Annotated in this window: 55 protein-coding genes (2 of these 55 only partly in view); 26 read left to right on the top strand and 29 right to left on the bottom strand. The window is 71.3% G+C overall.

Translation table 11 applies throughout. The features are described 5' to 3' along the window. From pgi to J0P97_RS00830, 4 genes are all read right to left on the bottom strand, one after another. Window positions 1-430 carry the start of a glucose-6-phosphate isomerase gene (pgi, locus tag J0P97_RS00845; RefSeq protein WP_308163319.1) on the bottom strand. It extends 1,268 nt beyond the left edge of the window, so the window shows 430 of its 1,698 coding nt (coding positions 1-430); it begins with the start codon at window positions 428-430; its stop codon lies off the left edge, out of view. 91 nt (window positions 431-521) lie between these two features. Beyond that, window positions 522-1,325 (bottom strand): DUF4097 domain-containing protein, encoded by an 804-nt coding sequence (locus J0P97_RS00840; RefSeq protein ID WP_215485878.1) that lies wholly within the window; start codon window positions 1,323-1,325, stop codon window positions 522-524. Next, window positions 1,322-1,999: a response regulator gene (locus J0P97_RS00835; protein WP_215485877.1), complete on the bottom strand. Its 678-nt coding sequence runs from the start codon at window positions 1,997-1,999 to the stop codon at window positions 1,322-1,324. Before J0P97_RS00835 ends, J0P97_RS00840 begins: the two co-directional genes overlap by 4 nt. Further along, window positions 1,987-3,339, bottom strand: a complete 1,353-nt coding sequence (locus J0P97_RS00830) for a sensor histidine kinase (protein ID WP_215485876.1) — start codon at window positions 3,337-3,339, stop codon at window positions 1,987-1,989. The genes J0P97_RS00835 and J0P97_RS00830 overlap by 13 nt, the downstream gene beginning before the upstream one ends. Before the next feature lie 120 nt (window positions 3,340-3,459). Between J0P97_RS00830 and J0P97_RS00825 the strand changes: the two genes are divergently transcribed. The 5 genes from J0P97_RS00825 (at window position 3,460) to J0P97_RS00805 (ending at window position 6,912) form a co-directional block, all read left to right on the top strand. After that, entirely contained in the window at window positions 3,460-4,380 is a 921-nt protein-coding gene (locus J0P97_RS00825; protein ID WP_215485875.1) for an LssY C-terminal domain-containing protein, read from the top strand. After that, window positions 4,377-4,904, top strand: a complete 528-nt coding sequence (locus tag J0P97_RS00820) for a hypothetical protein (protein ID WP_215485874.1) — start codon at window positions 4,377-4,379, stop codon at window positions 4,902-4,904. The genes J0P97_RS00825 and J0P97_RS00820 overlap by 4 nt, the downstream gene beginning before the upstream one ends. Before the next feature lie 12 nt (window positions 4,905-4,916). After that, a complete protein-coding gene (locus tag J0P97_RS00815) occupies window positions 4,917-5,774 on the top strand; it encodes a Cof-type HAD-IIB family hydrolase (RefSeq protein ID WP_215485873.1) in 858 nt (285 codons plus the stop codon). Between the two features lie 10 nt (window positions 5,775-5,784). Further along, on the top strand, window positions 5,785-6,615 hold the full coding sequence (locus tag J0P97_RS00810; protein ID WP_215485872.1) for an aldo/keto reductase: 831 nt from the start codon (window positions 5,785-5,787) through the stop codon (window positions 6,613-6,615). A gap of 117 nt (window positions 6,616-6,732) precedes the next feature. Next, a complete protein-coding gene (locus J0P97_RS00805; protein WP_215485871.1) occupies window positions 6,733-6,912 on the top strand; it encodes a hypothetical protein in 180 nt (59 codons plus the stop codon). On the opposite strand, the gene J0P97_RS00800 is transcribed toward J0P97_RS00805, so the two are convergent. The 9 genes from J0P97_RS00800 to J0P97_RS00760 all read right to left on the bottom strand — a co-directional run bounded on the left by J0P97_RS00800 (window position 6,913) and on the right by J0P97_RS00760 (window position 14,801). After that, window positions 6,913-7,623, bottom strand: coding sequence for a Pr6Pr family membrane protein (locus J0P97_RS00800; protein ID WP_215485870.1), 711 nt, complete (start codon window positions 7,621-7,623; stop codon window positions 6,913-6,915). Window positions 7,624-7,678: 55 nt separating this feature from the next. Further along, window positions 7,679-8,530 (bottom strand): siderophore-interacting protein, encoded by an 852-nt coding sequence (locus J0P97_RS00795; RefSeq protein ID WP_215485869.1) that lies wholly within the window; start codon window positions 8,528-8,530, stop codon window positions 7,679-7,681. Continuing rightward, window positions 8,527-9,309, bottom strand: a complete 783-nt coding sequence (locus tag J0P97_RS00790; RefSeq protein WP_215485868.1) for an iron ABC transporter ATP-binding protein — start codon at window positions 9,307-9,309, stop codon at window positions 8,527-8,529. Before J0P97_RS00790 ends, J0P97_RS00795 begins: the two co-directional genes overlap by 4 nt. Beyond that, window positions 9,306-10,358 carry an iron chelate uptake ABC transporter family permease subunit gene (locus J0P97_RS00785; RefSeq protein WP_308163316.1) on the bottom strand — a complete coding sequence of 351 codons (1,053 nt, stop codon included), beginning with the start codon at window positions 10,356-10,358 and terminating at the stop codon, window positions 9,306-9,308. Before J0P97_RS00785 ends, J0P97_RS00790 begins: the two co-directional genes overlap by 4 nt. After that, window positions 10,348-11,367: an ABC transporter permease gene (locus J0P97_RS00780; protein ID WP_372449658.1), complete on the bottom strand. Its 1,020-nt coding sequence runs from the start codon at window positions 11,365-11,367 to the stop codon at window positions 10,348-10,350. The genes J0P97_RS00785 and J0P97_RS00780 overlap by 11 nt, the downstream gene beginning before the upstream one ends. 74 nt (window positions 11,368-11,441) lie before the next feature. Further along, window positions 11,442-12,431 (bottom strand): ABC transporter substrate-binding protein, encoded by a 990-nt coding sequence (locus tag J0P97_RS00775; RefSeq protein ID WP_215485867.1) that lies wholly within the window; start codon window positions 12,429-12,431, stop codon window positions 11,442-11,444. 156 nt (window positions 12,432-12,587) lie between these two features. Continuing rightward, window positions 12,588-12,821, bottom strand: coding sequence for a hypothetical protein (locus tag J0P97_RS00770; protein WP_215485866.1), 234 nt, complete (start codon window positions 12,819-12,821; stop codon window positions 12,588-12,590). 32 nt (window positions 12,822-12,853) lie between these two features. Beyond that, entirely contained in the window at window positions 12,854-13,816 is a 963-nt protein-coding gene (locus J0P97_RS00765) for a DNA-3-methyladenine glycosylase family protein (RefSeq protein WP_215486095.1), read from the bottom strand. A 205-nt stretch (window positions 13,817-14,021) separates the two neighbouring features. After that, on the bottom strand, window positions 14,022-14,801 hold the full coding sequence (locus J0P97_RS00760; protein WP_215485865.1) for a winged helix-turn-helix domain-containing protein: 780 nt from the start codon (window positions 14,799-14,801) through the stop codon (window positions 14,022-14,024). Window positions 14,802-15,245: 444 nt separating this feature from the next. Here J0P97_RS00760 and J0P97_RS00755 point away from each other — a divergent pair, with 444 nt between their 5' ends. The 3 genes from J0P97_RS00755 (at window position 15,246) to J0P97_RS00745 (ending at window position 16,148) form a co-directional block, all read left to right on the top strand. Next, complete coding sequence (locus J0P97_RS00755; protein ID WP_215485864.1) at window positions 15,246-15,545, top strand: GNAT family N-acetyltransferase; 300 nt, start codon at window positions 15,246-15,248, stop codon at window positions 15,543-15,545. Window positions 15,546-15,646: 101 nt separating this feature from the next. Then, on the top strand, window positions 15,647-15,928 hold the full coding sequence (locus tag J0P97_RS00750; RefSeq protein ID WP_215485863.1) for a hypothetical protein: 282 nt from the start codon (window positions 15,647-15,649) through the stop codon (window positions 15,926-15,928). After that, the gene (locus J0P97_RS00745) at window positions 15,921-16,148 is read left to right on the top strand and encodes a hypothetical protein (RefSeq protein WP_215485862.1); all 228 of its coding nucleotides are present in this window, start codon (window positions 15,921-15,923) and stop codon (window positions 16,146-16,148) included. Before J0P97_RS00750 ends, J0P97_RS00745 begins: the two co-directional genes overlap by 8 nt. Before the next feature lie 67 nt (window positions 16,149-16,215). On the opposite strand, the gene J0P97_RS00740 is transcribed toward J0P97_RS00745, so the two are convergent. Then, entirely contained in the window at window positions 16,216-17,091 is an 876-nt protein-coding gene (locus tag J0P97_RS00740; protein ID WP_215485861.1) for an alpha/beta fold hydrolase, read from the bottom strand. Window positions 17,092-17,199: 108 nt separating this feature from the next. On the opposite strand from J0P97_RS00740, the gene J0P97_RS00735 reads away from it, so the two are divergent. The 11 genes from J0P97_RS00735 (at window position 17,200) to J0P97_RS00685 (ending at window position 32,920) form a co-directional block, all read left to right on the top strand. After that, on the top strand, window positions 17,200-18,225 hold the full coding sequence (locus J0P97_RS00735) for a LacI family DNA-binding transcriptional regulator (RefSeq protein ID WP_215485860.1): 1,026 nt from the start codon (window positions 17,200-17,202) through the stop codon (window positions 18,223-18,225). 188 nt (window positions 18,226-18,413) lie between these two features. Beyond that, a complete protein-coding gene (locus J0P97_RS00730; protein ID WP_215485859.1) occupies window positions 18,414-19,433 on the top strand; it encodes a substrate-binding domain-containing protein in 1,020 nt (339 codons plus the stop codon). Window positions 19,434-19,535: 102 nt separating this feature from the next. Further along, window positions 19,536-21,122: a sugar ABC transporter ATP-binding protein gene (locus tag J0P97_RS00725; protein WP_215485858.1), complete on the top strand. Its 1,587-nt coding sequence runs from the start codon at window positions 19,536-19,538 to the stop codon at window positions 21,120-21,122. After that, entirely contained in the window at window positions 21,119-22,189 is a 1,071-nt protein-coding gene (locus tag J0P97_RS00720) for an ABC transporter permease (protein WP_215485857.1), read from the top strand. The genes J0P97_RS00725 and J0P97_RS00720 overlap by 4 nt, the downstream gene beginning before the upstream one ends. Beyond that, entirely contained in the window at window positions 22,186-23,253 is a 1,068-nt protein-coding gene (locus J0P97_RS00715) for an ABC transporter permease (RefSeq protein ID WP_215485856.1), read from the top strand. The genes J0P97_RS00720 and J0P97_RS00715 overlap by 4 nt, the downstream gene beginning before the upstream one ends. Next, the gene (locus J0P97_RS00710; protein ID WP_215485855.1) at window positions 23,250-23,972 is read left to right on the top strand and encodes an L-ribulose-5-phosphate 4-epimerase; all 723 of its coding nucleotides are present in this window, start codon (window positions 23,250-23,252) and stop codon (window positions 23,970-23,972) included. The genes J0P97_RS00715 and J0P97_RS00710 overlap by 4 nt, the downstream gene beginning before the upstream one ends. After that, a complete protein-coding gene (locus J0P97_RS00705) occupies window positions 23,969-25,576 on the top strand; it encodes an FGGY-family carbohydrate kinase (RefSeq protein ID WP_215485854.1) in 1,608 nt (535 codons plus the stop codon). The genes J0P97_RS00710 and J0P97_RS00705 overlap by 4 nt, the downstream gene beginning before the upstream one ends. Before the next feature lie 18 nt (window positions 25,577-25,594). Next, the gene (gene araA, locus J0P97_RS00700; protein WP_215485853.1) at window positions 25,595-27,097 is read left to right on the top strand and encodes an L-arabinose isomerase; all 1,503 of its coding nucleotides are present in this window, start codon (window positions 25,595-25,597) and stop codon (window positions 27,095-27,097) included. A 51-nt stretch (window positions 27,098-27,148) separates the two neighbouring features. Then, window positions 27,149-28,624: an MFS transporter gene (locus tag J0P97_RS00695; RefSeq protein WP_215485852.1), complete on the top strand. Its 1,476-nt coding sequence runs from the start codon at window positions 27,149-27,151 to the stop codon at window positions 28,622-28,624. Window positions 28,625-28,727: 103 nt separating this feature from the next. After that, window positions 28,728-29,927, top strand: coding sequence for an exonuclease SbcCD subunit D (locus tag J0P97_RS00690; protein WP_215485851.1), 1,200 nt, complete (start codon window positions 28,728-28,730; stop codon window positions 29,925-29,927). Continuing rightward, window positions 29,924-32,920 (top strand): AAA family ATPase, encoded by a 2,997-nt coding sequence (locus J0P97_RS00685; protein WP_215485850.1) that lies wholly within the window; start codon window positions 29,924-29,926, stop codon window positions 32,918-32,920. Before J0P97_RS00690 ends, J0P97_RS00685 begins: the two co-directional genes overlap by 4 nt. 54 nt (window positions 32,921-32,974) lie before the next feature. Here the strand turns inward: J0P97_RS00685 and J0P97_RS00680 are convergent, their stop codons facing one another. Further along, window positions 32,975-34,030, bottom strand: a complete 1,056-nt coding sequence (locus tag J0P97_RS00680; protein ID WP_215485849.1) for an FUSC family protein — start codon at window positions 34,028-34,030, stop codon at window positions 32,975-32,977. Between the two features lie 125 nt (window positions 34,031-34,155). After that, the gene (locus J0P97_RS00675; protein WP_215485848.1) at window positions 34,156-34,710 is read right to left on the bottom strand and encodes a nucleosidase; all 555 of its coding nucleotides are present in this window, start codon (window positions 34,708-34,710) and stop codon (window positions 34,156-34,158) included. A gap of 115 nt (window positions 34,711-34,825) precedes the next feature. Between J0P97_RS00675 and J0P97_RS00670 the strand changes: the two genes are divergently transcribed. Further along, a complete protein-coding gene (locus J0P97_RS00670) occupies window positions 34,826-35,416 on the top strand; it encodes a hypothetical protein (protein WP_215485847.1) in 591 nt (196 codons plus the stop codon). 63 nt (window positions 35,417-35,479) lie between these two features. Here J0P97_RS00670 and J0P97_RS00665 read toward each other — a convergent pair whose 3' ends face one another. Continuing rightward, window positions 35,480-37,630, bottom strand: a complete 2,151-nt coding sequence (locus J0P97_RS00665) for an NAD(+) synthase (protein ID WP_215485846.1) — start codon at window positions 37,628-37,630, stop codon at window positions 35,480-35,482. 68 nt (window positions 37,631-37,698) lie between these two features. On the opposite strand from J0P97_RS00665, the gene J0P97_RS00660 reads away from it, so the two are divergent. Beyond that, the gene (locus J0P97_RS00660; RefSeq protein ID WP_215485845.1) at window positions 37,699-41,223 is read left to right on the top strand and encodes a TM0106 family RecB-like putative nuclease; all 3,525 of its coding nucleotides are present in this window, start codon (window positions 37,699-37,701) and stop codon (window positions 41,221-41,223) included. 15 nt (window positions 41,224-41,238) lie between these two features. Next, window positions 41,239-41,535, top strand: coding sequence for a DUF3467 domain-containing protein (locus tag J0P97_RS00655; RefSeq protein ID WP_215485844.1), 297 nt, complete (start codon window positions 41,239-41,241; stop codon window positions 41,533-41,535). Window positions 41,536-41,566: 31 nt separating this feature from the next. Here J0P97_RS00655 and upp read toward each other — a convergent pair whose 3' ends face one another. Both upp and J0P97_RS00645 read right to left on the bottom strand, forming a co-directional pair. Beyond that, window positions 41,567-42,199, bottom strand: coding sequence for a uracil phosphoribosyltransferase (upp, locus tag J0P97_RS00650; protein ID WP_215485843.1), 633 nt, complete (start codon window positions 42,197-42,199; stop codon window positions 41,567-41,569). 102 nt (window positions 42,200-42,301) lie between these two features. Further along, window positions 42,302-42,661 carry a hypothetical protein gene (locus J0P97_RS00645; protein WP_215485842.1) on the bottom strand — a complete coding sequence of 120 codons (360 nt, stop codon included), beginning with the start codon at window positions 42,659-42,661 and terminating at the stop codon, window positions 42,302-42,304. 170 nt (window positions 42,662-42,831) lie between these two features. Between J0P97_RS00645 and J0P97_RS00640 the strand changes: the two genes are divergently transcribed. Further along, window positions 42,832-43,263, top strand: coding sequence for a nucleoside deaminase (locus J0P97_RS00640; RefSeq protein ID WP_215486094.1), 432 nt, complete (start codon window positions 42,832-42,834; stop codon window positions 43,261-43,263). 90 nt (window positions 43,264-43,353) lie between these two features. On the opposite strand, the gene J0P97_RS00635 is transcribed toward J0P97_RS00640, so the two are convergent. The 8 genes from J0P97_RS00635 to J0P97_RS00600 all read right to left on the bottom strand — a co-directional run bounded on the left by J0P97_RS00635 (window position 43,354) and on the right by J0P97_RS00600 (window position 51,838). Beyond that, window positions 43,354-44,472, bottom strand: coding sequence for an alpha/beta hydrolase (locus J0P97_RS00635; RefSeq protein WP_215485841.1), 1,119 nt, complete (start codon window positions 44,470-44,472; stop codon window positions 43,354-43,356). Between the two features lie 42 nt (window positions 44,473-44,514). Further along, window positions 44,515-45,258, bottom strand: coding sequence for an aspartate/glutamate racemase family protein (locus J0P97_RS00630; protein ID WP_215485840.1), 744 nt, complete (start codon window positions 45,256-45,258; stop codon window positions 44,515-44,517). Beyond that, complete coding sequence (locus tag J0P97_RS00625; protein ID WP_215485839.1) at window positions 45,255-46,475, bottom strand: amidohydrolase family protein; 1,221 nt, start codon at window positions 46,473-46,475, stop codon at window positions 45,255-45,257. The genes J0P97_RS00630 and J0P97_RS00625 overlap by 4 nt, the downstream gene beginning before the upstream one ends. 111 nt (window positions 46,476-46,586) lie before the next feature. After that, entirely contained in the window at window positions 46,587-48,125 is a 1,539-nt protein-coding gene (locus J0P97_RS00620; protein WP_215485838.1) for an ABC transporter substrate-binding protein, read from the bottom strand. After that, the gene (locus tag J0P97_RS00615) at window positions 48,122-48,970 is read right to left on the bottom strand and encodes an ATP-binding cassette domain-containing protein (RefSeq protein ID WP_215485837.1); all 849 of its coding nucleotides are present in this window, start codon (window positions 48,968-48,970) and stop codon (window positions 48,122-48,124) included. Before J0P97_RS00615 ends, J0P97_RS00620 begins: the two co-directional genes overlap by 4 nt. Further along, window positions 48,967-49,980, bottom strand: a complete 1,014-nt coding sequence (locus J0P97_RS00610) for an ABC transporter ATP-binding protein (protein WP_215485836.1) — start codon at window positions 49,978-49,980, stop codon at window positions 48,967-48,969. The genes J0P97_RS00615 and J0P97_RS00610 overlap by 4 nt, the downstream gene beginning before the upstream one ends. Further along, the gene (locus J0P97_RS00605; RefSeq protein WP_215485835.1) at window positions 49,977-50,915 is read right to left on the bottom strand and encodes an ABC transporter permease; all 939 of its coding nucleotides are present in this window, start codon (window positions 50,913-50,915) and stop codon (window positions 49,977-49,979) included. The genes J0P97_RS00610 and J0P97_RS00605 overlap by 4 nt, the downstream gene beginning before the upstream one ends. After that, window positions 50,912-51,838, bottom strand: a complete 927-nt coding sequence (locus J0P97_RS00600) for an ABC transporter permease (RefSeq protein ID WP_215485834.1) — start codon at window positions 51,836-51,838, stop codon at window positions 50,912-50,914. The genes J0P97_RS00605 and J0P97_RS00600 overlap by 4 nt, the downstream gene beginning before the upstream one ends. A 245-nt stretch (window positions 51,839-52,083) precedes the next feature. On the opposite strand from J0P97_RS00600, the gene J0P97_RS00595 reads away from it, so the two are divergent. From J0P97_RS00595 to proC, 3 genes are read left to right on the top strand one after another with little or no spacing between them, the layout of a single operon-like run. After that, on the top strand, window positions 52,084-53,079 hold the full coding sequence (locus J0P97_RS00595) for an ornithine cyclodeaminase family protein (RefSeq protein WP_215485833.1): 996 nt from the start codon (window positions 52,084-52,086) through the stop codon (window positions 53,077-53,079). Between the two features lie 50 nt (window positions 53,080-53,129). Next, on the top strand, window positions 53,130-53,801 hold the full coding sequence (locus J0P97_RS00590; protein ID WP_215485832.1) for a GntR family transcriptional regulator: 672 nt from the start codon (window positions 53,130-53,132) through the stop codon (window positions 53,799-53,801). 40 nt (window positions 53,802-53,841) lie between these two features. After that, window positions 53,842-54,672, top strand: a complete 831-nt coding sequence (gene proC / locus J0P97_RS00585) for a pyrroline-5-carboxylate reductase (protein ID WP_215485831.1) — start codon at window positions 53,842-53,844, stop codon at window positions 54,670-54,672. Between the two features lie 77 nt (window positions 54,673-54,749). Here proC and J0P97_RS00580 read toward each other — a convergent pair whose 3' ends face one another. Further along, complete coding sequence (locus J0P97_RS00580; protein ID WP_215485830.1) at window positions 54,750-55,421, bottom strand: potassium channel family protein; 672 nt, start codon at window positions 55,419-55,421, stop codon at window positions 54,750-54,752. Then, on the bottom strand, window positions 55,414-55,575 hold the end of the coding sequence (locus tag J0P97_RS00575) for a TrkH family potassium uptake protein (RefSeq protein WP_215485829.1). Its footprint extends 1,281 nt past the window's final position; 162 of the gene's 1,443 nt are visible here — the last part of the coding sequence; its start codon lies beyond the right edge, outside the window; it ends in the stop codon at window positions 55,414-55,416. Before J0P97_RS00575 ends, J0P97_RS00580 begins: the two co-directional genes overlap by 8 nt.

Raw genomic sequence — 55,575 nt, 5'->3', positions numbered from 1 at the left:
TGATGCCCGTCCACTCACCGGAGCGGACGCGGTCGGCGAACGCCGACATGGCCTCCAGCACCTCCTGGACGTCGTGGTCGACCTGCTGTCCGTCGACGACGAGCGCGGGGCTCGCGCCGGCAGGGCGCCGCAGCGCCGTGTGCAGCACCGCGCGATCCTCGGTGGTGTTGATGTGCTCGCCGCGGAGCATCGCGGCGTACCGCTCGGCCACCCCGGTCTCCTCTGCCAGCCGCACGAGCGCGGCCACGATCGCATCGTCGATGAGGTTCTTCGACAGGTCGACGTGGAGGTCCGCGAGTTCGAAGGAGAAACGCTCGACCCGGCCCGGGTCGTCGGCGAACCAGCCCCGCAGGTCGGGGACCAGGGCCTCCTTCAGTGCGGTGAGCTCGGTCCAGGCGGGCGTGGAGGTGGCATCGATCGGCGTGGTCACGAGGTCCACGGTAGCGCGCGCGGTCGCTCGTCGGCAGTGCGTGACAGCGGAAGATTCCGGCGCCCGCATGCCGAGCGCGAGGAGCATCCCGTCACGACCCGAGACGCACGAACCCCGCCGAGACGCTCACCTCGACGCGGTCGGGCGAGTCGGGGTCGACGGTCAGATCGTTGCGGAACTCGCCCGCGGACACGTCGGAGGCGACCGCGTATGCGCCGCTCGGGAGCGTGAGGTCGAGTCGGCCGGCGCTCGCATCGATGCTGACGGCACGCGGCGCGGAGCCGCTGAGGTTCCCCGTGACCGATCCGGCGCTGAGTTTGAGGTCGGCGCCGCGCGCTCCGGAGAGGTCGAAGCTGAGCCGGCCGGCGGACACGTCGGCGTCGAGATCGGTCGCCGACCCCGAGACGTCCATCGCGCCCGCGCTCAGATCGAGGGAGAGCTCGCCGTAGGTCCCCTCCGCCCGCAGCATCCCGCCGCTCATCGCGAGGTCGGCATCGAGCGCGGTCCGCTCCAGCGAAGCGGGGAGAGTGAGGGTCGCGACGTCGGCCTCGCGCCCGAACAGGCTCCAGCCGCCCCACCAGGTGCGATCCGTCGAGACCACGAGGCGCTCCCCGTCGCGGCGCAGCGTCCAGTCCGACGCGGCGCCGGTCACCTGCAGGCTGACGCCGTCGCCGCGGTAGACGATCGTGAGATCCGCGGCAGCGACGTCGACGTCCAGGTCGCGGATGCCGGCGGCATCCGTCGTCAGGACGTCGGTGCGCACCGCGGCGGCCCGCGCCGACGACACCGCCCCCAGGACGAGGGTGCCGACGATGAGCAGGGCGCCGAAAGCGATCGCCAGGACGGCGATGACGCGCGCCGACGAGCGAGGGCGGGAGGGGGTGGTGAGAGTCATCGGAGTGCTCCGTTCGGAGGGGTCTGGTCGCCGTGCTCGAGGTGGACGAGGACGGCGAGGACGCGGCGGTTGCCGTGCTCGTCCTGTTCGAGGCCGAGCTTCTGGAAGAGCGAGGTGATGTGCTTCTCGACGCTCGCCTCGGTGATGAAGAGGGTCTGCGCGATCGCCTGATTGCTCTTGCCCTCGGCGATGAGCGCGAGGACGGTGCGTTCGCGCTCGGTCAGGCGGCTCATCCGCTCGTCCCGTGCGCGCCGCGTCAGCAGCTGTGCGACGACCTCGGGGTCGAGGACGGTCGCCCCCGCGCCGATCCGCGCGACCGCGCCCAGGAAGTCGCGGATGTCGGCCACGCGATCCTTCAGGAGGTAGCCGAACGCGGCGGCCTGGCCGGTGATGAGCTCGCTCGCGTAGCGCTCCTCGACGTACTGACTGAGCACCAGCACCGGGAGGGTGGACTGCACCGCGCGGAGGGCCAGCGCGGCGCGGATGCCCTCGTCGGTGAAGGTCGGCGGCAGACGCACGTCGAGGATGCACAGCTCGGGGGCCGTCTCGGCTACGCGCGCCGTGAGCTCGCCCGCATCGGGCAGGGCCGCCACGACCTCGTGCCCCGCGTCCTGGAGGAGTCGGACCAGTCCCTCGCGCAGCAGCGCGGAGTCCTCGCAGATCAGGATGCGCACGGGACGCTCACCTCCAGGGATGTCGGGCCCCCGGCGGGGCTGTCGAGGCGGGTCGTGCCGCCGGCGGCGACGACGCGATTCGTGATGCCGTCGAGGCCGCCGCCGGGAAGGACGCGTGCCCCCCCGACGCCGTTGTCCTCCACTCGCGCCCAGAGCGTTCGTGCGCCCCCCTCGTCGCGGGTGCGGACGACGACGCGGGTCTCCGCGGCGCGGGAGTGCTTCGCGGCGTTGGTGAGGGATTCGGCGATCGCGAAGTACACCGCCGCCTCGGCGGTGCGACTGCACCGACCGTCGACGCGCACGTCCAGCTGCACGGGGACGTGGGAACGGGCGGCCAGGGCGCTGAGCGCGGCATCCAGCCCCCGATCGTCGAGGACCGATGCATGGATGCCGCGGGCCAGCTGGCGGAGCTCGGTGATCGCCGCCTTCGTCGAGGTGTGCGCCTCGTCGATGAGCTCCTTGGCGGCGGCCGGGTCGTCGTCGATCTTCTGCTGCGCGAGACCGAGCGTCATCGCCACCGACACGAGCCGCGGCTGGACACCGTCGTGCAGGTCGCGCTCGATGCGGGTGCGCTCGACCTCGCCCGCACGCACGGCGCTCGCCCGTTGGGTGCCCGCGGTGCGGGCCTGCTCGGCGAACTGCGCCTCGCGCGAGGGCACGAGGATGGCGCGCGTGAGCACCGCGTGGAGGAGGGCGATCCCGATGAGCAGGGCGACGGTCACGAGGATGCCCAGGATGCCGGCGACGATCGCCCATTCCGCGGCGACATCCGTGCGGACGATCGGGAGCACGATGGTGTCGCCGCCCAAGAGCGGGGCGAACAGCAGGGCGATGCTCGAGGCCAGGGCGCCCACGAGCGGCAGGACGAAGAGGCCGAGGATGGTGGCGATGGCGGCCGACGCGATGCCGCGCCACATCGCGCCGTCGATGAGCTGCCGCCAGAGGCTGCGCAGCCATCCGCCGAAGCCGGGACGGTCGCGCCGCACGGGGGGCAGCGGCCGCAGGCCGAGGCGGGAGAGGCCCTCGACCCGCTCGTACTCGAGCCAGGCGGTGGCGTACAGGGCGTACACGAACGCGACGAGGAACAGGAGCCCGATCCCGAGTACCGGGAGGAGGCCGATCCCGGCGCTGAGCAGGGTGACGAGCAGGCCGAAGATGAGACTGCCCACGACACCGACGGCGGCCAGCTGTGCGAGGGCGCCGCAGGTCTCCGCGACCCGGCGACCCCGGGACGGGCGGCGTGCGCTCGCTCCGAGCGGGATCGCGGGGCCGCTCGGCGTCGCGACGGATGCCGCGGCATCCTGCGGCGAAGGGGGCGGAGGCGGGGCGGTCGTGGTCATGCTCCCACGGTAGGGGCGCGGCGGCATGCGGCACACGGGAGCCAGCCGGACGATCGAGGGTCGGGATAACCCCCGGAAACCCTCCTCCGCGCGCGGCGTCGCCCCGGTAGCGTGACCCGTATGACCGGTTCGGGAACGCACGTCGCGCACCAGCGTCGCCGCTGGTCGATCGGTGTCGCCCTCGACTGGTTCTTCTTCACCTTCGCGGGCCTCGCGGCGGTCTGGCTCGCCTACCTGAGTCTGACCGAGACCTTCCACATCGGCTGGTGGGGGATCGGCCTGGGCGTCGCCTTCTGGGTGCTCCTGGCGTACCTCGTGCTTCCGCGGCTGCACCGCATCCTCACGACGATCTACGTGCCCGACTACTTCATCGGGCGCGCGCGGACGAGCGACGGACTGCTGGGCGACCCGGTCAACCTCGCCCTCATGGGCTCGCAGGACCAGCTCCTCGCGGCGCTGAGCGCCGCGGGGTGGAGGGCCGCCGACCCGGTGACGCTGCGCAGCTCGTGGCGGATCGTCACCTCGACGGTGCTGCGCCGCAGCTACGACGAGGCGCCGGTGAGCCCGCTGTTCCTGTTCGGTCATCAGCAGGACCTGGCGTTCCAGCAGGAGGTCGACGGCAACCCCGCACAGCGCCACCACGTGAGATTCTGGCGGTGCCCCGAGGGGTGGCTGCTGCCGGGCGGACGCCAGGTCGACTGGCTCGCTGCGGCGACGTTCGACACCTCCGTCGGTCTGTCGCTGTTCACCCTCCAGATCACGCACCGCATCGACGCGGACACCGACGTGGAGCGCGATCACGTGGTCCGCACCCTCATGGATGCCGACGCCGCCGTCTCCCTCGACATCCTGAAGGACTTCGCCACCGGCTACCACGCGCGCAACGGCGGCGGCGACTCGATCCGCACCGACGGCGACCTGCCCGTCGTCGACCTGCGCGCGCTGTCCGCGGGATCCGGGACCGCCGGTGCCGCCGCCGCGCCCGTGCCCGCCGGGCCCATCGCGACCGCCGCGAACCAGGGAGAGGGGGATGCCCCGTGACCCGTGAGACCGCCGAACCCGCCACGCCCCCCACGCCCGCCAAGCGCCCCGCCTACGAACCGGCGACCCGCCTCCTGCGGCCCACCGGCTACGACCCGGCCATGCGCCGCCCGGGAACGACGATCGCGGGCGTGGGACTGCTCGCGCTGCGTGTCATCACAGGGATCTTCGTGATCGTCGAGGCCATCCTCACCCACCCCTCCTCCCTCGAGGTCACGGTCGACGGGGAGTCGTTCGGGACGACGCTCGCCGTCGTGGTCACGGCGGTCGTCCTCCTCGTGGACGCCGCGCTGGCGTTCTTCATCTGGCTCGGGTGGAACTGGCCGCGCGTGGTCGTCATGTTCGGGTCGGTCATCTCCGTCTCGTCGAGCTTCGTGGCCTGGTGGTCGAGCGGGCAGGAGTTCACCGTCAAGGCGGGACTCGCCGCGATCGCCATCGACGTGCTGGTCCTCCTGGCGCTGTCCAGTCGCAGCGCGGCCGCCTACGCCCGCCGGGGCGAGAAGCCCCCACCCGTACGCGCCTGAGAGGATGGACGGGTGACGACCCGTGACATCCGACTCATCGCCGTCGACATGGACGGCACCCTGCTCCTCCCCGATGGGACGATCCCCGGCGGCCTCTGGCCGCTCCTGGAGCGGCTGCGTCAGCGCGGTATCGCCTTCGCGCCGGCGAGCGGGCGCCAGCTCGCCACCCTCCAGACGATGTTCGGTCACGTCGAGGGCGACCTCGACTACATCGCCGAGAACGGTGCGTACGTCGTCCGCGGCGACGTCGAGGTCTCCTCCGACGCGGTCGACCCGGCGTTCGCGGCATCGGTCGTCGAGCGACTGCGCGACCTCGTCGCCCGCGGCGAGCTGCATGCGGCGATCGTCGTGTGCGGCAAACGGTCCGCCTACATCGAGGAGCAGAGCCCCGCGTTCGTCTCCGAGGTCGAGAAGTACTACGCGCGGCTCCAGATCGTGCCGGACCTCCTCGCGGTCGACGACCAGGTGCTGAAGCTCGCGATCTACGATTTCGACGGGGGCGAGGACCACACGGCGCCCGCCTTCGCGGATGCGGCGGCGACGCATCAGGTGGTCGTCTCGGGCGCGCACTGGGTCGACATCATGAACACGACCGTCGACAAGGGCGTCGCCCTGCGCGCGCTGCAGGCGGCGCTCGGCGTGACCCCTGCGCAGACGGCCGCGTTCGGCGACTACCTCAACGACATCGAGCTGCTCCAGGCAGCGGAGTGGTCCTACGCGATGGGTGACGCGCACCCCGACGTCGTCGCCGTCGCCCGCTACCGCGCGCCGTCGAACGCGGAGGCCGGCGTGGTGAGCGTCATCGCGGAGCTCATCGGCGAGGCGCCCCCCACGGCCGCCCCCGGCCCCGCCCTCGCCCACGGCGCGTAGCGTGGATGCCATGGTCACGATCCCCACGGTCACGCTGAACGACGGCATCGCCTTTCCTCAGCTCGGATTCGGCACGTACACCCTCACCGGCGCGGAGGGGACCGACGCGATCGTCGAGGCGATCGGGAACGGGTATCGCCTGCTCGATTCGGCGGTGAATTACGAGAACGAGCGCGAGGTCGGGGAGGCGGTGCGGCGCAGCGGCATCCGCGACGAACTCCTCGTCACGACGAAGGTCCCGGGCCGCGATCACGGGTACGACGAGACCCGCCGGAGCGCCCGCGGCTCGCTCGAACGGCTCGGGCTCGAGCGCATCGACCTGTACCTCATCCACTGGCCGAATCCCCGCGTCGACCGCTACGTCGAGACCTTCCAGGCGATGATCGACCTGCAGAAGGAGGGGCTCGTCCGCACCGTCGGCGTCTCGAACTTCACCGCGGCGATGCTCACGCGCGTGATCGAGGAGACGGGCGTGACGCCCGCGGTCAACCAGATCGAGATGCACCCCTACTTCCCTCAGGATGAGCTCCGCGCCGTCCACTCCTCTCTCGGCATCCGGACCGAGAGCTGGAGTCCGCTCGCCCGACGCAGCGAGCTGCTGGGCGAGCAGGTCATCGGCGACATCGCCGCCGCGCATGCCGTCACGCCGACGCAGGCCGTGCTGCGGTGGCACACGCAGCTCGGATCCACCCCGATCCCGAAATCGGCCACACCCGCGCGGCAGATCGAGAACGCGGACGTCTTCGGCTTCGACCTCACGGGCGACGAACTCGCGGCGATCTCGGGCCTCGAGCGCGGGCGGCTCTGGGACGGGGATCCGGACACCCACGAGGAGATGTGAGCGGGCTACCCTGCGCGGCCGCGCCGGTCAATCCCCCTGACCGGGGCGCCGAGGGTCCCTAGCGTGGCGGTACGGGCGTCCGCCTCCTCCTGGGGCGGCCCGGAGAGGAGAGTCGACATGACCGACCAGAACAGCGGTGAGCCGTCGGATGTCACGTCCGATGAGGACGCGACCACCAAGCCCGGGGGGCTCGGCGACGAAGGCACGATTCCCGCGGACCCCGACGGTGTCGCCGCCGGGCTCAGCGACGAACCATCGAACTTCAACCCCGAAGAGGACGAGGAAGCCCCGGCCTGATCACGCCGCGTGCGCTCCGCGCTCGACGCGGCGCCGCTCCTCGCGGCCCGCGCCGACGCGGGCGAGCAGACGGTCGAGGCCGTAGAACAGGTAGCCGACGCCGATGAGGGCGATCGACAGGCCGATGATCCAGAGCACGACACCGCCGAGCCCGTTCTTCTCGACGTTCATGAAGGGATACGGCACGGGCTGGCCCGCGAATGTTCCGCCGAGGGCGCTGAACGTATAGGCGAAGACTAGGTAGCCCCACGGGATCAGGGCCCACAGCACCGGGTCGAATCGCCCCAGCCTTCCCTTCGGAATGAACAGCAGCCAATCGATGATCACGAGGATCGGCGTGATGATGTGCACCAGGTTGTCCGTCAGGGTGAACGGCTCGTAGGCGCCGGGCTGGGTGAACAGGGCCGGTGCCAGGACGAACAGGTAGATCAGCATGGTGACCGTGATGGCCTCCATCACGGCGGCGGCGAAGCGCACCGACGGAGTCGAGAAGCCGTACCATCCCTTGCTCTGGGCATCGCGGAGCGTGAGGATGGCCGACCACACCATCCATACGAGGCAGAGGACGTTGCTCAAGACGGTGTAGTAGAGGAACGACCCCCACGTGGGCGAACCGCTCCACAGGCCGGAGACGCGCGCGATCCCGATGAGGATGACGAAGGATGCCGCCGCGCGGTAGGCGAATGCGGCGGTGCGCTGGGGAATGGCCATGGCTGACATCGTAGAGCCCGTGGCCTGGCCGCCGGAATCGCGCGCGGGCACGGCGTCAGTGCGGTGCGTGGTACTCGGTCTCCCCGTTCTTCCAGTACCCCTTGACCACGATGCGGTCCGCATCCAGCGACCAGCGGTCCAGAAGCACTCTGCGCGCAGTCTTCACGATCGCCTGCTCCGCAGCGACGAAGGCGAACACGTCGCCCGCCGGGCGCTCCGTCGTCCCGAGCTCATCGAGGCGCGCGGCGAGCGCACCGCCGGGCCGCGCGTCGCCGCCCCGACCGGCGCGGTGCAGCTGTTCGACGGCGACCCCGGGAGGGGCGTCGATCGGCAGCTCGTGAGCGGCATCCGGCACCTCCACCAGGATGCGTCCGACCGCCGCGGCATCCATCCGATGGGCGAAGCGCCGCATCGCCGGGACGGCCGTCTCGTCGCCCGCGAGAAGCCACGCGTCGGGCCGGCCGCAGATGGTCATCGAGCCGCGCGGCCCGCCGATCCCGGCGGGCGCGCCGATCTCGGCGGTCGCCGCCCAGGCCGCGGCGACCCCGTCCGCGCCGCCTGGTCCGCCCGGTCCGCCGTGTCCGCCGTGTCCGCCGTGCGGCTGGATGCCGTGGATCGCGAACTCCAGGTCGAGCCACCCGTCGCCGGCCTCGTCCTCGCCCCAGGCGAGCGGGGTGTACTCGCGGCTCGGCGCGGCACGCAGCTCGTCGATGGTCGCCGCCTCGGCATCCGGGAAGAAGACGCGGATGTGGTCGTCGGCGCCGGGGGAGTCGAAGCCGCGGAGTTCCGGGCCGGCCAGGCGCACCCGCACATATGTCGGCGTGAGCCAGCGACGCGCGGCGAGGCGGACGCGGCGGAAGCGCAGGTCGTGGCTGCGGCGCTCGAGGTGGAAGGGCACAGGGTTCATCGGGGGCTTCCGTTCTCGGCGGGGGCGCGGTGATAGACGGCGAATCGTCCGGTCGGACCGTCGACGACCGTGACGGGCGTGCGGAAGACGCGGGTGAGGACGTCGTCGCGGATGATTTCGTCCGGGGTGCCGTGCACGGCGACCGCGCCGTCCTCCATCGCGACGATGCGGTCGCTGTAGGCGGCGGCGAAGTTGATGTCGTGCAGGACGATGACGATCGTGCGGCCGAGGGTGTCGGCGGCGTGCCGGAGCCGAGTCATCATCTGCACCGAGTGCTGCGCGTCGAGGTTGTTCAGCGGCTCGTCGAGGAGCAGGTAGTCGGTGTCCTGCGCGAGGACCATCGCCACGTAGGCGCGCTGGCGCTGACCGCCGGAGAGTTCGTCGAGGAAGCGCTGCTCGAGATCCGTGAGGTCGAGGAAGTCGATCGCCTCGGAGATCTTCTCCTCGTCGTGCGCGGTGAGCCGGCCGGCGCTGTACGGGTAGCGGCCGAAGCCGACGAGCTGGCGGACGGTCAGGCGGGTGACGAAGTGGTTCTCCTGCCGCAGGATCGACACCATCCGGGCGACCTCCCGCGAGGGAGCGGTGTGCACGTCGACGCCGTCGATGGTGATCGTGCCCCCGTCGGGGGACAGCAGCCGCCCGATCATCGTGAGGACCGTCGACTTCCCGGCGCCATTGGGACCCACGAGGGCGATGATCCCGCCCGCGGGCAGCTCGAGGTCGACGGGTCCGATGCGCGTGGCGCCGTAGCGCTTCACGACGCCGTTCAGGCGGATCACAGGCGTCCCTTCCGGAAGACGACGAAGAGGAAGACGAGCCCGCCGACCAGCTCGACGACGATCGAGACGCTGTCGACGAGCGAGAGGACGTGGCGGAGGAGGAAGTAGGCGCCGGCGAGCGTGAGGTATCCGACGAGCCAGGCGACCGGGAGGATCCGGCGGTGCTCGTAGGTGTCGGCGATCGAGTACGCGAGAGTGGCGGAGAGGAATCCGAGGAAGGTCATCGGTCCGACGAGCGAGGTGCTCATCGCCATGAGCACGGCCACGAGGGTGAGCATCACCATCACCTGACGGCGGTGGCGGATGCCGAGGTTCGTGCTGATGTCGCTCCCGAGCGAGAGGACGTCCAGGCGCCGGGCGCTGAGCCGGACCACGCCGCCGACGACGAGGCAGACGGGCACGACGATCCAGAGGAAGTCGGTGTTCGCATTGCCGATGCTGCCGAACAGGCGTGCGCGGAGGAGGTCGAACTCGTTCGGGTCGAGCAGCTGCTGCAGGAAGGTCGAGAGGGATCCCATCCCCGCCCCGAGCACGATGCCGACGAGGAGCATGACATGCAGGTTCCCGAAGCGCCCGGAGAGGAGCCAGGAGTAGAGCAGGACCGCGAAGACGACCATCGCGGCGCTCTGCAGGACGAAGCGCACGGTCGGGTCCAGCCCCGCGACGGAGGTCGTGCCGAAGAAGAACACGACGCTCGTCTGGATGAGGACGTAGAGGGACTCGAATCCCATGATCGACGGGGTCAGGACCCGGTTGTTCGTGACGGTCTGGAACGACACCGTCGCGAGGGACTGACAGTACGTGACGAGGGCGATCACGACGATCGTCGAGGTGCGCATCGCCGAGATGCGCCACCAGCGATCGGTGAACGGCTCGAACGGGTTGTCCCAGGCCAGGAGGAGGACGGTGAGCACGACCGCCAGGGCGAGGAGGGCGGGCAGGAGGATCCGGGCGCGCATCCGGCGCGGCGGCGCAGGGCGGGTCGCGGCCGCGGGGACGCCGCCCGCCGACGGCCCGCGCGACGCGGCGAGGTGCGGATCAGCGAGCACCGGTCCTCCTCGTGCGCAGCAGCATCGCGATGAACACGGTGGCGCCGACGACCCCGAGGACGAGGGAGACGGGCACCTCGAAGGGCATGATGACGACCCGTCCGATGATGTCGCACACCGTGACGACCCAGATGCCGGCGAGGAACACCCACGGCAGGTTGGAGCGCAGATCGTCACCGCGGACCATCGAGACGAGATTCGGGACGATGAGGCCGAGGAAGGGGAGCATCCCGATGACGACGGTGACGACTCCCGTGGTGATCGCGACGAGTCCGACCCCGAGGAGCACGACGCGTTCGTAGTTCAGCCCGACGCCGGTCGCGACGTCCTTCCCGAGGCCCGCGACGGTGAACCGATCGGCGGCGATCACGACGACGACGGCGACCGCGAAGACGATCCAGAGCAGCTCGTAGCGGCCGACCTCGACGCCGGTGAAGCGCCCGAGGAACCAGCCGCCGAGCACCTGGAGCAGGCCCGTCTGGATCGCGAGGAAGGTCGTGATCGCGCTCACGACCGCGCCGAACATGATGCCCACGATCGGCACGATCAGGGAGGACTTCAGCGTCACGCGGCGCAGGAACGCGAAGAAGACGAGGGTGCCGAGAAAGGCGCACACCACGGCGACAAGCATCTTGGTCACGATGCCCGCGGAGGGCGCCAGGATGGAGGTGAGGAGCAGGCCGAGGCCCGCCCACTCGGTCGTGCCGACGGTCGTCGGCTCGACGAATCGGTTCTGCGTCATGAGCTGCATCACGAGTCCGGCCATCGCCATGCTGGCGCCGGCGAGCATGAGCGACGCCGTGCGGGGGACGCGGGTGATCCAGAGGAAGTCGCCCCCGTCGCCGGTGATGTCGGCGACGCCGACGAACACCGAGACGGCGAGGAGGCCCACGGTCGCCAGGATGCCGAGTGCGAGCACCCACCAGGGCGTGCGCGCCGACCGGGCGCGGCGCGCGCCCGACACGGCGTCCACGGTGGTGACGCGGCGGGGGAGGGAGATCAGGGACACGGGGGAGTTCCAGGTCGGCGGCCCGCGCCGCCCCGGCTCCGGACGGAGCGGCGCGGCGGCGCGGGATCAGCGCATCAGCTCTGGGTGAAGACCTTGGTCAGGCCGTTCAGCACGGAGATGTAGGCGTACACGTCCTCGGTCAGGTAGTAGTCCGACGGGAAGACGTAGATGGCCTTGTTCTTCACGGCCGGCACGTTCGCGAGGGCGGCGGATCCGTTGATCAGATCGAGCGCGGGCGTGACCTGGCCCGAACCCACGGCCGCGTCGCGATCGAGGACCAGGAAGGCGTCGGCGTTCGCCGCCGACAGGGCCTCGAGGGAGACGCTGTCGCCCTTGTCGGTTTCCGAGCCGGCCGATTCCAGGGCGGGCGTCATGCCGAGGAGGCTGAAGAAGATGCGCGCGCCGCGACCGTCGGTGGGGTTGGAGTAGTTGATCTCGCCGCCGGAGGTGATGAGCCCCATCACGGTCGTGGACGGGTCATAGGCATCCTTGGCGGTCGCGACGGCGTCGTGGAACTCGTCGACCAGGTCGGCTGCCTCCTTCTCCTTGCCGAAGATCTCGCCCATGAGCGTGACGCTCTTCACGAGGTACTCGTCGGCAGACATGCCGGCCGGCGTGTTCGTGTCGACGATCGCGGCATCCGGAGCGGCGTCGCGCACGCCCTTGGCGGTCTCCTCGCCGCCGAAGCGGTACCCCGTGATGACGAGGTCGGGGTCGGCCGCGACGATCTGTTCGTAGTCCGGCTCGCCGTGGGTGCCGATGTTGAGGATCTTCTCGTCGTCCTTCATCGGGTTGGCGGGGCTCATCAGGTCGCGCGGGGCGACGGTGACGGGGACATCCCAGTCGGCCGCGAGCTGGAAGAGACGGTTGTCGGTGATCGCGACGCTGTCCGCGCTCTCGATCGTGACCTGGTTGCCGCCGAGGTCGGTCACGGTCACGGGGAAGTGCGCGGAGGCGGCGGGCGCGGTCGTCTCGGCTGCTCCGGGCGTGCTGGCGCAGGCGGAGAGGGCGAGCAGGGAAGCCAGAGCCAGGGGTGCAGCGACGCTGAGTCGGCGCATGGTCATGGGAACTCCTTGGTAGGGGCTGGGTGCGACGGATGTCACGAAGGAAGGTTAGGCATACCTAAGTTCCACTATGTCGGACATCGCGATGCCGAGGCAAACCAGGCCCCGTCATCCGAGGTCACCCGTATCGCTCGCGTCGGAGGACGCGGCCGCGCCTCAGAGCTGAGCGCCGTCGTCCCAGGGGTCGTCCATGTCCGGCGTGCGACCGCGCCAGGACTCGTAGGCGATGAGCCACCCGATCGACACGATCACCGCGAGCGTGAGCCCGATCCAGACGCTGCCGAGGATGAGCCCCACGACGATGCCGACCACCAGCAGCAGCACGGTGCCGGCCAGCCATCCCCAGCGGCCGCGCGGCCAGCCGGAGGGTCTCGGTTCGGGGGAGCTCACGACTCCACTGTACGGTCGTGCGGCGAGCTGCGTCACCTGCGGCGGTGATCCTCGGGGGCGAGTCGGGGGCCGCGGCGCGGCTCGAAGACGCCGCTGAGCGCGAGGAGGCGGATGACGCGCTGGCGGTGCCCCCGCCACGGTTCGAGGAGCTCGACCATGCCGTCGTCGTCCACGCGATGCCCGGTGAGCGCGTAGCCGACCTGGTGCGCGAGGTGGTAGTCCCCGACGCTCACCGCATCGGGGTCGCCGAACGCGCGGATGCGGGCCTCCGCGCTCGTCCACACCCCGACTCCCGGCAGGCTTGTGAACACGGCATCGCGCGCCTCGCCGGTGTCGGCGGATGCCGCGGCGCTCTCGACCCCGCCCCGGCGCCGCGCGGCCGCGACGATGGTGCGGGACTGCGGCGGCTCGAGCCCGGCACGATGCCACGTCCAGCTCGGCACGAGGTGCCAGTCCGCGGGCGGCGCGAACAGTGGCCGGGGGGTCGGCCCCGGTGCGCGCTCGCCGCACCAGGTGAGGATCATCCGCCACGCGCCGAAGGCCTGCAGAGCCGTCACCTTCTGCTCGAAGACGGCGCTGGCGAGCGCATCGAAGACGAGGTCGGTGCGCCCGAGCCGCAGATCAGCGTGTCGACGGTGCACGTCGGCGACGAGCGCATGGCGGCCGGGGTCGAAGCCCGCGGGGTCGTCGTCGGCGCCGCACAGGCGGGGGAGCTGGTCCAGCATCCACTCGGCGCCGGGACCCCATGCGGCGGCCCGCACGCGCGTCCGCTCGACGCGGACCGCGATCGTCGCGATGCCCTGCGGCGTCCGGCTCGCCCGCCAGATGACCCCGGCGGCGGTGGTCTGCGCCGGATCGTGGGCCCCGCGCTGCTGCAGCGCGATCGCCCGGTGTGCGTCGATCGGCGTGCGCGGGCGGTACTCCGCCTCGATCGGGCGCCCGGCCGCAGGGCGCGGGTCGCGCGTCGCGCGCGCCGACGCCGCACCTCGCGGCATCCCGCCGGGTGTCATCCCGCCCGACGGCGCGCCCACCCGCGGTCGGGTCACCGCGCCGCTCGTCATGCCGTCACCCTACGTCACGCCGTCGACACCGGACGTTCCGAGGCGCCGATGTGCGCATGGCCCGTATCCGGAGGCGCCATCGTGCGGGTGGCGGGGCGCGGCACCCGCATTTCGGCACCTGCGAACCGGCGGCGACCCGTCAGAAGCGGTCGGGCGAGGGCGTTCCGTGGCCGAACCGGATGACGACGTCGGCGTGACGATCGAACCGGTAGCCGATGCCGCGCACGGTGCGCACGATGTCCTCATAGCGGCCGAGCTTCGCGCGCAGGCGCCGCACGTGGACGTCGATCGTGCGCTCGCCGGGCACCTCGTCCTCATCCGCGTGGCTCCACAGCGATCCGACGAGCTCGGTGCGCTCGATCGTGCGACCCTCGCGCAGCACGAGGTACTGCAGCAGCTCGAACTCCTTGAAGGTGAGCGCAGCGCCCTCGCCGTCGATGTGCACCCGACGGCGCGAGATGTCGATCGTGACGCCGCCGGGGACGTGATCGGGGTCGGGCTCATCGGCCTTCGTGCGCGCGACGGCGCTCGGCTCGTGGAGCGCGAGCCGCACGACGTCGACGTCGCGTCCGCCGGCGGACGCCGGGGCCAGCGCCACCGTCGCATAGCTCTCGGCGTGCGGCGCGAGGTCGGCGAGGGTCTGGCGGAGAGCGGTCACGATCGTCTGCAGCGAGACGCCGTCGGCGGCGGCCTTGAGCTCGTCGAGGCCCACGTAGAGGGCGAAGCCGCGCGGGGCGGTGCCCGCCGGCAGGGTCGCGGCGCCCGTGGCGGCCGGCGACGCGGGCGCCGGGGCGGATGCCGGGGCGGCCGGAGCGGTGGATGCCGGATCGATCGCGTGCAGATGACGCGGCGCAGCGGCGGGGGTCGCGGGCGGGGCGAGACGCGGAGCGGGCGGGGCGAGGAGGGCGGTGGTCGACATGAGGAGAGGTCCTTCGGGGCGGAACCCGTACGGCGCACCGTGCGCGGAAGGTCGGGTTCGAGCGTGTGTTGCGAGGGCGGTCCGCGTCGTGCGGGCGGGCCGGTGTCGAGGCATCCGTCATCCGCGTCGTGGGCGGAGGTGTGCGGTGACTCGGGGGTCGCTGCTCCTGTTCCGAGAGGAACGTCAGAGGCGGAGGGCGGACCCGGCGGGGATGACCGTCAGATACACATTCGGCAACACATGGCAACGCGCGGCATCATGATGCCGGCAGATCCGTTCGCCTCCCGGGCGGACAGAAAGCGTGCGTTGTCAGTCATGTGCCTGATTATGACGAACCGTGCCCGACTGTGTCAAACCGCACACCTTCGAGGGTGCTCCCCGATCGAAATGTGACAGAGTGCACAACCCGCGCCGGGGTCGTCGGCGCGGCGTAGCGTGGAGGTCATGACCGGGTTCGATTTCACCGATGAGAAGGACGCCTCGCGGTACACGCTCCACCATGCGGGGGACCTCGTGAGCGTGCTGGACTACCGCGACGACGGGCGCACCGTCTCACTCACCCGGGCGTACACGATCCCCTCCTTCCGAGGGCACGGGTACGCCGGCGAGATCGTGTCGCGCGCTGTCGAGGACCTCGAGAGCCGCGGTGATCGCGTGGTCAGCCCCGTCTGCTGGTACGTCGCCGACTGGTTCGACGCGCACCCCGGACATGCGGGTCTTCTCGCCCGGCGCTCCGCCGGCTGAGGCGGTCTCAGCGCTTACCCGGCGCGACCGTCTCCGTCAAGGCCCTGCGATCCGCTGGTGGCGACGGCGACACTGGCGCTATCGAGAGGTGAGGGGCCGACATGTCACAGGAAACACCGGGCACGCAGAGTGACCTTCCGGAGGGGGTGGTCGATGCGCTGCCCGCGGCCGGCTGGGAGAGCGCCGACGCCGCGGATGCCGAGACGCGCGAACGCTCGGATGCGGACGCCGCGGCCGCCGGCCAGCCCTCCGATGCGCCGTCCGATGCCGCGACCGGGTACGACGCCGACGCGGTGGACGACGTCGAGACCGCCGAGGTCACGCAGGGAATCGATCCCGATCTGGCGACCGACGATGACGAGGGGGCGGCGGGCGATGAGTGAGGAGACGCAGGACGAGCCGGTGCTCGACCAGCACGAGACCACCGAGGCGGAGCGCCGCGAGGGCCTCGTCGCGCAGATGCGCGCCGACCTGTCGGCAGAGAGCCCCGCGGTCATCGAACAGGCCCTGCGCCACCGCCTGGCGGACATCGGGATGACGCTGGACGACGCGGAGATCGCGCGACTGGCGGCGGAGATCTGCGGAACGGCGCCGGCAGACTGACCCGGCAGACACCCGTCCGCTGATCCGGCGTGCATGCCGGTACCGGCCGGCGGGCCGATCCCACCCGTCAGCGCCGGGCGCCGGTCGCACGCAGCCAGCGGGCGATCTCGCGACCGGCCGGTGCGGCGTCGCGGATGAGCGTCTCGTGGTGGTGCCCGGGTACGACGAACGATGCGGCGCCGGAGATCGCGGCGACGACCTCGTCGAACCATTCCTGCGGGACGACCACATCGCGTTCGCCGCGGATGACGAGGGTCGGCACGGCGATCCTCGGGTACGCCTCCTCCGGCCGGTGCACGAGCATGGCGTGCATCTTGCGGCGCAGGTTCGGGCCCGCGCGGACGTATTCGCGTGCGCCGAGGAGGAGCACCTTGCCGCTCTCGCCGAGGAGGTCCCGGCCGAGGCGGCGGAGCTGGGTGAGCGCGCGCCGGTGGGCCCGGTCGACCGTCGGCGCGACCAGCACCAGGTGCGACACGGTGTCCGGATGCCGGACCGCCACCTCGGTGACGACCTGGGTCCCCATCGAGTGTCCGAGCAGGATCACCGGTCCGCGCCCGAGCTGGCGCAGGTACGCGGCCACGAGGTCGGCCATCCGCTCGATCGTGGGCGTGCGCTCGGGCTCCGGTGCGTCACCGTAGCCAGGCAGGTCGAGGGTGACGACGACGCCCCGCTCCTCGACGCGCTGCACGAGGTCGCCGAACACCTTCCGTCCCATCCCGATCCCATGGACGAGGACGACGGTGCCGGATGCCGAGGCATCCCCCCGCCGCTCCACCACGATGCTCGCGCCGTCGTGCGTGAAGCTCTCGATCTCGCCGTCATCCAGGGGCATGCCGGTCGCCTGGTCGACGGCGCGGTCGATCGCCGCGGCGGCGGCGTCGGTCGCCTCATCGACGGCGTTCGCCACGGCCGCGGCGGCGCGATCGATCTCACGTTTCGCCATCCCTCCACGATATCGGGACGCGCAGACGGCCCTCGTCGAGAGGTGTTCTCGCTAACATGGGCGGACGCGGAGGTCGCGGCCGAGGGTGCCATGAGGAGGGGGACGACGATGTCCGAGGACGGCTCGCGGGGACCGCAGAAGCCGAGCATCTACGACGTCGCCCGCGCCGCCGGGGTGTCGCACATGACGGTCTCCCGCGTGCTCAACGGTCATCCCAACATCCGCGAATCCACCCGCTCGCGGGTCCTCACGGCGATCGACGAGATGCAGTACACGCGCAGCTCGATCGCCCGGGCGCTCGCCACGAACCGCACCATGCGGATCGGCGTCCTCGTCGACAGCCCCGTGCAGTGGGGCCCCAACAGCACGCTGCGGGCGATCGAGAGCGCGGCGCGCGCGCGGCACTACTCGGTCAGCTCGTTCGCCACCTCGGACGAGGATGCCGAGACCATCGCCGCGGGCATCGCGGACCTCGTCGCGCAGGGGATCGATGCGCTGTGCGTGATCGCGCCCCGTTCCTCCGCTCTGGAGCTGTTCCGAGAGCACGGATCGAACATGCCGACGCTCGTCATCAAGGCCGAGCCCGATCCGCACCTGCACACGGTCGGCGTCGACCAGTACGCCGGCGCGCGGATGGCCGTCCGGCACCTGATCGATCTGGGACATCGCGAGATCGCCCATGCCTCCGGCCCGCTCGACTGGTACGACGCCCGTGCGCGCTCGCACGGCTGGCGTGACGAGCTGCGCGCGGCAGGCCTGCGCGAAGGGCGTTTGGTGCAGGGGGATTGGACCTCCGACACCGGCTACGAGATCGGGCTGTCCGGTCAGCTGGACGGGTCGACCGCCGTCTTCGCCGGCAACGATCAGACGGCGCTCGGGCTCGTCCACGCGTTCACAGACCGCGGCATCCGCGTTCCCGACGATGTGAGCATCATCGGATTCGACGACCTCCCCGAGACGCGGCACTTCCTCCCGCCGCTGACCACTGTCCGTCAGGACTTCACCGCGCTGGGCGCCCTCGCGCTTCGCCTCCTGATGGCGGCGATCGACGGCGAAGACACCCCGCAGCACGAGCTCATCGCGCCGCACCTCATCGTCCGCGATTCCACCTCCGGGTCTCTGCACCGGCCGTGACGCCACACCGGTCTTGTTCGCGGTAACAAATCGGTAACGAGTGGTCGGAGCGGACTTGCGACCGGGAATGTTAGCGCGCACAATCGGTGAGCAGCCGCTGGTTCGATGACTTTTTCCCGAAGAGAACCGACCCGGCGGCGCACACCAGGCCTCGCCACGACGGCGGGGATTTCTCGAGGAGGAGAACAATGCACATCAGCAAGCGCGGATTCCGTGGACTGGTCACGATCGTCGCCGCCGGCACGCTGGTCGCCGGCCTGAGCGCCTGCTCCGGCGGATCTACGGGCGCCGGGAGCAGCGGTGACTCCGCGGGTCCCGGCACGGAGCTCACGACCGTCGGCTTCGTCGCCGTCGGTCCCGAAGGGGGATGGCGCAACGCCAACGAGCAGGCGATCAAGGATGCCTTCTCGAAGGACGCCGGCTTCGACCTCAAATACGCCCCCGCGGCGAGCCCGAGCGACCAGAAGTCGCAGCTGGACGCCTTCTCGACCTTCGTCAACGACGAGGTCGACGTCATCCTCCTGACCGCCACCGAGGCGTCGGGCTGGGAGGACGAGCTGAAGAAGGCGAAGGAGGCCGAGATCCCGGTCATCCTCCTCGACCGCGGCGTCGACGCGCCCTCCGACCTCTACGTCACCCGGATCGCGCCCGACAACACGCAGGTCGCGAAGTCGGTCGGCGAGTGGGCGGCCACGACCTTCCCATCCGGCGCCAACTACTTCGTCCTCGAGGGCGTTCCCGGCCTCTCCGTCGTCAACGAGCGCAACGAGGGCTTCGACGCGGCGATCGCGGGCAAGTCGGGCTGGAACAAGGTCGGCGCACAGACCGCCAACTGGAAGACCGACGAGGGCAAGTCGGTCATCGAGACCGCACTGAAGGCCAGCAACAACGGCATCCAGTTCATCTTCGCGCAGAACGACGAGATGGGCATCGGCGCGGCGCAGGCCGTCGCCGCGGCGGGCTTGAAGCCCGGCACCGACGTCAAGATCGCGACGATCGACGGCACGAAGGGCGCCCTCGAGGCGCTCGCGAAGGGCGACCTGAGCTTCGTCGCCCAGTACAACCCGTTCTTCGGCACCGACGCGGTCGACGCGGTCACCAAGACGCTCGCCGGCGAGAAGGTCGACTCGACCATCATCGTCAAGAGCGCGACGTTCGACTCCGCCGAGGCGGCCCAGAAGGCGCTCGACGAGGGCAAGGGCTTCTGAGCCCTCCTCCACGATCCGACCCGGGGCGGGCGACGGCATCCACGTCGTCGCCCGTCCCGAACCATCTCCCACCGATCACCGATCCGATGAGGACGCCTGCACGTGGTGAACGAAATCTTCCCGGTCGTCGAGGTGCGCGGCGCCTCGATCGCCTTCCCCGGGGTCAAAGCGCTCGACGGCGTCGACTTCCGCCTCCTGCCCGGCGAGGTCCACACCCTCATGGGCGAGAACGGCGCGGGCAAGTCGACGCTGATCAAAGCGCTCACCGGGGTCTACCAGATCGACTCCGGCTCCATCGCGGTCTTCGGTGAGGAGCGGCGCTTCGCGAACACCGGCGCGGCGCAGGATGCCGGCATCTCCACCGTCTACCAAGAGGTCAACCTCTGCACGAACCTGTCCATCGGCGAGAACGTCATGCTCGGGCAGGAGATCCGCTCGGTCTTCGGGATCAACTGGCGGGCCACTCACGCGCGGGCCCGGGAGGCCCTGCAGGAGATGGGCCTCGGCCACCTCGACACGCGTGCGCCGCTCGACTCCATCTCCATCGCGCTGCAGCAGCTCGTCGCGATCAGCCGCGCGATGGTGCGCAAGTCGAAGGTCCTGATCCTCGACGAGCCGACCTCGAGCCTCGACGCCGCCGAGGTGGACGTGCTCTTCGGCGTCATCCGGCGCCTGCGCGACCGCGGTGTCGCGATCCTCTTCGTCTCCCACTTCCTTGACCAGGTCTACGCGATCAGCGACCGCATCACGGTGCTGCGCAACGGCGGCTTCGTGGGCGAGTACCTGACGCGCGAGCTCGACCGCACCGAACTCATCTCGAAGATGATCGGCAAGGACCTCGGCGCGCTCCGCGCGCTGGGCTCGAACCGTCAGATCGACGAGCGCGACCGGACGGCGACCCCCGTCTACTCCGCCGAGGGCCTCGCCCGCACGGGAGCCCTCGCCCCCACCGACCTCGACATCCACCGGGGAGAGGTCGTCGGCTTCGCGGGCCTCCTCGGCTCTGGCCGCACGGAGCTCGCCCGCCTCATCGTGGGCGCCGACAAGCCCGATGCGGGCACCGTCCGCCTGGCGGGCACCACGGCGACGATCGCCTCGCCGGTCGCGGGACTCGCCCACCGCATCGCCTACTCGACCGAGAACCGCCGCGAGGACGGGATCGTCGGCGACCTCAGCATCCGGGAGAACATCATGCTCGCCGTCCAGGCGCAGCGCGGATGGCTGCGGCGTGTGCCCGCGCGCGAGGTCGACCGCCTCGTCACGATGTACATGGAGCGCTTCAGCGTTCGGCCGAACGACCCGGACCGTCCCATCCGCCTCCTCTCGGGCGGCAACCAGCAGAAGGTCCTCCTCGGCCGCTGGCTCGCCACCGACCCCGAACTGCTGCTGCTCGATGAGCCGACCCGCGGCATCGACGTCGGCGCGAAGGCCGACATCCAGGAGACCGTCGCGGAGCTCGCGGAAGGCGGGATGAGCGTCGTCTTCATCTCCTCCGAGCTCGAAGAGGTGGTCCGCCTCTCGGAGCGCATCGTCGTCATGAAGGACCACCGGAAGATCGGCGAGGTCGCCGGCGGACCGGATGTCACGGCCGAGCGGATCGTCTCGATCATCGCCGCCGACTCCGATGAGCGCGCCGAGACCCTCGTCGCCGATCCCCGCGTCATCGACGGTGAAGGAGAACACGCATGAACCGCCTCCGCGCGCTGACCCGCACCCCGTGGTTCTGGGGCATCGTCGGCATCGCCGTGCTGCTCCTGGTCAACACGATCAAGGATCCGACCTACCTCGCCGTCGGGATCAACCCGACGACCGGCCAGCTCTCGGGCAACGTCCTCGACATCCTGCGCGTGTCGGCGCCAATCGTGATGATCGCCCTCGGCATGACCTTCGTCATCGCCACGAGCGGCATCGATCTGTCGGTCGGCTCGGTCATGGCCGTCGGCGGCGCCGTCGCGATGGTGACGCTGTCGAACCTCGGTCAGCCCGACTCGGTCGGCGCGATGCTCACCGCCATCGGCCTCGCGATCGCGCTCGGCGCCCTGCTCGGCGCCGTGAACGGATTCCTCGTGTCCGTGGTGGGGCTGCAGCCGTTCATCACGACCCTCGTGATGATGCTCGCCGGTCGCGGCATCGCCCGTGTCATCACCGGCGGGCAGAACACGAACGCCGAGAACGCCCCGTTCCGCGCCCTCGCGAACGGTCAGTTCCTGGGCCTCCCGCTGAGCTTCGTCCTCGCGATCGTGATCGTCATCGCGGTGTCGGTCGTCATGCGCCGGACGGCGCTCGGGCTCATGATCGAGTCGATCGGCATCAACCCCCGGGCCAGCAGGCTCGCCGGCATCCGCCCGCGACCGATCCTCATCACGGTGTACGTCCTGTCCGCCGTGCTCGCCGCGACCGGTGGCCTGTTCACGGTGTCGGAGGTGATGACCGTCGACGTCTCGGGCACCGGGTACCAGATGGAGCTGGATGCGATCCTCGCCGTCGTCATTGGCGGTACATCGCTCGCCGGCGGCAAGTTCTCGATCGTCGGCTCGACCGTCGGAGCGCTGCTGATCGCGACGCTGAACAAGACCGTCCTCTTCCTCGGCGTCTCCGCCGCGGCCACCCCCGCCTTCAAGGCGATCGTGATCGTCGCGCTCGTCCTTCTGCAGTCCGAGCGCGTCCGGGCGCTCGTCCTCCACCGCGGCAACCGGCCGCAGACACCGGCGGCGCCCCTCGCCGAACCCGCACAGCCGAAGGAGGTCGTCGCATGAGGGGCGCACCCACCACGAGACGCCCCGTGGACGAGAACACCCCGGCCGTCGCCACCGCCGCCGATGCGGGCGAGACCTGGTCGCGCTTCTGGGGGCGCAGCCAGTCGCTCATCCCGACGCTCGCCGCCGTGGTGCTCTTCGTCAGCATGCTCGTCTACGCCGAGATCGCGTACGGACGCGTCTTCCACCTCGGCACGATGTCGAGTCTGCTCGTCAGCTTCGCGCCGACGATCATCCTCGCCGTGGCGATGACGATCGTCATCCTCTCCGGCGGGATCGACCTCTCGGTCGGCGCCGTGGTCGCCTTCACCTCGGTCTCGGGCGTCATGCTCATGGGCGCCGGGGTCAACGGGTGGCTGGCGATCGTCCTGATGATCGCCTTCGGAGCGCTGTTCGGACTCGCGTCGGGCGTTCTCATCCAATACTTCAGCGTGCAGCCGTTCATCGCCACGCTGGCGATGATGTTCCTCGCGCGGGGCCTCGCCTCGATGCTGTCCACTGTCCCGGTGCACGCGCCCGAGGGTGCGCCCATCGAACTGCTCGCCACGGACTGGAAGCTCATCGACGGTCCGAAGGTGAACGACCTCGTCCTCACCCCCGGCTTCTTCATCGCGGTCGTCGTCGTCGTGGGCGCCGTGTTCTTCCTCCACCGGACCCGGACCGGCCGCACGGTCTATGCGATCGGCGGCGCGGAGTCCTCCGCGCAGCTGATGGGCCTGCCGGTCGCGCGGACCCGCGTCTCGATCTACATCATCAGCGGCGCCCTGGCCGGTCTCGCCGGGGTCGTCTACACCGCCGAGGTGGGCGGGAAGGCGCAGAACGTCACCGGCATCGGCTGGGAGCTGGATGCCATCGCCGCGGTCGTCATCGGCGGAACGCTGCTGACGGGCGGCGTCGGCTACGTCCTCGGGTCTGTCGTCGGATCCCTCGTCCTCGCCGCGCTCTGGATGATCATCACGAAGGACGGCTCGATCAAGCCGGAGTACCTGACGATCATCACCGGCGGCATCCTGCTGGCCTTCGTGCTGCTGCAGCGCGTCCTCACGAAACGGAAGAGCGAATGAGCGGCCAGCCGACAGGCGTGTTCGAGGCCCGGGTGCAGGCGGACATCGACGCCGTCCGCGCCGACGTGGCATCCCTCCACGGGGAGCTCGTGCGCTACGGGCTCGTCGTCTGGACCGGCGGCAACGTGTCGGGTCGGGTGCCCGGCAGCGACCTGTTCGTCATCAAGCCGTCCGGCGTCTCCTACGACGACCTCACGCCCGAGAACATGATCCTGTGCGACCTCGACGGCAACGTCGTCCCGGGCACGCCGGGGAGCGACCGGAGCCCCTCGAGCGACACCGCGGCGCACGCGTACGTCTACCGGAACATGCCGGACGTGGGCGGCGTCGTCCACACCCACTCGGACTACGCCGTCGCGTGGGCGGCGCGCGGGGAGGAGATCCCCTGCGTCATCACGGCGATGGCCGACGAGTTCGGCGGTCCCATCCCGGTCGGCCCGTTCGCGATCATCGGCGACGATGCGATCGGGCGCGGCATCGTCGACACGCTGCGGGGGCACCGCTCCCGCGCCGTGCTGATGCAGAACCACGGCCCGTTCACGATCGGCGCCACCGCAAAGGATGCCGTCAAGGCCGCCGTCATGTGCGAGGACGTCGCGCGGACGGTGCACCTCGCGCGCCAGGCCGGGGAGCTCATCCCGATCCCGCAGGACAGGATCGACGCGCTCTACAACCGCTACCAGAACGTGTACGGCCAGGGAACGGACGCGCGGCGATGACCGGGGAGTCCTCGCCCGCGGAGGCGGTGCGCACCGGGCGGACGAGTCTCGGCATCGAGTTCGGCTCGACCCGCATCAAGGCGTGCCTCGTGGATGCCGACGCCCCGGCGACGGTGCTCGGTGTCGGGTCGCACGCCTGGGAGAACCGGCTCGAGGACGGCCTGTGGACCTATTCACTGGATGCCGTGTGGGCGGGCGTCCAGGCCGCGTTCGCCGACCTCGCCGCCGACCTCCGGGACCGGCACGGCGTGACCCTCGAGACGATCGGCGCGCTCGGCATCTCCGCCATGATGCACGGCTACCTCGCCTTCGACGCGTCCGGCGAGCTGCTCGTCCCCTTCCGCACCTGGCGAAACACGAACACGGGCCCCGCGGCGGAAGAGCTGTCCGACCTGTTCGACGTCAACATCCCGCTCCGCTGGTCGGTCGCCCACCTGCGCCAGGCGGTCCTCGACCACGAGCCGCACGTCGCGCACGTGGCATCCGTCACGACGCTCGCCGGGTACGTCCACGAGCGCCTGACGGGCCGCCGCGTGCTCGGCGTCGGGGATGCCTCGGGCATGTTCCCGATCGCGGCCGGCGCCCCCGACTACGACGAAGCCCTCGTCGCGCGCTTCGACGCGCTCGCCCCGGGCGGGATCCCGCCGCTGCGCGACCTGTTCCCCGCGGTGCTCCCCGCCGGTGCCGACGCCGGTGCCCTCACCGCCGAGGGTGCGGCCCTGCTCGACCCGGCCGGAACCCTGCGCCCGGGCGCCGTCGCCTGCCCGCCGGAAGGGGATGCCGGGACCGGCATGGTCGCCACGAACGCCGTCTCGCCGCGGACGGGCAATGTGAGCGCGGGAACGAGCATCTTCGCGATGGTCGTGCTCGAGCGTCCCCTGACGGAGCGCCACCACGAGCTCGATCTCGTGACGACGCCGTCCGGCGACGCGGTCGCGATGGTCCACTGCAACAACGGCGCGAGCGAGCTTGGCGCCTGGGCGGCCCTGTTCGGCCGGTTCGCCGAGGCATCTGGGAGCCCGCTCGACCCCGACGCCGTCTTCGACGTCCTGCTGCGCGAGGCGCTGTCGGGAGCCGCGGATGCCGGGGGACTGCTCGGGTACAACCACCTCGCGGGTGAGCCCATCGCGGGCCTCACCGCGGGGCGCCCGCTCTTCGTCCGCACGCCGGACTCCACGCTCGACCTCGCCAACCTCATGCGTGCGCAGGTATACGGGGTCTTCGCGATCCTCGCCCTCGGCATGCGCGTGCTGTCGGCGGAGGGGGTCGCGATCGACCGGATGTTCGCGCACGGCGGGCTCTTCCGCACGGCGGGGGTCGCGCAGCGCTTCCTCGCGGCGGCGCTCGCGGCACCGGTCGCGGTCGGCGAGACCGCCTCCGAAGGCGGGCCCTGGGGCATGGCGGTGCTCGCCGCCTTCCGGCGTGCCGCCGCCGCCGCCGGCACCGCCGGTGGGCTCGACGCCTACCTCGACGACGTCGTGTTCGCGGATGCCGTGGCATCCGTCGCGGACCCTGCTCCGGGCGATGTCGCCGGCTTCGCCGCCTACCTCGACCGCTACCGCGCCGGCCTCGCTGTCGAAGCCGCCGCCATCACTGCCCTCTAGATCCCGAAGGACCTCGATATGACCCTCTTCACCACCCTCGAGACCTACACCATCTGGTTCGTCACCGGCAGCCAGGGGCTCTACGGCGAGGAGACCCTCCGCCAGGTCGCCGCGCAGTCCCAGCAGGTCGCCGCGGGGCTCGCGGGCCTGCCCGTGCGCGTCGAGTGGAAGCCCGTGCTGACCGATTCCGACAGCATCCGCCGGCTGGCCCTCGACGCCAACAGTGACGACAGCGTCATCGGCATCGTCGCGTGGATGCACACCTTCAGCCCCGCCAAGATGTGGATCGCGGGCCTTGATGCGCTGCGCAAGCCCCTGCTGCACCTGCACACGCAGGCGAACGTCGAACTCCCGTGGGAGGACATCGACTTCGACTTCATGAACCTCAACCAGGCCGCCCACGGCGACCGCGAGTTCGGGTACATCCAGACGCGGCTCGGCGTGCCGCGCAAGACCGTCGTCGGTCACGTCTCGAACCCGGCAGTCCTCGAGCAGGTCGAGCACTGGCAGCGCGCCGCCGCCGGATGGCAGGCCGCGCGCACCCTGAAGCTCGCGCGGTTCGGCGACAACATGCGCTACGTCGCGGTGACCGAGGGCGACAAGACCGAGGCGGAGCTGCGCTTCGGCGTGCAGGTGAACACGTGGGGTGTGAACGAGCTCGCGGATGCCGTGGCCGCGGCATCCGACGCCGACGTCGACGCGCTGGTGCAGACCTACCTCGCCGAGTACGACGTCGCCGCAGAGCTGCTGCCGGGCGCTGCGCGCCACCAGTCCCTGCGGGACGGTGCCGCCATCGAGGTCGGGCTGCGCTCGTTCCTCGAGGCGGGCGGCTTCGGCGCCTTCACGACCTCGTTCGAGGACCTCGGCGCGCTCACGCAGCTGCCCGGGCTCGCCGTCCAGCGCCTCATGGCTGAGGGCTACGGCTTCGGCGCGGAGGGCGACTGGAAGACGGCGATCCTCGTGCGCGTCGCGAACGTCATGGGCGCGGGCCTCCCCGGCGGGGCAAGCCTCATGGAGGACTACACCTACGACCTCGCTCCCGGCGACGAGAAGATCCTCGGCGCGCACATGCTCGAGGTCTCGCCCTCGCTCACCTCGCAGAAGCCGCGCCTGGAGATCCACACGCTCGGGATCGGCGGCAAGGACGACCCGGTCCGTCTGGTGTTCACGGCCGACCCCGGCCCCGCCCTGGTCGTCGCGATGAGTGACATGCGCGACCGCTTCCGCCTGGTCGCGAACGTCGTCGAGAACGTCGAGGCGCCCGATCTGCCCAAGCTGCCGGTCGGCCGCGCCATCTGGCGGCCCGCGCCGGACTTCGCGACGAGCGCCGCCTGCTGGCTGACCGCCGGCGCCGCCCACCACACCGTGATGACGACCGCGGTCGGCATCGACGTGTTCCGCGACTTCGCCGACATCGCCGGCACGGAGCTGCTCGTCATCGACGAGGACACCACCGTCCGCGGATTCCAGAAGGAGCTGCGCTGGAACCAGGCGTACTACCGCCTCGCACAGGGGCTCTGAGACACGCGGGGTCTCGCCCGCGGCGGCCGCGACGGGAATACCCTGGGAGGGATGACTTCTCCGGCGACTTCCAGCATCCCGCTCGCCCCGAGGCAGCGCTGGCGCGCCTTCTGGGTCTGCGTCTCGGTCGCCGCGCTGACGATCCTCGACCTCAGCAAGGTCAACGTCGCACTGCCCTCCATCGAGCAGGCGCTCGGGGCGCAGTCCACCGAGCTGCAGATCGTCGTCTCGGGCTACGTCCTGCTCTTCGGGCTCGCGCTCGTGCCCTTCGGGAGGCTCGGCGACCAGCGCTCGCGCAAGCAGCTGTTCGTCATCGGACTGAGCCTCTTCACCGTCACCTCGATCATCTGCGCTCTCGCTCCCACGACGGAGATCCTCCTGGCCGGGCGCCTCGTGCAGGGGCTCGCCGCGGGCATCCAGATGCCGCAGGTCATCGGCACGATCCAGCAGCTGTTCACCGGGAAGGAGCGCGGACGCGCCTTCGGGCTGTTCGGGGCGACGATCGGCATCGCGACCGCGTTCGGTCCGACGCTCGGCGGACTGATGATCGCCCTCGGCGGTCCGCAGGACGGGTGGCGCTTCATCTTCTGGATCAACGTGCCGCTGTGCCTCGCCGTGCTCGCCGGCGTCATCTGGCTGCTCCCGCGGACTCGTGAGCCGAGCGCGTCCCGGCTCGAACTGGACCCCACCGGCCTGCTCCTGTTCGCGATCACCGTCGTGACCCTCATGTGGCCGTTCCTGTTCACCACCGGCTCGCCCGACGACGATCCGCGGCGCTGGTGGACTCTCGCCCTGTTCGCCGTGTTCGCGGTGGCGTTCTTCCGGTGGGAGCACCGCTACGCGGCATCCGGCCGGGCGCCGCTCATTCCGCTCGGGCTCTTCAGCATCGCCTCCTACCGGAACGGCACGCTGATCGCCGCGACGTACTTCACCGCGATCCCGGCGATGTTCCTGCTGACGACACTGTTCCTGCAGCTCGGGGTCGGGCTCGAACCTGTCTTCGCGGGGATGGTGTCGATCGGCTTCGCCCTCGCGAGCGCGGTCAGCGCGTGGTACGGCGGCAACCTCGTCGGCCGGCTGGGACGTCCGCTCGTCGTGTGGGGGCTCGGGACGGTCCTCGTCTCGGTCGTCGTTCTCGCCGTCGTCGCGTACACCGTGCCGGTCGAGGTCGTCGCCTACGCCATGGCCGGCGTCATGCTCGTCGCCGGCATCGGCGCGGGCCTCGTCGTCGCTCCGAACCAGACGCTGACCCTCGCCGAGATCCCGACCCGCTCGGGCGGGCTCGCCGGCTCCGTCGGGCAGCTCGGTCAGCGCATCGGCACCGCGATCGGCACCGCCGTCGCGCTGTCGCTCTTCTACTCCGCGATCTACCGCGATCAGGACGCCGGCAGCCACGGGATCGACGTGTTCCACGACGCGTACGCCTTCGGAATGGCCGCGGTCGGAGGGTTCGTGCTCCTCGCCTTCGGCCTCGGCGTGTTCGACCTCGCCGCCCGTCGGCGGACCAGGAAGACCGACGCAGGCTGACGTCGCGGCGCGACCGCGGCGCAGCGCATCCCGAGACGGGTCAGGACGGCGTGCGGCGGCGGGCCGCCCGGGCGATGTCCGCGGCTCCGCATAGCGTGGAAGCATGAAGATCCTGCACACCTCCGACTGGCACATCGGGCGGACCTTCCACGGCCACTCCACGCTCGACGCGCTCCGGGGTGTGCTCGACGTCCTCGTCGCCCAGGTGCGCGAGGAAGGGGTCGACCTCGTGATCGTCGCGGGTGACGTCTTCGACTCGGCGACGCCCGCCGCCGCCTGCTACGGACTGCTCTCCGACACGCTCGCGGCCCTCGCCGACACCGGCGCGCAGGTCGTCGTGACGAGCGGGAACCACGATTCGGCGGCCCGTCTCGGGTTCCAGGCGCGCCTTCTGCGCAGCGGCATCCACGTCCTCACCGATCCTGCCGCCGTGGGCACACCCATCACTCTGCACGATGCCCATGGTCCGGTGCAGGTGTACGGCATCCCGTACCTCGAGCCCGCGCTCCTGCGCCACGAGTGGCCGGGAGTGCGCTCGCAGGCGGGGGCGCTCGCCCACGCGATGGATCTCGTCCGCGCCGACGCCGCGACACGGCGCGCGCAGGACGGCGCGTCGCGCGGGATCGCGATCGCGCACTGCTTCGCTGCCGGCGTCGAGCCGACACCGCACCTCGAGCGCGACATCCAGCAGGGCGGTCTGGACGTCGTGCCCCTGTCGACGTTCGACGGCATGGACTACGTCGCCCTCGGCCACATCCACGGACGCCAGCAGCTCTCCGAGCAGGTCCGCTACGCCGGCGCGCCCCTGCACTACAGCTTCGGCGAGGGAGCGAAACCCCGTGGATCCTGGCTGGTCGACCTGGACGCCGAGGGCTTCGCCGGGGCCGCGTGGCTTCCCCTGCCCGTCCCGCGAGCGCTGCAGAGCCTCCGCGGCGCCTTCGATGACATCCTGCACAGTCCCGACCATCGGGGCGCCGAGGATGCGTGGGTCTCGGTCGAGTACACCGATGCGCTGCCCGAGCCCGATGCGCTGCGCCGGCTGCAGGAGCGCTTCCCGCACTGCGCGAGCGTCGTGCACACGCCGCCCCGGAGCGCGTCGGACGACGCGCGCACGTACGTGCAGCGAGTGCGCGCGGCGCGCAGCGATGCGGACCTCGTCGAGGCGTTCCTCGTCCACGTGCGCGCGGGGGAGGGCGCCACTGAGCCCGAGGCGGAGCTCGTCCACGCCGTCCTGGAGGAGCGCGTGCGCGCGGAGCGCGACGACGCGGCGCGCGCGGAGCGGCCGGTGCGGGTGTCCGCATGAAGCTGCACCTGCTCGAACTCACCGGCTTCGGCCCGTTCCGCCAGACGCAGCGCGTGGACTTCGACGCCTTCGACCGCGACGGGGTCTTCCTCATCTCCGGGCGGACGGGCGCCGGCAAGTCGAGCATCCTCGACGGGGTGAGCTTCGCGCTGTACGGCACGGTGCCGCGCTACGAGGGCGGCGAGCGACGCCTTCGCAGCGATCACAGCGTGCCCGGAGATCCGAGCGAGGTACGCCTCACGTTCACCGTGGGCGATACGCGCTGGCGCGTCACCCGGGCTCCCGAATACGACCGTCCCGCGAAGCGCGGCGGCGGGCTGACCACCGAGCCCGCACGAGCCGAGCTCGAGGAGTTCACGGGTGGTGCGTGGGTGGGGCGTGCGGCGGGCCCCCGTGACGTCGGCCTGGCCCTCGGTGAGGCGCTCGGGCTCGGCGCGCAGCAGTTCCAGCAGGTCATCCTGCTCGCGCAGAACAAGTTCTCCCGGTTCCTCCTCGCCCCGGGCGAGGAGCGGCAGACGCTCCTGCGCACCCTCTTCGGCACCCGCCGCTTCGAGCAGTACCGCGACGACCTCGACCAGCGCCGCCGCGACGCGCAGAAGCGCCTCGACACCGCCGCCGAACACGCGCGCACGCTTCTCGAGCTCGCCGAGTCCCTCGTCGCCGATGAGGCCCCCGGAGAGGGCGCGTCCGGGTCCGAGAACGCGGCCGGCGACCTCGCCGCGCGGCGTGACGCGATCCTGGCGGCGGTCGGGCGGGCCGAGTACCGCGTCGAGCAGGCCGCGACCGCGCGAGAACGCGCCGAGGAGGAGAGCCGCCGCGCCGTCGCCGACCACGCCGCCCTCGCCGAGCGGGCGCGGCTTCTGCGCGAGCGAACGGCCGCACGGGAACGGCTCGCCCAGCTCGAGGCGCGCGCCCCGCACATCGCCGACCAGCGCCGCGTCCTCGACGGGGCGCGCGCCGCCGAGGGTCTCCGAGCCTCCCTCGATGCCGTCGACCGCACGAGCGCGGATCTCGCCTCAGCCGACGCGGAGAACGCCCGTGCCCTCACCGCGTGGACGGAGGCAGGGGGCGGCCCGGGCGATGACCTCGCGACCCGCGTCGACGAGATCACGACCGACCTCGGTCGGTGGACGGATGCCGCTGCCCACGAGCGCGCGCTCGGGGGGCTCCGTGCACGGTTCGCTGAGGGCGCGGCCGCGGCCTCCGCGACGGAGGACCTCATCGGGGCGCTCGCCGAGCGCGTGGCCGACATCCCGCTCCGCCGCGCCGATCTGGGTGCGCGGCTCACCGACGTGCGCGCCGTCGCGGCGCGGCTCGAGGGACTCCGCGCGGATGCCGCGCGACTCGAGGCTCAGCGAGATGCGGCGCGACTCGCCGCGCGACTCGCCCCCGCTGCCGCCGACGCGGAGCGGACGTATCTGGCGGCCAGCGCCGCCGCCGCAGCTGCCGGCGCCGCGGTCACGGACCTGCTGCAGCGCCGCCTCGCCGGTTTCGCCGGTGAGCTCGCCGCCGCCCTCCGGGACGGCGAGCCGTGCGCGGTCTGCGGTTCGCCGGCTCATCCGCACCCCGCCGCGCCCGGGCCGGACGCGGTCACCGAGGACGATCTCGCCCACGCCGAGCAGGCCCGGGACGCCGCCGACGCGGTCGCCGGCGAGGCGGCGGCGACCGCGCGTCGGTCGCGGGATCTGCTGGCGGCCGCGCGCGCGGATGCCGCGGGGGCGGACGTCGAGGAGCTCGAACCGCTGCTCGACGCCGCGCGCACGGCCCTCGCCGCGGCGGAGGAGGCCGCGCGGCTCGCCGACCGGCTCGCCCGTGAAGCGGACGACCTCGACGAGGCCGCTGCGGACGCGCAGGCCGCGCACACCGCGGCGCTGGCGCGCCGCCTCACCGAGCGTGAGGGTCAGGCCGCACTCGGAGCGGAGGTCGCACGCGCGGAAGCCTCCGTCGCCGACGCACGCGGCGATCATGCCTCCGTCGCCGACCGCATCGCCGCCGGAGAGGCGCTGCGCAGCGCGGGCCGCGCCGTCATCGCAGCCCGCGCGGCTGTGGACGAGCGAGGTCGGGCAGCGACCGCGGCATCCGCCGACCTCGACGCGAGGCTCGGAGCGAGCCCGTTCGGGGGCATGGATGAGGCCCGTGCCGCGGTGCGATCGGCCCCGGAGCTCGCCGCGCTCGAGGACGAGATCGCGACCTACGCCGCCGACCTGGCGGCGACGCGGGAGCGCCTCCTCGAGCTGGAGCTCGCCGCCGTCGGCGCGGACGTCACCGCTGATGAGCTGCGCGCCGCGCAGGCGCGCGTGGATTCCGCCGACGAGCTGCGTGCCGCCGCGATCGGGGCGGAGCGCGACGCGCAGAACGCGGCGCGCCGGCTGCGCGATCTGTCCGAGCAGAGCGACGCGGCCTACGCCGGTGTCGCCGAGACGGCCGCCGCGACGCGCGCCGTCACCCGCCTCGCCGACACCGTCGCCGGACGTGCGCCCAACACCATGAAGATGGACCTGGAGACCTTCGTGCTGGCCGCGGAGCTCGAAGAGATCGTCGCCGCGGCGAACGTACGGCTGGGCGAGATGTCCGCGGGTCGGTACACGCTGCACCACACCGACGCGCGCGCCGCACGCGGGCGAGCCTCCGGCCTCGGCATCGAGGTGCTCGACGCGCACACCGGCCGATCCCGCTCGCCCCAGTCGCTCTCCGGCGGCGAGACCTTCCTCGCCTCCCTCGCGCTCGCCCTCGGACTCGGCGAAGTCGTCACGGCGCGGGCGGGCGGCATCCGCCTCGACACGCTGTTCGTCGACGAGGGCTTCGGGTCGCTCGACCCGGAGACCCTCGATCTCGCGATGCGCACCCTCGATGAGCTGCGCGTGGGCGGGCGGACGGTCGGCGTGATCAGCCACGTCGAGGCGATGAAGGAGCAGCTGCCCGCCCAGGTGGTCGTCGAGGCGACCGCGCAGGGCCCGAGCGTCATCCGGCAGGAGACGTCGGCCCTGGCCTGAGGCGGGCGTGCGGCCGGGGCTGCCCCTGTGGACGGACACGGGCGCCGAGGGCCGTCAGTCCTGTGGGGCGAGGGCGTCGTGGATGCGGCGCAGGTCGACCATGAGCGAGCCGATCAGCACCCAATGGCGCGGCGGCGCCGCATGGACTTCGAGCGGTCGGGTGAGCGCCGGGGGCTCGGGCGCCCGTCCGGCCCCGGCATCATCCGCCGCGCCGTCCACGTGAACGCCGTCGCCGATCCCGGCATCGCTCAGGCGCAGGTCGTGTGCCGCGCGGTGGAGCTGCTCCGCGATCGCGACGACCTCGGCATCCGCTGAGATGGTCGCGTCGTAGTCGTCCACGAAGGCCCGCGTCATCCCGGCCACCTGCGTCACGATCGCCGACAGGCGCGCGACATGTTCTTCGAACGCGTCGACGTCCGCCCGCGCTCGGCGCGCCCGCGGGTTCAATGCGAGCGAATCGCGGGCGTCGGCGATGACCTGCTCGGCGGAGGACACGGAACCGCGGACAGCGCGCGCCTGCGCGAGCAGCAGGGGGAGCGCGTCGCCGTCCTGAGGGCGTACAAGGGCATCCCCCAGCCGATCCAGTGCGTCCGCGGCATCCGCGGTCAGCGCCGCGACGCGGGCACGCGCGGGCCCGAGGGCCAGCGGCGGGACGAACGCGATGTTGACGAGCAGGCCGATCGCCGCCCCCAGCAGCGTCTCCAGGATCCGGTCGGCGGCGTAGCCGGGCGTCGCCGTCCCGAGGGCGAGGACGAGCATCGCGCTGATCGCCACCTGGTTCGCCGTCCCGGGCGTGGCGCGCAGGGCCCATGACAGCAGCAGCGCGCAGGCGATCGCGAGCGCGATCGCCCAGAACCCGCCGCCGAGGAGGAGGCCGATCGCCGACGCCACGACGACGCCCGCGACGACACCCACCGTGCGTTCGATGCCGCGGCCGAACGACTGGTTGATGCTCGGCTGCACCGTCAGGAGGGCCGCGATCGCGGCGAACACGGGCGGCGGCCCGGGGATCAGCCAGCCCGCCACCAGCCAGGCGCACAAGGTCGCTGCGGCGGACTTCGCGACCTGCAGCAGGGGCGAGCGCCGCGGGGCGCGCAGCGACCAGTTCATGCCCTCACGTTACGCACCTCGCCCGGCCTGCCGCGCCCGCGTCGCGCGCGAGCCGCCGGCCCGCCTCCCCCGATGGATCGTCGGACCGACGCTGCGCCTGTGTCTCCGGCACCTGCGTGTTGCGCTCAGACGCCCCAGCGGGAGCGGACCTCGTCGCGCAGCACGACGCTGCATCCCGCGACCGCCGCATCCCAGTCGGTCATCGCATCGTCCTGCGCGTTGTCGGAGACGGCCTTGAGGACCGTGATCGGGATGCCGAAACGCTGCGCCACCCAGATGTAGGCGTAGGTCTCCATATCCACCAGGGTCGCGCCGAGCGCGCGGATGACGGCTACCGCCTCCGCCCCGTCGACGAAGTGATCACCGGTCGCGATGGCCGCCGTTCCTCCGCCGGTCTCCACGCGGGCGGGGAGCGAGATGTGCTGGCCCGCGACCCCGTCGAGGTCGATGACGTCGTGCTGGATCGCCGCCGAGATCTCGTGGACCCCGCGGATCTCCGGGTCCAGTGAGCCCGCCGTGCCCACGACGACGATCTCGTCGATCCCCCCGGCATCCAGGCGCCGCGTCAGGGCGTAGGTCGCGTTCAGCTTGCCGATCCCGGTCACGAGGCGTTCGAAGCCTTCGGGATCGACGTCGAAGGCGACGAGTTCCGAGTCCAGGGCGGCGACGAGGAGTTTCACCCTGCCAGTCTCGCATGGGTTGTTTTTCCCCTCCCCAGAGGCACCGCGCGGCGGCTGCGTGCGCAAAGATGGGTCATCGGGCAGCGTTTCCCGCCGACTCGACGATCGGAGCGACATGGCTTTGCAGACGGTTCCTCTCACCGCCCCGGCCGGGGTCAGTGCACGCCTGGGCTGGGATCCCGGGACGAGTGTGCACGACCGGCGTCGGATCATCGCCAAGGAGCTGATCGCGGCGAAGCTCGGCTGCGAGCCGACCGACGTGCGCATCGAGCGCGAGGCGCCGCGCGGCTTCGGCTACCACACGCGCCTCATCGCCTCCCGCGACGGCCAGGAGCTCCCCATCGCGATCGTGACGGCGAGCTTCCGCGCCGCGACCGTCGTCGCCATCTGCGACCCTGGCCTCCCGCTCGGCATCGATATCCGCGACTCGCACCCCGAGCCCGCCGATCTCCGCCTCATGCGCAAGCACTCGCACCTGCTCGATGAGAACGATCTCGATGATCTCCTCCACCACTGGACGAACGTGCAGGCCGTGATCGAAGCCGATGGACGCGGCGTGCGCATGGCGCCCGAGCGCGTGCGGCTGGACTCCTCGCGCGAGCACGGCTGGTTCCGCGACCGCAACATGCGCTACCAGCTCGTGGACGCCTCCCGCGATAGCTGGATCATCACGATCGCCGTCGGCATCCTTCCGCAGGCCGTCTGACCCGCGAACTTCCGCCGCGGTGTCCCGCGCGGCGCGGTGGCGGCACGCGCGTGACGCAGGGGATCAGCGCGCGGCGTCTCCGACGGCCGCGTCGAGTTCGGCGAGCCACGCCTCGGCGTTGCCGTCGGACGGCGCGCGCCAGTCGCCCCTCGGCGAGAGCGAGCCTGCGGGCAGGACCTTCGGGCCGTTCGGGATCGCGGTCCGCTTGAACTGAGCGAACCCGAAGTACCGCTTCAGGAAGACCCGCAGCCAGCGCACGATCGTCTCGCGGTCGTAGGAGTAGCGGTCCTCAGCGGGGAACCCGGGCGGCCACGCACCCGCGAGGGCGTCCGCCCAGGTCTGCTCGGCGAGGAAGGCGATCTTCGACGGCCGCAGCCCGTAGCGGAGCACGTGGAACAGCGCGAAGTCGTGGAGCGCGTAGGGGCCGATCGTGTCCTCGGTGGACTGCACCCTGCCGTCTTGTCCGGCGGGGACGAGCTCCGGGCTGATCTCGGTGTCGAGGACCGACTGCAGGACCTCCTTGGCATCCTGCGTCAGCGTCCCGGCCCCGGATGCCGCGGCCCCGGTTCCTGAGCCCGTCGGGGCCACGGTCCCTGAGCCCGCCGCGGCCACGGTCCCTGAGCCTGTCGAAGGGTCGTCGGAGTGGGCGATGACCCAGCGGATGAGGTGCTGGATGAGCGTCTTCGGCACACCCGCGTTGACCGCGTAGTGACTCATCTGGTCGCCGACGCCGTAGGTCGCCCAGCCGAGCGCGAGTTCGGAGAGGTCGGAGGTCCCGACGACGAACCCGCCGTTCTGGTTCGCCAGGCGGAACAGGAAGTCCGTGCGCGCGCCCGCCTGGACGTTCTCGAACGTCACGTCGTAGACGGGCTCGCCGCTTGCGAAGGGGTGGTCGATGCCCTTGAGCAGTTCGGTCGCCATGGGGCGGATGTCGATCGTGGAGGTCGTGGCACCGATCGCCTCGGCGAGGGCGATGGCGTTCGACTTGGTGTGATCGCTCGTCGCGAATCCCGGCATCGTGTACGCGAGGATGTCGCTGCGCGGGCGTCCCATGCGGTCCATCGCGCGGGCGACGACGAGGAGCGCGTGGGTCGAGTCGAGCCCGCCGGAGACGCCGATGACCGGCTTCGGAGCGCCGATCGCGCGCATCCGCTGCTCGAGCCCGGACACCTGGATGTTGAAGGCTTCGTAGCAGTCCTGGTCGAGCCGCGCGGCGTCGTCGGGGACGAACGGGAAGCGGTCGAGCGGACGTCGCAGGCTCGTGGTGTCGGAGGGCGCATCGACGGTGAACGGGATGGTCCGGACGGCCGGCGCGTCCTGCACGCGGTTGTCGTCGAAGGTGCCCTGGCGGAGGCGATCCTGCCGCAGTCGGTCGAGGTCGATGTCCGCGACCGCCGTGCGCGGACCGTCGGGGAAGCGCTCGGTGGAGGCGAGGAGGGCGCCGGACTCGTAGATCATCGTCTGCCCGTCCCACGACACGTCGTTCGTCGATTCGCCCTGGCCCGCCGCGGCATAGACATAGGCGGCGTTGCAGCGGAAGGACTGCGACTTCGCGAGGAGATGGCGATCCTCTGCGCGCGCGACGGTGATGGGACTCCCGGAGAGGTTCAGGAGGACGGTCGCCCCGGCGAGGGCGGCGTGCGAGGAAGGAGGGACCGGCACCCACATGTCCTCGCACACCTCCGCGTGGACGACGAGGCCGGGGAGGTCGGTTGCCGTGAAGAGCAGATCGGGCCCGACGGGAACCTCGGCATCCCCGATCATGGCGCTGCGCGGGGCATCGGCGCCGCTCGCGTACCATCGCGCCTCGTAGAACTCGCGATACGTCGGCAGATACGTCTTTGGGGCGATCCCCAGGACGGCCCCGCGGTGGATCACGACGGCGCAGTTGTACAGACGACCGCCGAGCAGGAGGGGGGCGCCGACGACGAGGAGCGGACGCAGATCCGCCGTCGTGCGCGCGACCTCCGCGATCGCGGCGCGCGCGGCGTCGAGGACGACGTCCTGCATGACGAGGTCGTCGATCGCATACCCCGTGAGGCACAGCTCGGGGAAGACGGCCACCGCCACGCCCGCGTCGTGCGCCTCGCGGGCGGAGGCCGCCACGGCCGCGGCGTTGCGCGCCGGGTCGGCGATGGCGACCGGGATCGTGCAGGCGGCGACGCGCGCGAAGCCGTGGCGGTAGACGCTCTCGAACGGTAGCTGCTCGCTCACGCCCCCAGTCTGGCACTTCGGCCGCGGGTGTCGGACGTGATGGCTAGTGTCGATCGCGGAAGGGTGACATGCGATACATCGAGGACGACGGCGACGATGCCCGCATCGTCTGGAGCGCGACCGATCTGAAGGCGGCGGCCGAGTGCGAGTTCGCGTGGCTCCGGGCCATCGACGCGAAGATCGGGCGGATCGCCGCTGTCGAGGAGCCGGAGGATCTCACACTGGCCCGCGCAGGGCGCCTCGGAACGCAGCACGAGCTGCGCCAGCTCGACACGTACCGCGCCCGGTTCCCCGGGCGCGTGGTGGAACTCCCTGAGACACGCTCGACGGATGCCGAGGGCATCGTCGCCGCGGTCGCCGCGACGGGGGCGGCGCTGGCCGATCCCGACGTCGAGGTGATCTACCAGGCGGTGTTCGCGACCGAGGAGTTCGTCGGATTCGCGGACTTCCTGGTGCGTGACGACGCCGGCGCGTGGGTCGTTCAGGACACGAAGCTCGCCCGTCACGCCCGCGTCACCGCACTCATGCAGCTTGCGGCATACGTCGATCAGCTCGATCGCCTGGGGGTCGCGCACAGCGACCGGGTCGAGCTCCTCCTCGGGGACGGGACCACGTCCACCCACGCCGTCCGCGACCTGATGCCGGTCTTCCGCCTGCGCCGCGACCGCCTGCGCGCCCTCATCGCCGACCGCGACCTCGCCGCCGGCGCCGCGGGGGCGCCGATCGCGTGGGGCGACGACCGCGGCGCCCTGCGCGTCGTGGCCTGCGGGCGGTGCGCGACGTGCGATGCGGAGGTCGTCGCCCACCGTGACCTGCTCCTGGTCGCCGGTATGCGACCGGTGCAGCGCGATCGGCTGCGCGCCGCGGGCATCCGCACGATCGACGACCTCGCGACCGCTCCCGCCGCCCCTGAGCGGATGTCGGGGGACACCTTCGCGGGTCTGCGGACCCAGGCGCGGCTGCAGCTCGACAGCCCCGCGGGCGGCGTGGGCGCAGTCGGAGATCCCCATGCGATCCCGACCTACGAGGTCGTCCTCCCCACCGCGATCGGTACTCTGCCGCGCCCGGACCACGGCGACATCTTCTTCGACTTCGAAGGCGATCCGCTGTACACCGAGACCCCCGGGCCGGGCATGACGCCGCTGTGGGGCATCGACTACCTGTTCGGATGGGTCGATGACCGCGAGCAGTACACGGCGCTGTGGGCCCATTCGCACGCGGAGGAGCGGGCGGCGCTCGAGACGTTCCTGGACTTCGTGGCGCTCCGCCGGCGCGCGCACCCGGGCATGCACATCTATCACTACGCGCCGTATGAGACGACGCACCTCCTCGCGATGGCCGCCCGTTACGGGGTCCGCGAGGCCGACGTCGACACGCTCCTGCGCGAGGGGGTGTTCGTCGACCTCTATCCGATCGTCCGACGGGCGCTGCGCGTCGGCTCCCGGTCGTACTCCATCAAGAAGCTCGAGCCCCTCTACATGGGCGACGACGTGCGTACGAGCGACGTGCAGCGCGGGGACGACTCGATCGTGAAGTACGTCGAGGGGCGCGCGCGCGTCGACGCCGGTGAGGATGCCGCCGCGCAGGCTGTGTGGGACGACCTCGCGGACTACAACCGCTACGACTGCGTGTCCACGCGCCGCCTGCGCGACTGGCTCGTCGCGCGCGCCCGTGAGGCGGACCTCGTACCGTCCGCCGACATCGACCAGAGCGAGCGACCCTACGAACCGTCCGCTCGGGCTGAGGCCCTGAACCGCCTCGCCGCTGACGCCGCGGCGCAGCCCGAGGCGGACGAGCGGCTCGTCGGGGCGCTCGGCCTCGCCGCAGCGGCGATCGACTACTACCCGCGCGAGGCGAAGACCTTCTGGGCGACGCACTTCCTGCGGCTGCGTGAGCCGGTGTCGATCTGGGAGGACACCCGCGACGTGGTTGTGTTCGATCACGACCGTTCGCGGGTGCTCACCGACTGGCACGTGCCGGAGGGTGCGCGGGTGCAGCGCCGCGTCGTCGAGCTCCGCGGCGATCTCGCCCCGGGGACGAAGCTGTCCGTCGGCACCCCGGTGTTCCTCCTCTACGAGCTTCCGGCGCCGTTCCCGATCGACACGAGTCCGCGCTGGATCCACGCGGCCCGGACCGTGCGGATCGTCGAGGCGCTCGACGACGGGGTGATCGTCGAGGAGAACGCGATCGACGGGTCCACCTGGGGAGAGCTTCCGATCGCGGCCACCCCGCCGGCGCCGCCGCAGGCGGGGAGTCAGCAGGCGGCGATCGACGCCTGGGCGGACGCGGTCCTCGCCGCGGCGCCCTCGGTCGCCGACGCGTTCCCGCAGGACGCCGCGAGCGACCTGCTCCTGCGCCGCGCCCCGCGCACCCGGTCCGGCGCGCTCGCGCGCGGTTCGGGCGACGACGTCGCCGACATCGTGGCGTCGGTGCTCGACCTCGATCACAGCTACCTCGCGGTGCAGGGCCCCCCGGGAACGGGCAAGACCTACGTCGGCTCGCACGTGATCGCTCGGTTGGTGGCCGAGAAGGGCTTCCGCGTCGGAGTCGTGGCGCAATCCCACGCTGTCGTCGAGCACATGCTCGAGCGGGTCGTCGCCGCCGGGCTCCCGGCATCCCGGGTGGCGAAGGCGGTGAAGCCCGGCGGGACCGACGAGCGGACCTTCACGACGATCGCGAAGGACGGCTACGGCGCGTTCGCGGCCGAGCACCCCGAGGGGTTCGTCATCGGGGGGACGGCGTGGGATCTCAGCCACCCCGGCCGGGTCCCGCGCGGGAGCCTCGACCTGCTCGTCGTCGACGAGGCGGGTCAGTTCTCCCTGGCATCCACCATCGCCGTCTCGCTCGCCGCCGACCGCCTGATGCTCCTCGGCGACCCCCAGCAGCTACCGCAGGTGAGTCAGGGGACCCACCCCGAGCCCGTGGACACATCGGCGCTCGGCTGGGTGATGGACGGTGCCGCCGTCATCGCACCGGACCGAGGCTACTTCCTCGCTCGGACGCGGCGCATGCGTCCCGAGGTCGCCGGTCCCGTCTCCGAGCTCTCCTACGAGGGGCGACTCGCGGCGCACCCCTCCACCTCCGGACGGCATCTCGCCGGGATCGCGCCGGGCGTGCTCCCCGTCGCCCTCGGGCACGCGGGCAACGCGACGGCGTCGCCCGAGGAGGCGGAGACCGTCGTGGCGCTCGTTCGGAGCCTCATCGGTCGCGACTGGACACCGGCCGAGGGCGCCGCGGCGCGCCCGCTCGCGCAGGACGATCTCATCGTCGTGACGCCCTACAACGCGCAGCAGGTGATCGTCGAGGAGGCGCTCACCGGCGCGGGCTTCGACCGCGTGTCGGTGGGCACCGTCGACAAGTTCCAGGGGCAGGAGGCGGCCGTCGCGATCGTCACGCTGGCGGCATCCTCCGGGCGAGATGCGCCCCGCGGATTGGAGTTCCTGCTGCTGCAGAATCGGCTGAATGTCGCCGTCTCCCGCGCGGAGCACACCGCGTACGTCGTGTACAGCACGGGGCTGCTCGATGACCTGCCGCGCACCCCGGACGGGGTCACCCGGCTGAGTGCCTTCGCCCGCCTCGTCGGCGCGGGCTGACCGTAGACTCGCGGCATGACCGATGAGGCCCCGCGCCAGTTCGAGATCGAGGTGCCGCCCGAGGTGGTGCCCGGCAGCTACGCCGACTTCGCGAACGTCTGGCACACGCCGGACGTGTTCGTGATGGACTTCGTGTCACTCGCGCGGCCGCCGCAGGCGGCGACGGATGCCGAGGGCAACGCGATCACGGTCGTGCCCGGGCGGGTCGTGCAGCGGGTGCGCATCCCTCCGCAGCAGGTGTTCGAGCTCGCGAAGGCCCTGACGCAGCAGCTGGAGTTCTGGGAGCGGGAGACGGGGCGCACGGCATCCTGACCGTCGGCCGGTCCCTGAGCTTGCCGAAGGGTCAGACCGTGCCGTAGAGGCGATCGCCCGCGTCGCCGAGGCCGGGCACGATGTAGCCCTTCTCGTTGAGCCGCTCATCGAGCGAGCCGAGAACGAGGGTCACGTCGCGGTCGCCGACCTGCTCCCGGATCTTCGCGACGCCCTCGGGGGCGCCGAGGATGCAGATCGCGGTGACGTCCTGCGCTCCGCGCGCGAAGAGGAAGTCGATGGCGGCTCCGAGCGAGCCGCCGGTGGCGAGCATCGGGTCGAGCACGAAGCACTGCCGGTCGCTCAGGTCGGCGGGCAGGCGCTCCGCGTAGGTGACGGGTTCGAAGGTCTCCTCGTCGCGAGCCATGCCGAGGAAGCCGACTTCCGCCGTCGGCAGCAGCTTCACCATGCCGTCGAGCATGCCGAGACCGGCGCGCAGGATCGGCACGACGAGCGGCCGAGGCTCGCCGATCTTCACGCCCGTGGTCGTGGTCACCGGCGTCTGGATCTCGATCTCCTCGACCCGGACGTTGCGCGTCGCCTCGTACGCGAGGAGCGTGACGAGCTCCTCGGTGAGCTGGCGGAACACCGGCGAGGGCGTGCGCTGGTCGCGCAGCACCGTCAGCTTGTGGGTGATGAGGGGGTGATCGGCAACGTGCACGCGCATGGCACTCAGCCTACGGCGTCCGGGCCGTCGGTCCCCGCCGGCGTGGGCGCAGACGAGATCCTGTGCGGTGCATGCCCGACGGTGTCGAGGCGAGGGTCGCTGTCACCGGGCATAGCCGGCGCAGAGTCGATCGAAGAGGGCGATGTCACCGGCGACGGCGACCTCGCCGATCTCGCGAAACCGCGGGCCGTCGGAGGGGTATGACCGCGGATCGATGCGGAGCCGGGATGACACTTCGAACAGCAGCCCCGCCGAGACGGGCTGGCCGCCGTCGAGCCAGTGGCCCCGTCCGCCGACGAAGGCGTAGCGGACGGCGTCGCCGGCGACGAGGCGGATGTACCCGCGGTAGTCCTCGCCCGCCCGCACCGGCAGCGTGGCGGCGGCGCTCGTCGTCGTCCATCGCGGGTCCATCGTGACGACGATGATCCGGTGGTCGAAGCGGCGTCGCTCGAGCGGCGTCACGAGCTCCTGCGCAGGTCATCCACGGCTCCTCCTGGAGGCAGAGTCTAGGCAGGTTCGCCGCGTGCGAGGACCGAGAGCGCCGCCATCCGCTCCCGCCACCCGGGCGATCCGCGCGCCGCCCCTACGCTGGAGCAGTGAGCCTGCCGACCGCCCCCGCCGACGACGCGGCGATGCGCCGCGCGCTGGTGCTCGCGGGCGAGGCATCCGACGCGGGGGAGATCCCGGTCGGGGCCGTCGTCACGGATGCCGCCGGCGCGACCCTCGGTGAAGGCCGGAACCTCCGCGAGGAGAGCCACGACCCCACCGCGCACGCGGAGATCGTCGCCCTGCGGGAGGCGGCGGCGGCGCTCGGATCGTGGAATCTCGAGCGGATGACGCTGACGGTCACCCTCGAACCGTGCCTGATGTGTGCGGGCGCCATCCTCCAGGCGCGCGTCGGCCGGGTCGTGTTCGGAGCGTGGGACGAGAAGGCCGGAGCTGCGGGGTCCGTCTACGACGTGCTGCGGGACCGGCGGCTGCCGGTGCGGGCGGAGGTCGTCGGGGGAGTGCGCGAAGCCGAGGCGCAGGCCTTGCTGCGGGCCTTCTTCGACGCGCGGCGCTGACCGTCACCCGCGCGCGACTTGCCAGGACTCCTCCGATTCGGCGACGCACGGCGCCCGGAGGGGTGGTGTCGCCGCTGCCGGGACCGGAGTTCAGTCCCAGGAGCTGAGGATGATCGCCTCGGTCGGCGGCGCGGGGTCGGCCGGGCGGCCGATGTAGCCGATGCGCTCGAGCAGGGCGCGGCGGAACTCCGCCGGGCGCTCGAGATGCGGCGAGTGGCCGACACCTTCCAGAACGACCTCGGCGACGTCGCCGCCGGCGGTGCGGTAGGCCTCGAGGACGTCGCGGGTCTGCGACACCATCGGCTGGGCGGGGGCGACCTCCTCCCCGGGCCAGCCCGGGATGACACCGATCGCGCCGAGATTGTTGAGGTCGAAGAACGAGGCATCCGACACGATGGCATCCGCGGTGCCGTGCACCCACAGCACCGGCGGCTTGCGGTCGATGTCGACGATGCCCGACGTGTCGAAGTAGCGCGGTGCCATCGTGTTGAGCACACCGATCGTGCCGGCGGCGAAGCCCGGCCAGTTCGTGCTGTCGACACCGTCGCCCGGGTAGTTCCCGGTCGCGGTGGAGGTCGTGTTCATCGACTCGACCCAGATGTCCTCGTGCTCGCTCGTGTAGTCGGGGGCGACGTAGCCCGACCGGAAGACGTTCCGCGGCGAGGTGGGGGCGTCCGCCGCGGTGTCACGGTCGGTGAGGCGTTGGACGAAGTCGGGATTGGCCCCGCCCGCACCGCAGCCCGCGTCGTCGTCGGTGAGTCGCGAGCCGTCGCGACGCGTGCCGCCGAAGCCGTAGGGGGAGACCGGCGCCTGCAGGGTGAGGGAGAGGGTCTGGTCCGGGTGGTCGATCGCGTACTGCATGACGACGCCGCCGCCCATCGACCAGCCGACGAGGTGTGCGGCGTCGATGTCGAGTGCCGCGAGGGTCGCGTGCACGTCGTCACTGAAATCCCGGACGCCCCGTGTCGCGTCGACGGGCAGGCTCTCGGTGCCGCCGAATCCGCGCAGGTCGATCGCGATGACCCGCAGATCGCTCGGGAGGTCCTGCATCAGCTCCTGCCAGAACAGGCTCGAGGAGACGTTGCCGTGGATGAGGACGAGCGTGTCCTCTCCGGATGCCGCGGGGTCGTCGCCCGCGCGCTCGAGGATGTTCACGGTCAGACGGTCGGTGGCGATGGTCCGGGTGGTGATGCCGTCGAGGAGCGTCATGCCCGAATCCTACTCTGGCGGCCTTCGGGTATGAGCGGGACGTCAGGTGATCAGGCGCAGTGAGCCGAGCGGGGGGCCGACCCACTGCTTGCTCGACGAGCGGGGCGCGTAGGGTCCGATCGTGCTGGTGCGTTTGCCGAGCGCGATGAGGTCCTCCGCGAAGCGGACGGCGGCGGCGACGCCGTCGACGACCGGGACACCGAGGCGCCGCCCCAACTCGGTGTCCAGCCCGGCGAACCCGGCGCAGCCGAGCACGAGCACGTCCGCACCGTCGCCGATGACGGCGCGTCCGGTCGCCTCGAGGGCGTCGGCCGTGCGCGCGACGTCGGCGTCGATGGCGGAGACGTGCACGTCCGCCGCGCGCACGGAGACGCACCGGTCGCCCACCCCCATGGTCATCAGGCTGTCGTGGATTCCCGCAATGGCCGATCGCACGGTGGTGACGACGCCGAAGCGGTGGCCGAGCAGGCACGCCGCGAACGCCGCGGCCTCCGTGATGTCGACGACCGGCTGGGCGATGAGCTGTCGCATGCCCTCCCGGCCGTGCTCGCCGAAGCCGGCCATCACGACGGCGTCGAAGGCGTCGGTGCGGCTGGCGACGGCATCCATCACGGCCGCCGCCGTCACGAGACTCTCGACGTATCCCTCCGCTGAGGCGGGGCCCCACGCGGGGGTGACACCGACGACGGTCGTCCCCTCAGAGGCGGCGGACTGACCGATCGCCGCGATGGCGGCGGTCATGGCGGCGTCGGTGTTGCAGTTCACCGCGAGGATCCGCGTGCTCATCGCAGCTCGTCGTTCCTGGCGACGACGCGACCCCGGTGGATCACGGTGCGGTCCGCATCGCGATCCATGACGGCGGCCGTCGGGGTGTCTCCTCGGAGGATGACCAGCTCCGCAGGATCACCGACCGCGAGCCCCGGGCGCGCGCCGGGACTCAGGCGTGCCAGGGTGGGATCGATCACCGATGCGCCGCCCCACGTGCCGACGGCCAGGCAGTCCTCGATGAGGTGGTCACGGGAGAATCCCTGTGTGTAGGCGAGCATCCACGTGCGCTCGAGCATGTCGCCATCGCCCCACGGCGACCAGTAGTCGCGCTGTCCGTCCATGCCGAGGCCGATGCGGATGCCGAGCTCCAGCAGCCGCTCGATGGGCAGGTCGAGCGGCACCGACAGCGAGCCCTTCGGGGCGATCGTCGTGAGCGCGACGTCGAGCTCGGCAATCTGATCGAGGGCGCGGTCGACCCCGGGAGACCGGTCTGCCAGCGAGAAGGCGTGCGACACGCTGACGCGCCCGTTCATCCCGAGTGCACGCGTGCGCTCGAGCACCAGGTCGAGGGAGAAGAGCCCCAGCGACCCGCCCTCGTGGAGGTGGATGTCGACGCCGACGCTGTGGCGTTCGGCGAGCTCGAACACCGTGTCGAGGTGCCGCACCGGGTCACGGTCGATTTCGCAGGGATCGATGCCGCCGATCAGATCGGCCCCCGAGCGCAGGGCGACGTCCAGCAGGTCGGGGACTCCGTCCTCCAGGTGGATGCCCACCTGCGGAAACGCCACGATCTCGACCGTGGCGCGCTCGCGGTGCGTCTCGCGCGCCGCGACCACGCCCTCGAACTTCTCGAGTCCCGAGTCCGCATCCACCTGCGCGTGGCTGCGGACCCGAGTCGCACCCTGCGAGATCATCCGTCCGAGCGTGTAGGTCGCGCGTTCGGCGACCGAGCGCTCCGCCGACCGCCAGTTCTCGCGGTCGTTCATGATGTGCGACCAGCGCGTGTCGCCCGCGGTGTTCGCGCGGAACGGCAGACCCATCCGCGTCGAGTCGAGGTGGACGTGCACGTCGCTGAAGGAGGGGACCAGGATGCCTCCGGCGCCGTCGACCGGGGTGGCATCCGGGGCCGTGATCGCGCCGGGCGCGGCGACCTCGCGGATGCCGTCCCGGTCGAGGAGCACGTCGGCGGCGTCGCCTCCCCAGGGTCGGACGTCGTGCAGGAGCGTGAGGGTCACGAGTGGAGCCTTTCGAGAGGGTGAGCCCCGGGGTGAGCCGAGGGGGTGAGCCGAGCGGGTCAGGGAAGGGGAGGAGCGGGCTGGCGCGCCGCTCCTCCCTTCGGGGCGAGGTCAGCCGGTGAAGGCGGCGTCCGAGAGGTCGAACAGCCCGTCGACGCGGGGCGTCCACGTGACCTTCGGCGACACGGCGTAGTCCGCCTCCGGGGTGAACAGCGGCACGATGTAGGCGCCCTGGAAGTTCGCCTCGGCGAGGGCACGGAACACCGCGATGCGATCATCACCCGCGACGGTGCGCTGCTTCGCCACCAGCGCCGCCGTCTCGGGGCTCTTCGCGTAGTCATTCTGGCCACCGGCGAACAGGTTGGTCGCCGGCATGTCGCCATCCATCGTCGACGGCGCCCACGTGTTCAGGTACAGCCCCTTCATGTCGACCGTGCTGTAGATGCGGCTGGACAGGGTCGACTGGTCCATGCCGGACAGCGTGACCGTGATGCCGACCGCCTCGAGGTAGCCCGCGATCGCCTGCGCGACCTCGGCGCTCATCGGGATGCGTCCGCTCGTCGCGTACTCGAGCGGGATCGCTTCGCCGGTGTAGCCGGCGGCGGTGAGCAGAGCCTTCGCGGCGGCGGGGTCGTACCCCGGCCCGGTCGCATCGGACACGTAGCCCGCGACGTTCGCGGCGATGATCTGATCGTTGGCGACGGCGCGTCCGCTCAACACGGTCTTCACCAGCGCCTCACGGTCGATGGCGTGCCACACTGCTTGGCGGATGCGCTCGTCGGCGAGGGGGCCCGCCGTCGAGTTGATTCCGAGGAACGTCGTGCCGTTGGCGGCGCGCGACCGGACGTCGACGCCGCTGCCCTCGGCGGAGGTCACCTGATTCGGCGAGATGAGCGCGACGTCCAGGCTGCCTGAGATGACGCCGTTCAGACGCGCCTCCTCGTCCGAGACGGTCTGGAACGTCAGGGTGTCGATCTTCGGCGCCCCGCCCCAGTAGTCGTCGTTGCGCTTGAGCACGTAGTCGACGCCCCGGTTCCAGCTCACGAACGAGAACGGGCCGCTGCCGACAGGGGCGGCGGCGAAACCCTCCGACCCGAGGGCCGTGTAGACCTTCTCGGGGACGATCGACTGCGCCGTCGTGATCGACGGCCACGGCGAGAAGGAGGAGTCGAGGTCGAAGACGACGGTGTGGTCGTCGGGTGCGGAGACGGACTCCAACATGTCCATGTATCCGAGGTTGTCGGAGTCGGGCGTGTGGAGGACGGTCTCGTAGGTGAACACCACGTCCGCGGCTGTCAGCGGCTCGCCGTCCTGGAACTTCACGTCGTCGCGGAGTGTGAACGTCCACTGCGTGAAGTCGTCGTTCGGGGTCCACGACGTGGCCAGCGACGGCTGGATGGCGCCGTCCGCGTCGAGCACCGTGAGCTGATCGAAGAGGTTGTAGTAGATGTTGTAGCCGGCGAGCGACCCGTCGATGATCGGGTCGGGCGACTTCTCGGGTTCCGCCACGACCCCGATGGTGAGGTTCTGCGGCGCGGACGTGGAGCCGGCGTCGGAGCCGCCGGCGCAGGCCGAGAGCACGAGAGCGGCGCCGGTGAGTGCTGCCGCAGCGCCGAGCATGCGGCGGATGCGGGATGAACGGTGGGTCATGACGTTCCTCTGTTCGTTCGGGTGAGGGCAGGGCGTGGTGCGGGTGGTGCGTCCGCTCGCAGATGCGGGTCGGGGATCGGGATGGCGGCCAGGAGGGTGCGGGTGTACTCGTGGCTCGGGCGCTCGAAGATCTGGTCGCGTTCGCCGATCTCGACGATCCGTCCCTGCCGCATCACGGCGACGCGGTCGGAGAGATGGCGGACGACGGATAGATCGTGCGCGATGAAGAGGTACGACAGCTGTCGCTCGCGCTGGAGGTCCTGGAGGAGGTTGATGACCTGCGCCTGCACCGACACATCGAGCGCGGAGACCGGCTCATCGAGGACGAGCACCTCCGGGTCGAGTGCGAGGGCGCGGGCGATGCCGATGCGCTGGCGCTGCCCGCCGGAGAACTGCGCCGGTGTGCGGCGGAGGGTCTCCGCGCCGATCCCGACGCTCTCGAGCAGTTCGACGACGCGATCCTTCGAGTAGCGGCCGACGATCGTGAGGGGCTCGGCGACGATGTCGTGCACGCTCAGGCGCGGGTCGAGCGAGGAGTAGGGATCCTGGAACACGAGCTGGACGCGGTTGCGCAGGCGTCGCTGCCCGAGCGCCGACAGGTCGGCGAGCCGCGTGCCGAGGATGCGGATGTCGCCGGATGCCGGCGTGTTCAGTCCGAACACCGTGCGGACGAGCGTCGACTTGCCGCATCCTGACTCGCCGACGAGGCCCAGCGTCTCACCGCGGTGGAGCGTGAGCGAGACCCCGTCGACGGCGTCGACGACGTGGCGGCCGCGCCATCCGGAGCGCCGGGTGAAGCGCACGTGCAGGTCCTCGATCTCCAGAACGGGCTCGGAAGTGCTCATCGGGTGACCTCCTGCGCGAAGCTCGAGACGGAGTCGGCGTGGTGGCACGCAGACGTGTGGCCGGGGGCCATGGCGCGCAGGGCCGGCACATCCGTGCGGCACCGCTCCGACTTCGTGGGGAGCTCGCAGCGGGGAGCGAACGGGCAGCCTGCGGGGCGCGCGGCGGGCTGCGGGGGTGAGCCCGGGATCGCGTACGCGCGCCCCGACGCGCTCTCCGCCGTGAGCAGGCTCGCGAGCAGTCCCGCGGTGTAGGGGTGGCGCGGCGTGTCGAAGAGCTCCCACACCGAGCCCGACTCGACGATGCGGCCCGAGTACATGATGACGATGCGATCCGCGGTCTGCGCCACGAGCCCGAGGTCGTGCGTGATGAGCGCCATCGCCGCGCCGGTGCGCTGGCGGGCCTCGGCGAGCAGCTCCATGATCTGCGCCTGGATGGTGACATCGAGCGCCGTCGTGGGCTCGTCCGCGACCAGCAGGTCGGGGTCGTGGGCGATGGCGGCGGCGATCACCGCCCGCTGGCGCATGCCGCCCGACCACTGGTGCGGGTAGGCGCGGGCGCGGGCAGCGGCATCCGGGACCCCGACCGACGCGAGCAGCTCCGCTGCGCGTCGGTCTCCCTCGGCGCGGGTCATGCGATCGCCGTGCAGGCGGACGGCGCGGGCGATCTGAGCGCCCACGCGCTTCACCGGGTTGAGCGCGGTCATCGGATCCTGGAAGATCATCGCGAGGCGCCGGCCCCGCAGCTCGCGCAGGCGGCGTTCACTCGCGCCCAGCAGATCCTCTCCGCGATACTCCACGCGCCCGGACAGCACCTCGACGCCGGTCGGCAGAAGTCCCAGGACGGCGGCCATGGTGAGGCTCTTGCCCGAGCCGGACTCGCCGACGACGCAGAGGACCTCACCCTCCGCGATCTCGAACGAGACGCCGTCGACCAGACGTACCTCCCGCCCCTCCCCGTCACGGGTGCCGACGACCAGGTCGTCCACCCTCAGCAGCACCTCGCGGGTCATGAGCGGACCTTCTTTCGACGGCGGAGCGTGGAGAGTTCGCGCTCGGCCGTGAAGCGCTGGCTGAGCAGGTTGACGCCGATCACCACCAGGAAGATCGCGACGCCGGGGATCAGTGCCAGGTGGGGTGCCTCGCGGACGTACTTCTGGCCCTCGCTGATCAGCAGCCCCCAGGAGGGTGTGGGCGCCTGTACGCCGAGCCCCAGGTAGTCGAAGGACGACGTCAGCAGGAGCACCCCGCCGATGTCGGCCGAGGCGAGGATCAGGACCTGCACCCCGACGTGCGGCGCGATGTGCGTGGACACGATCCACTGCGGGGTCGCGCCCTGAATGCGGGGGGCGATGACGAAGTCGCGACCCTTGAGGGACATCGCGGTGCTGCGAGCGACGCGGGCGTACCCCACCCAGTACGTCGCTGCCAGCGTGAGGATCATCAGCCACACGTTCGGACCGAGGGCGGCGGAGAGGGCGATGAGCACGAGGATGATCGGCATCGCCAACTGCACGTCCGCCCACCCCATCAGCAGGTTGTCGAGTCGTCCGCCGGCGTATCCGGCGATCATCCCCATCACCATGCCGACGAACGCGTTGATCGCGACGACGAACAGCACGATTCCCAACGAGACCTGACCGCCGACGGCCAGTCGGCTCGCGAGGTCGCGCCCCAGCATGTCGGTGCCCAGCAGGTGGGATCCATCGGTGAACGGGCGGATGAACGAGGCGGAGAGGTCCTGGGCGTACGGGTCGCTGCCCGGCAGGATCGGCACGATCAGGATGAACGCGGCGACGACGGCGAGGATGCCGACGCCTGCCCATTCCGTCGGTCGCAGGCGCGGCCACACGAACCTGGCCGCGGTGTCGGGGGCGGGAGCCACCGGCGTCGTGACGGCGGACGCGGCCGGAAGGGTCGCGGCGGAGGGGGCGGAGTGCTTCGTCATGCGAGGCGCCTCACTCTCGGATCGACGAGGGCGCTCACGACGTCGACGAGCGCGTTGGAGAGGATGAACAGGGCGGCGACGACGATGAGTCCGGACTGCACGACGGGGAAGTCGCGGGCGTAGACCGCGCTCAGCATCAGCTGGCCGAGTCCGGGCCAGGCGAACACGTTCTCGACGATCACGAGGCCGCCGAGGAAGGAGCCGAGGCTGATGCCGGCGATCGTCAGGACGGGGAGGAGCGCATTGGGCAGCAGCTCGGACACCACGACGCTGAAGCGACTCTCTCCGCGGGCGTAGGCCGTGCGGGAGTAGTCGAGGCGGGACTGCTCGCCCAGGGAGTTGTCCAGCAGGCGCAGATAGACGACGAACTGCGCCGTGGCGATCGTGGCCGCGGGCATGACGATCGCGAGCGGATCGCGGTTCCCCAGCGACGGCAGCAGCCCCAGCGCGACCGAGAAGACCAGAACGAGCAGGAGGCCGAAGAAGAAGTCGGGGACGGCTTGGCGTGCCGACCCCACGGTCAGCAGCGCCGTGCGCAGGCCGCTGCTGCGCGTGAGGTGCACGGCGACCGCGGCCACTCCGGCGAGCAGCACGCCCGCGACCAGGCCGACGGCGCCGAGATGCAGGGACGCGGGAACTCGCTCGAGCACGAGCTGCATCGAGGGGACGCCGCGCTGGCGGTAGGAGTCTCCGAAATCACCGCGGGTGACGATCCCGACGAGGTAGTCGATGTACTGCTTCCACAGCGGCTGATCGAACCCCAGGCTCGCGTTGAGCGCGTCGATCTGCTCCCGCGATGCGTTGTCGCCGAGGAGGAGGGCGGCCGGGCTGCCGCTCAGGCGGCCGAGAGCGAAAGCGATCGTCACGACCACGAAGATCGTGGCCAGGGCCTGGGTGAGTCGTCGTGCGACCAGTCTCCCCATGTTCGCCTCCTATCGGGATTGCATCTGGGATACAGGATTGAGCACTTGTGTTACGACGATGTGTCCTGCGATTTCGGCGCAGTGAACTTTCGGGGCGCCACGTCCTTCACAAAATTCGCGTCATTCCGCGGGAAATCAGCACACTGGCGTAAGACGCACGTTTCGCCGCGTGAGCAATGCTCACCGAACGGAGTGATGCTTGGCGGCATGGCTGGGTACATTTGGGATACCAAAGAGGAGATCTGATGACGACACTTACCCTGACCTCCGCCGATGTCGAAGCTCTGGCGGACGCCGACGAGATTCGTCAGGCCATGTCAGCGGCGCACCGGGCGCTGCACGTGGGTCGCGCCGTGCAGCCTCGTCCGCATGCCCTGGCGGTCGACGGCCCCGGGATGCCGGATGCTGCCGCAGTCGTTCCGATGAATGCCCTGTCCGAAGAGCTCGGCTTGTTCGCGGTCAAGGTTCTCGCGGACGCGCCGCGCAATCGTGCCGAGGGGCTGCCCGCACAGCGATCGACCGTCGCAGTCTTCGACGCCACCACGGCGGAGTGCGTGGCGGTGCTCGACGGGCGGGCGCTCACGCGCATCCGTACCGCTGCGGTGACCGCTCTCGCCACAGACGTGCTCGCGGCGCCCGATGCGCGGGTCGCCGCGCTGATCGGAGCGGGTCCGCTCGCCGCGGAGCACGCGCGGGCGCTGCTGCATGTGCGAGACCTCGCCGAGGTGCGGGTGTGGTCGCGCAGCGCCGCTCGAGCGGTGAGCTGCGTGCAGCAGCTTCGCGCCGACGGCGTCCCGGCCATCGCTGCGCCGACGCGGGCAGCGGCGCTCGACGCGGCAGATATCGTCTGCACCCTGACACCCGCCGAGGAGGCGTTCCTCTCCCGCTCGATGATCGGCGACCGCGTGCACGTCAACGCCGTGGGCTCACCCCCGCGTCCGATGTTCAGCGAGATCCGTGCCGATGTCTTCGGCGGGGCGCGTATGGTCGTCGTCGATGATCCCGCGGTCGCGCTGGCGGAATCGGGAAACATCCGTCGCGCGTGCGCAACGGGCGACCTCGATCCGACGCGCCTCGTCCCCCTCGGCGATGCGATCGGCGCGGCGGACAGCGGATCCCGCGGTGGACTGACGATTTTCAACTCCGTCGGCCTCGGCATTCAAGACCTGTATGCGGCGCACGTGCTGTGCGCACGTGCCCGCGGCATCGGCGCTGGCACAATGGTCGCGATCCGATCGTGACTCGGCGGTCCTCTTCGGCCGCCACGGGCGGCGGTGTGAGCGGAGACGGCATGTCTGATGTGAACGGCTCGATGGATGACTCCCTCGCAGCGACTGCCTATCGGCGCATTCGCACGGCGATCATCCTCGGGCGGTATGCCGACGGCGACGCCATCACCGAGGGGCGGCTTGCCGATGAGCTCGAGATGTCGCGCATCCCCGTGCGGGCGGCGATCCTGCAGCTGGGTGTCGACGGCTTCCTCGCAACCGCGCCGCGTCGCAGCGCTCGCATCGTCGGATGGGACAGGCGCTCGATCGACGAGCTTTTCGACGTGCGCCTGAGCCTCGAGACCTTGGCCGCTCGCCTTGCCGCGCACAACGCGGGCCGCGGCGCACCCGTCGATGTGCTCGATCGTGCGCTCGCCTCCGCGCATGAGGCGGTCACAGTCGGCGACCGTCTCGCTATCGCCGAGGCTCACGCCGCCTTTCATACGCGCATCGTCGAGATGGCCGACAGCTCCCTGCTCAGCTCGCTGACCCGGGTGGTGAGCGGGCGCCTGGTGTGGCTGTTCTATCTGACCGGGGTGGGCCGCGATGCGCGGGGCCAGTCGCACGAGCACGACGAGCTGTTGGCCGCGATCTCCGACGGCAACGCGCGCCTCGCCGAGAGTCTGGCGTTCAGCCACATCGAGAAGGGCCGCGCCCCGTCGATGGACATCATCTTGGACCGGCGAGGGGACTGATCCTCTCCGTACGACCCATTTCCTCTGCGAGGATGGCGATATGCCCCAGACCCTCCCCCCGATCTCGATCCTCGGTGCCGGCTCCATGGGCGGCGCCATCGCGCACGGCCTCATCTCCTCCGGCCTCGCACCCGCACTCACCGTCACCAACCGGTCGGCGGCCAAGGCCGCACAGCTCTCGGGCCCCGGGGTGGTGAGCCTCTCCCTCGAGCAGGATGCCGAGGCCAACACCCGCGCCGCCGCGGAGGCGGACATCGTCCTCATCGGGGTGAAGCCGGGCATGGTGCCCGACCTCCTCCGTGAGATCGCCCCCGCCCTCCGCCCGGGAGCGATCGTCGTCAGCCTCGCCGCCGGGGTCACGACCGCGACGTTCGAGTCGATCGTCGGCGAAGCCGTGCCGGTGGTCCGGGCCATGCCGAACACCCCCGCGATCGTCGGCAAGGCCGTCACGGGGATCGCGCGCGGCTCCGCGGCATCCGGCGCCGACCTCGACCTCGTGCGGGCGCTGTTCGCGACCTGCGGCGTGGTGATCGAGGTCGCGGAGGACCAGATCGACGCGCTGTCGACGATCTCCGGCTCCGGCCCCGCGTACGTCTACCTCCTCATCGAGGACCTCACCGAGGCGGCCCGCGGCAAGGGCTTCTCCGACGCCGATGCGCGCCTCATGGCCGAGCAGACGTTCATCGGCGCCGCCTCGCTCCTGGAGGCCACGAAGGAGGACCCCGCGGAGCTGCGCCGCCGCGTCACGAGCCCCAAGGGCACGACGGAACGGGCGATCTCCGTGCTGCAGGGCGCGAACCTGTCCGGCATCTTCGCGGAGGCGACGGACGCCGCCCTCGCTCGCGCCCGCGAGCTCGCCGCCGGGTCCTGATCCGCGCGGCCGCCCCGAGCGCGACCCGCCGCCCGAAAGCGAGCGGAAGCCCGGCGGGCGGACGTCGGCGGGCGGGGTCAGCGGTCGAGTGAGGCGAAGCGCTCGATGTCGCTGTTGGTCCCCGAGACGATGATGAGGTCGTGGTTCGTGACGACGGTGTTCGCCTCCGCGTAGCGGAACGGCTTTCCCGGGCTCTTCACCCCGACGACGGTCACGTTGTACTTCGAGCGCACCCCCGATTCGTTCAGGCCGATCCCGCGGATGAACTTCGGCGGGTACATCTTGGCCAGCACGAAGTCGTCGTCGAAGCGGATGAAGTCGAGCATGCGTCCCGACACGAGGTGCGCGACGCGCTCGCCGGCCTCGCGCTCGGGGTAGATCACATGGTTCGCGCCGACCCGCGCGAGGATCTTTCCGTGGCTCTGCGAGACGGCCTTCGCCCAGATCTGGGGCACTTTCAAATCGACGAGGTTCGCAGTGATGAGCACGGATGCCTCGATCGAAGAGCCGACCGCCACGACCGCCACCTGGAAGTCCTGCGCGCCGATCTGCTTGAGCGCGTCGATGTTCTTCGCATCGGCCTGCACGGTGTGGGTGACCCGCTCGGACCACTTCTGGACCAGCTCGAGGTTGTCGTCGATCGCGAGGACCTCGCGGTCGAGGCGGTCGAGCTCGCCCGCGCAGGCGGCGCCGAAGCGACCGAGGCCGATGACGAGGACGGGAGCGTCGCTCCGCAGCTGCTCAACCAACGATGGGCCTTTCCACGGGCAGCGAGTAGTGCTGCGAACGGGATGTCGCGGCCACGGCCGCGGCGAGAGTCACTGTACCAACGCGCCCCATGAACATCGTCAGGGCGAGGACGTAGACGGCGGGATCGGGAAGGGTCGCCGTGAGGCCCGTCGA

The sequence above is a fragment of the Microbacterium flavum genome (genome assembly GCF_018717645.1).
Lineage (GTDB): Bacteria > Actinomycetota > Actinomycetes > Actinomycetales > Microbacteriaceae > Microbacterium > Microbacterium flavum.
The sequence above is the reverse complement of the archived record's forward strand: the minus strand, read 5'-3'. Positions and strand labels throughout refer to the sequence as shown.

What these genes read in the sequence shown, in the direction of transcription:
- J0P97_RS00840 (WP_215485878.1), bottom strand. Translation starts at nt 1,325, where the DNA reads ATGACTCTCACCACCCCCTCCCGCCCTCGCTCGTCGGCGCGCGTCATC.
- J0P97_RS00830 (WP_215485876.1), bottom strand. Translation starts at nt 3,339, where the DNA reads ATGACCACGACCGCCCCGCCTCCGCCCCCTTCGCCGCAGGATGCCGCG.
- J0P97_RS00825 (WP_215485875.1), top strand. Translation starts at nt 3,460, where the DNA reads ATGACCGGTTCGGGAACGCACGTCGCGCACCAGCGTCGCCGCTGGTCG.
- J0P97_RS00810 (WP_215485872.1), top strand. Translation starts at nt 5,785, where the DNA reads ATGGTCACGATCCCCACGGTCACGCTGAACGACGGCATCGCCTTTCCT.
- J0P97_RS00805 (WP_215485871.1), top strand. Translation starts at nt 6,733, where the DNA reads ATGACCGACCAGAACAGCGGTGAGCCGTCGGATGTCACGTCCGATGAG.
- J0P97_RS00800 (WP_215485870.1), bottom strand. Translation starts at nt 7,623, where the DNA reads ATGGCCATTCCCCAGCGCACCGCCGCATTCGCCTACCGCGCGGCGGCA.
- J0P97_RS00795 (WP_215485869.1), bottom strand. Translation starts at nt 8,530, where the DNA reads ATGAACCCTGTGCCCTTCCACCTCGAGCGCCGCAGCCACGACCTGCGC.
- J0P97_RS00775 (WP_215485867.1), bottom strand. Translation starts at nt 12,431, where the DNA reads ATGACCATGCGCCGACTCAGCGTCGCTGCACCCCTGGCTCTGGCTTCC.
- J0P97_RS00765 (WP_215486095.1), bottom strand. Translation starts at nt 13,816, where the DNA reads ATGCCGCGAGGTGCGGCGTCGGCGCGCGCGACGCGCGACCCGCGCCCT.
- J0P97_RS00760 (WP_215485865.1), bottom strand. Translation starts at nt 14,801, where the DNA reads ATGTCGACCACCGCCCTCCTCGCCCCGCCCGCTCCGCGTCTCGCCCCG.
- J0P97_RS00755 (WP_215485864.1), top strand. Translation starts at nt 15,246, where the DNA reads ATGACCGGGTTCGATTTCACCGATGAGAAGGACGCCTCGCGGTACACG.
- J0P97_RS00750 (WP_215485863.1), top strand. Translation starts at nt 15,647, where the DNA reads ATGTCACAGGAAACACCGGGCACGCAGAGTGACCTTCCGGAGGGGGTG.
- J0P97_RS00745 (WP_215485862.1), top strand. Translation starts at nt 15,921, where the DNA reads ATGAGTGAGGAGACGCAGGACGAGCCGGTGCTCGACCAGCACGAGACC.
- J0P97_RS00740 (WP_215485861.1), bottom strand. Translation starts at nt 17,091, where the DNA reads ATGGCGAAACGTGAGATCGATCGCGCCGCCGCGGCCGTGGCGAACGCC.
- J0P97_RS00735 (WP_215485860.1), top strand. Translation starts at nt 17,200, where the DNA reads ATGTCCGAGGACGGCTCGCGGGGACCGCAGAAGCCGAGCATCTACGAC.
- J0P97_RS00730 (WP_215485859.1), top strand. Translation starts at nt 18,414, where the DNA reads ATGCACATCAGCAAGCGCGGATTCCGTGGACTGGTCACGATCGTCGCC.
- J0P97_RS00720 (WP_215485857.1), top strand. Translation starts at nt 21,119, where the DNA reads ATGAACCGCCTCCGCGCGCTGACCCGCACCCCGTGGTTCTGGGGCATC.
- J0P97_RS00715 (WP_215485856.1), top strand. Translation starts at nt 22,186, where the DNA reads ATGAGGGGCGCACCCACCACGAGACGCCCCGTGGACGAGAACACCCCG.
- J0P97_RS00710 (WP_215485855.1), top strand. Translation starts at nt 23,250, where the DNA reads ATGAGCGGCCAGCCGACAGGCGTGTTCGAGGCCCGGGTGCAGGCGGAC.
- J0P97_RS00705 (WP_215485854.1), top strand. Translation starts at nt 23,969, where the DNA reads ATGACCGGGGAGTCCTCGCCCGCGGAGGCGGTGCGCACCGGGCGGACG.
- araA (WP_215485853.1), top strand. Translation starts at nt 25,595, where the DNA reads ATGACCCTCTTCACCACCCTCGAGACCTACACCATCTGGTTCGTCACC.
- J0P97_RS00695 (WP_215485852.1), top strand. Translation starts at nt 27,149, where the DNA reads ATGACTTCTCCGGCGACTTCCAGCATCCCGCTCGCCCCGAGGCAGCGC.
- J0P97_RS00690 (WP_215485851.1), top strand. Translation starts at nt 28,728, where the DNA reads ATGAAGATCCTGCACACCTCCGACTGGCACATCGGGCGGACCTTCCAC.
- J0P97_RS00685 (WP_215485850.1), top strand. Translation starts at nt 29,924, where the DNA reads ATGAAGCTGCACCTGCTCGAACTCACCGGCTTCGGCCCGTTCCGCCAG.
- J0P97_RS00680 (WP_215485849.1), bottom strand. Translation starts at nt 34,030, where the DNA reads ATGAACTGGTCGCTGCGCGCCCCGCGGCGCTCGCCCCTGCTGCAGGTC.
- J0P97_RS00670 (WP_215485847.1), top strand. Translation starts at nt 34,826, where the DNA reads ATGGCTTTGCAGACGGTTCCTCTCACCGCCCCGGCCGGGGTCAGTGCA.
- J0P97_RS00660 (WP_215485845.1), top strand. Translation starts at nt 37,699, where the DNA reads ATGCGATACATCGAGGACGACGGCGACGATGCCCGCATCGTCTGGAGC.
- J0P97_RS00655 (WP_215485844.1), top strand. Translation starts at nt 41,239, where the DNA reads ATGACCGATGAGGCCCCGCGCCAGTTCGAGATCGAGGTGCCGCCCGAG.
- upp (WP_215485843.1), bottom strand. Translation starts at nt 42,199, where the DNA reads ATGCGCGTGCACGTTGCCGATCACCCCCTCATCACCCACAAGCTGACG.
- J0P97_RS00640 (WP_215486094.1), top strand. Translation starts at nt 42,832, where the DNA reads ATGCGCCGCGCGCTGGTGCTCGCGGGCGAGGCATCCGACGCGGGGGAG.
- J0P97_RS00635 (WP_215485841.1), bottom strand. Translation starts at nt 44,472, where the DNA reads ATGACGCTCCTCGACGGCATCACCACCCGGACCATCGCCACCGACCGT.
- J0P97_RS00630 (WP_215485840.1), bottom strand. Translation starts at nt 45,258, where the DNA reads ATGAGCACGCGGATCCTCGCGGTGAACTGCAACACCGACGCCGCCATG.
- J0P97_RS00620 (WP_215485838.1), bottom strand. Translation starts at nt 48,125, where the DNA reads ATGACCCACCGTTCATCCCGCATCCGCCGCATGCTCGGCGCTGCGGCA.
- J0P97_RS00615 (WP_215485837.1), bottom strand. Translation starts at nt 48,970, where the DNA reads ATGAGCACTTCCGAGCCCGTTCTGGAGATCGAGGACCTGCACGTGCGC.
- J0P97_RS00610 (WP_215485836.1), bottom strand. Translation starts at nt 49,980, where the DNA reads ATGACCCGCGAGGTGCTGCTGAGGGTGGACGACCTGGTCGTCGGCACC.
- J0P97_RS00605 (WP_215485835.1), bottom strand. Translation starts at nt 50,915, where the DNA reads ATGACGAAGCACTCCGCCCCCTCCGCCGCGACCCTTCCGGCCGCGTCC.
- J0P97_RS00600 (WP_215485834.1), bottom strand. Translation starts at nt 51,838, where the DNA reads ATGGGGAGACTGGTCGCACGACGACTCACCCAGGCCCTGGCCACGATC.
- J0P97_RS00595 (WP_215485833.1), top strand. Translation starts at nt 52,084, where the DNA reads ATGACGACACTTACCCTGACCTCCGCCGATGTCGAAGCTCTGGCGGAC.
- J0P97_RS00590 (WP_215485832.1), top strand. Translation starts at nt 53,130, where the DNA reads ATGTCTGATGTGAACGGCTCGATGGATGACTCCCTCGCAGCGACTGCC.
- proC (WP_215485831.1), top strand. Translation starts at nt 53,842, where the DNA reads ATGCCCCAGACCCTCCCCCCGATCTCGATCCTCGGTGCCGGCTCCATG.